The sequence below is a fragment of the Psychromonas sp. SA13A genome (genome assembly GCF_011378715.1).
In the GTDB taxonomy this organism is placed as follows: Bacteria; Pseudomonadota; Gammaproteobacteria; order Enterobacterales; family Psychromonadaceae; genus Psychromonas.
Genome location: NZ_WTKU01000022.1, coordinates 1 through 57,671 on the forward strand (window position 1 = coordinate 1; position 57,671 = coordinate 57,671).

Below are 57,671 nucleotides of genomic sequence, written 5' to 3' on the forward strand. Positions count from 1 at the left end.
TGAACTGACCCCAAATAGTTGGACAACCAATTACTGAGGGTCTTTTTTTATGTCCAAATATAGTCGTGAGTTAAAACTCATCATCGCAAAAGAATGCCTAGGTGGTAAGTCATCTAGGAAACTAGCAAATGAATTTACAATATCCTCTCGACAGATTCGATATTGGACTTCGGTTTTCGCAATTCATGGGACAAACGCATTCTTACCTACTTCTCATGGTTGTAATGCAAAAACAAAACTTCAAGCATTAAAATTAATGTGGACAAATGACTGGTCGCTCACTCACACTAGTGCTGTATTAAATTTGTCTTCACCCGGCTCTCTTTCTGTATGGCTAAAAACATATAATGAGGCTGGGCTTAGAGGACTTGAATGTTCCTCACTCGGGAGACCTCCTATGAAACCACAACCAAATACTCCTGCAAAGCCAAATAATGAAATGACACTTGAAGAACTAAAAGAAGAGCTTGCTTATCTACGAGCAGAGAATGCTGTTTTAAAAAAGTTGGAAGAGCTGGAACAGACAAAACGCCGTCAAATAAAGAAAAAGCGTTAGTTGTTTTAGCTCTCAAAGATAAGCATGCTTTGAAGCACCTCCTTCAAGCCACTCACTTGGCAAAGAGTGTGTTTTATTATCAAGTTAACGCAGGCAAAAAAATGGATGCTTATAGTCTTGAATTAGATCTTATTAAGACGATTTACCATGAGCATAAAGGCCGTTATGGCTATCGTCGTATTCACCTAGCGCTTAGAAGGCAAGGAGTTATGCTAAACCATAAGACGGTACAAAGACTGATGTCGCAATTAAACTTAAAATCGACAGTAAGACCCAAAAAATACAGCTCTTATAAGGGAGGTGTAGGGAAAACAGCACCTAATGTTCTTAAGCGAGACTTTAAAGCAACAAGACCAGATGAAAAATGGGTAACCGATGTAACTGAATTTAAGGTTAAAGATCAGAGAGTCTATTTGTCACCAGTTGTTGACCTATTTACCCAAGAAGTAATCGCTTATAAGATCGCTAAAAATGCTCGTTTACCATTAGTCACAGATATGTTGAAAGATGCTCTCGATAATTTGAGCAAGAACTCAAAACCCATCGTACATAGCGATCAAGGCTGGCAGTATCGGCACAAAGCATACCAAAAACAGCTTGCAGATTGTGGGCTTACACAAAGTATGTCCAGAAAAGGGAATTGCTTAGATAATGCAGTAGCTGAAAACTTTTTTGGATTATTAAAAACAGAAATGTATCATAGGCAAAACTTCAAAGATGCCGATGAACTGATAGAAAAGCTCGACGAATATATCGAGTATTACAATAAAAAAAGGATAAAGGTCAAATTAAAAGGCCTGACTCCGATAGAGTATCGAATCCAGGCCTTACAAGCCGCCTAACTAAAATGTCCAACTATTGGGGGTCAGTTCATTTTCTTTATCTATTTTATTTAAATAGTTATTTTAGTATTATTCAATACCTAGATTTAAGGCTGTTAAAGGCTATTTAAGTTTAGATAAATCGCGTACAGCACCTTTATCTGCTGATGTCGCCATCATCGCATACACTTTTAATGCTGCAGAAATAGGGCGGATACGATCCACTGCTTTCCAGCCAATAACATCTTGTTTCGCACGACGCTCTGCTAATACTTCTTCAGAAACTTTTAAGTCCATCGCACGTGTTGGAATGTTGATATCGATGATGTCACCGTTTTCAATTAAACCAATCACACCACCCGCAGCAGCTTCTGGTGAAACGTGACCAATTGACAGGCCAGAAGTACCACCAGAGAACCGACCATCGGTAATCAATGCACACTGCTTGCCTAGTCCCATTGATTTAAGGTAAGACGTTGGGTAAAGCATTTCTTGCATGCCCGGGCCACCTTGTGGACCTTCGTAACGAATTACAACCACATCACCTGAAACAACTTTGCCACCTAGAATTGCTTCAACCGCATCATCTTGGCTTTCGTATATTTTAGCTGGACCAGTAAAGGTTAGGTTATCGTCATCAACACCCGCAGTTTTAACTACCGCGCCATCAACTGCCATATTACCGAATAATACTGCTAAACCACCTTCGGTACTGAAGGCATTCTCAAGTGAGCGGATACAACCATTTTTACGGTCGTTATCTACGGTATCCCAACGACAAGATTGGCTAAATGCTTTTACGGTGCGGATACCAGCAGGGCCTGCACGATAGAAGTCGATAATCGCTTGGTCTTTAGTTTGCATGATATCGTAATGAGCAAGCTGCTCTTTCATGGTCGGGCTTAGAATAGTAGGAATGTCGCTGTTTAATAAACCTGCTCTATCTAACTCCCCTAAAATTGCCATTACACCACCAGCGCGATGCACATCTTCCATATGGTATTCAGGTGTAGAAGGTGCAACTTTACAAAGCTGTGGAATACGACGAGACATCTTATCCATATCAGCAACGGTAAAGTCTAATTCCGCTTCTTGTGCACAGGCTAATAAATGCAGAATAGTATTAGTTGAACCACCCATCGCAATATCTAGAGCCATTGCATTTTCAAAAGCAGGGCGGCCAGCGATAGAACGTGGTAATACAGAGTAGTCATCTTCTTGGTAGTGACGTTTCGCAATATCAACAATACGACGACCAGCTTCAAGGAATAAGTTTTCACGGTCAGCGTGTGTTGCTAGCATTGAGCCATTACCCGGTAGTGATAAACCTAACGCTTCAGTTAAACAGTTCATTGAGTTCGCGGTAAACATACCAGAACAAGAACCACAAGTAGGACAAGCACTACGCTCTACTTTTTCTAAATCTTCATCAGAGACGTTTTTATCAGGTCCCATTACCATTGCATCAACAAGGTCTAGTTTGATGATTTGATCAGAAAGCTTAGTTTTACCTGCTTCCATTGGGCCGCCAGATACAAAAATAACCGGAATGTTTAAGCGTAATGCCGCCATTAACATTCCCGGAGTTATTTTGTCACAGTTAGAGATACAAACAATCGCATCTGCACAGTGAGCGTTGACCATATATTCAATTGAATCAGCGATCAAATCACGTGAAGGCAGGCTGTATAACATACCTGAGTGACCCATTGCGATACCATCATCAATAGCAATGGTATTAAATTCTTTGGCGATACCACCGGCTTTTTCAATTTCACGAGCAACCAATTGGCCCATATCTTTTAAGTGAACGTGTCCCGGTACAAACTGTGTAAATGAGTTTGCGATAGCAATGATCGGTTTTCCGAAGTCATCATCTTTTACACCAGTTGCGCGCCATAATGCACGAGCACCTGCCATGTTACGACCGTGTGTTGATGTTTTTGAACGATAAACTGGCATGTTAATTTCCTTAAACTGCTTGCTGGCCAAACTACTTGGCGCTGATATAAATAAGTGTTAATAGCAGTAAAACAGATATCCTGTTACGGCACAATCTGCAATTTACGCTGTTGCTTTGATATTTTTTTCTTGTCGTAGGGTTGCCACTTGCTTGACCCCTATAATTTTTTCAATTTGCTTAGTCAATAAGCTAATGTTTCGCTCACTGACCACGGTAATAGTAATGTGTAAGGTTTGTTGCGAATTACCCGTCTCAGCATTGATGTTGGTGGTAGTAAATCCCCGATGACGACAAACGCGCAATAACCGCTCTAAAAACTCTGGGCTATTTTTAGCTTCAATAATTAATAAAGACTTCATTCGATACTCTCCATCATTTTGTCATTAGGTGCACCAGGTGGCACTAGCGGCCAAACATTCTCTGCTTCTGAGATTGAAACATGTAACAAATAAGGCCCTTCACTTGTCAATAAGCGTTGTAATGCTTGGCTTATTTGCGACTTAGTTTCAATGGTTTCACCTGGGATATCAAAAGCACTCGCTAAGGTCACAAAATCAGGATTATCTGTTAAAATTGTTTCGCTATAACGACCGTTAAAAAATAGCTCTTGCCATTGTCTCACCATGCCTAAACGTTGGTTATCAATCAATAGGATTTTAATCGGTAATTTTTTACGTTTAATGGTACCTAATTCTTGTACGTTCATCATAAATGAACCATCACCGGAAATCGCAATAACCATATCATTAGGGCGAGCAACTTGAGCGCCAACAGCGGCTGGGATACCAAATCCCATAGTCCCTAAACCTGAACTGGTGATGTGGTTTTCTGGGCGATCTACAAACATATGCTGTGCAACCCACATTTGATGTTGCCCTACATCGCTACAAATTACCGTATCACCGGGAATCGACTGAGCAAGCTGACGCAATAATGCAGGTGCAAAAATAGGCTCACCTGGATGATCATATCGACTCACATGCTTTGCTTTCATTGTCGCAATATGTTTTTTCCAGGGAGTAATATTAGGTTTAATAGTGATCGCGGGCAAAACCTGTTTCAAGTCGTCAGTCATTGAAAGCGTTACTTGGCGTAATTTATCTATTTCAGCGGCATCAACATCTAAATGGATCACCTTTGCATTAGGTGCAAACTCATCCAATTTTCCTGTCACTCGATCATCGAAACGGGCTCCAATAGCAATTAGTAAATCACATTCTTGAATCGCTAAATTAGATGCTTTACTACCGTGCATACCGACCATTCCCATAAAGTAGGGGGAGTGATGAGGAATGCAACCGATTGCTTTCAAGGTACAAACGCTGGGTATTCTGGTTTGTTCAATAAAGTCTCGCAATTCACCTACTGCATTGGCCATACCGACACCGCCACCAACATACAGTAGTGGTTTATTTGAGGACTCAATCATCAGTTTCGCTTGTGCAATCAGTCGGTTGTCTAAATAATTATTACTATGAACTAATTTCGCAAGAGTATGCGCAACACTGGGACCGATTTGAATATCTTTAGGTAAATCAATCAGTACTGGGCCTGGGCGGCCAGTGGTAGCGATTTCAAAGGCTTGTTCAATGATAGGCCCTAGCTGGTCTGCGCTTTGAACCATAAAACTATGTTTGGTACAGGCTAATGATAAACCAAATACATCAATTTCTTGGAAGGCATCGGTACCAATTAAATTGGTTGGTACTTGTCCGGTGATCGCGATAATAGGAATTGAATCTAATAATGCATCTGCTAAACCTGTGATCAGATTGGTTGCACCCGGGCCTGACGTAGCGATACATACGCCTACTTTACCCGTGGCTCTAGCATACCCGATTGCAGCCATCGCAGCACCTTGCTCATGGCGACAAAGTAAGTGTTCAACACCTCCGTCATATAGCGCATCGTAGAGCGGCATAATAGCACCGCCAGGGTAGCCAAATACCTGTGTTACGTTTTGTTCTTTTAAAGCGTGTACAACAAAGTTTGCACCATTCATGCGCTCTTCCTGAATTTAATGAAGGTAATCAAAGGGCATTCAAAAACTGCCAATTTGAATTTAAAAAAGGGTGCTCTTTATAGCAAAAAAGCGCTTATCAAACAACATTTGTCACATTTTTAAGCAAATTATTGATAGAACAATCACTTGTTCGCGTTTTGTAGCGCAACCTATTCGATACTGTAAATTAATAGGCGACGAGTTTTAGTGGATCATCGATTTTGATGGATGACGAGTTTTAACTAATGACTAGTTTGATGGCTCACTCAGTTTTAATGCTAACAAAGCTTTAATGATAACCAAGTTTTAATAGTAAGCAGGTTTAGGTGATAACTATTGTTTAAAAAGGAGAACAACATGGCGTTAGCAAGGTTAGTTTGCCGAGCTATTTCAGGCGTAGATGCACCGGAAGTTGAGGTGGAAGTTCATCTAGGTACTGGTTTGCCTGGTTTTTCGCTGGTTGGTTTACCTGAAACCTCGGTAAAAGAAGCAAAGGATAGAGTACGAAGCGCCATTCTCAATAGCCATTATAAGTTTCCCAGTAAAAGAATTACTGTTAATTTAGCGCCCGCTAATTTACCTAAAGAAGGAGGGCGTTTCGACTTGGCGATCGCGTTAGGTATTTTAATCGCTTCTGAGCAAATTCAATGTCCCGATATTTTGAACTATGAATGTTATGGTGAATTATCCTTGTCCGGTGAGTTACGCAGTGTTGATGGCATTATTCCTTGTGCCCTAGCCGCAAAAAAACAACAGCGACAAGTTATAGTTTGTGCCGATAATCAGCATGAATGTGCCTTAACGGGAGCACAAGGTTTTGTTGCTCCTCACCTATTAGATGTGTGTGCTTTTTTACAACAACAAACAACGTTACAGGCGGCACAACAAAGCGCAGCGCCAGTGAGTAAAGAGAGCGAGGTTGATTTTTCAGACGTACTAGGCCAAGAACAAGCCAAAAGAGTGTTGGAAGTCGCGGCGGCGGGATCTCATAATTTATTATTAATCGGCCCACCTGGAACCGGGAAAAGTATGCTTGCTGAGCGTTTTATGACACTTTTACCTAATTTAGAAGAGGAGCAAGCTTTACAAACCGCTGCGGTTTATTCTGTCTGTGGCAAACGACGTGACGATTGGTTTTTGCCTCCGTATCGCGCTCCACATCATAGCGCATCTTCTGTTGCGTTAGTTGGAGGCGGGGGGAAGCCTAAGCCGGGAGAAATTTCCTTATCACACCATGGTGTATTATTCCTCGATGAACTACCTGAGTTCCCGAGGCAAGTGTTAGATAGTTTGCGCCAGCCCATGGAAACACATGACGTAACTATTTCAAGAGCGGCTAACCAAGTAACCTTTCCAGCGCATTTTCAATTAATTGCAGCCATGAATCCAAGCCCCTGCGGGCATATATCTGGAAATTTAAGACGCAGTACGCCAGACCAAATATTACGTTACCTGAATCGTTTGTCTGGCCCTTTTTTAGATCGATTCTCTCTGTCGCTAATGGTGCCCTTATTACCTAAAGGTATGTTGGCTGAATCTCAACAAGGTGCGAAAAACTTAACTGAAAAGAGCTGTGATGTAAAAGAAAGGGTGTTAAAAGCAAGAAAAATTCAGCTACAACGTCAGGGCAAGTTAAACCACTATTTGTCTAGCCAGGAAATCAATAAGTTTTGTATATTAAGTCAGCAAGATGCCTTGTTTTTGGAACAAGCAATTGAAAAAATGGGGTTGTCGATTCGTGCTTGGCATAGCCTGTTAAAAGTGGCAAGAAGCATTGCCGATCTTCAAGGTCAAACTGATATTTCAAAAGCCCACTTATGCGAAGCGTTAACATATAGAGCGATGGATCGCCTATTAAAAAGCGTGGCACACGAATAATTAAGCGAAATTTATATTTTTCAATTTTAACAGTAAAAGCTAGTTCAAATTAAACACTTTAGAATCTAACTTTCCCTTTCTATATGACAGTATTGTTCATATACTTGTTACGTAAAATTTAGATTCTGCTACTCCAAAATAAGAGTAAAAATTATGTATAAAAATATCCTTGTTCCTATCGATTTAAATGAAAAAGGCTTTTCAGATAAAGCTGTGCAACTCGCTATTTGGTATGGTAAAAATACCGATGCCCATATACATCTTTTAACCGTTTTACCTGGCGTGCATATGTCGATGGTTGCGACTTACTTTCCTAAAGATGCAGCACAAAAAATGAAAGCCGATATAAAAACACAGTTGGCTAAATTTGCTGAATCACAAATGAAAGAAAAAATTGATTACACAACCTATGTTGCAGAAGGTAAAGCATATAAAACGATCATCAAATATGCAGAAAAATTAAAAGTAGATCTGATCATTATGCCTAGCCATAAACGTTCAAAAGTAGATAAGGTTATGTTAGGTTCTGTTGCGAGTAAAGTGGTACAAAACTCACCTGTGCATGTGTTAGTTGTAAAACCACAAGGTTAATTTCTATTGCATTAATGAGGTCGTTTATCTTTAATCAGATAGGTGAGCGGCTGAATTTTAATGCTATTTCTTCTTTATTAATTCCTCTGCCTAACATTAATTGTTCGTATGGTGAAACGTGATGCTTAATGAAGCTAACTTACCCTCAATAAAAGCTTTACGAACCTTTGTTGCCGTAGCTAATAACTTGAGTTTTTCAAAAGCTGCAAAAGAGTTGTTTGTTACTCAAGGTGCTGTAAGCAAACAAATATCGGTTTTAGAGCAACAATTACAACAACCTCTATTCAGTCGACACCTTAATGGTATTAAATTATCTTCGGCGGGTGAGAGTTATCTTCCTAAAATCATTGAAGCGCTCGAAATAATTCAATATGCAACCACGAGTTTGAGCACAAAAGATCATGCGCAAGAAGTACTGACATTAAATGTAACGCCTTCATTTGCAAGCTTATGGTTAGTTCCTCGTATTGAAGCGTTCCATCATTTAAACAACAAAATCCAAGTCAGCATTAAAACCGGTGATGGTCTAATCAATCAAACTAACGGCGATAGCGACCTTTCTATTCGTTGCCTGCCTATCTCACAACATTATGAAAATGCGACTTTGTTACGACGTGAGCGCCTTGTATTAGTCGCTTCTGCCAAGTTAATGATGAATAATCCGATAACTTGTATTGAAGATATTAAAAAGCAAACCTTGATCCCGCATATCACTCGTCCTCACCTCTGGGAGCAATTTAAAAAATACAAAGGGTTAGTTTATAACAGTCTATATAGTGCCACTGGGTTTGAGCATTTTTATATGTCTTTAGAAGCGGCAAAAGATGGTTTAGGCCTTGCTCTCTTACCCGATTTTATGGTCGAAGGATCGTTACAAAGTGGCGATTTAGTTAATCCTCTTAATTTATCGATGCAAACCAGTTATGGTTATTACGTCTTTATACCTAGCTATAGGCTCTCTTCCAGAAAAATTTATGAATTCAGTCGGTGGTTAAACCATTGTTTGGGCAAAGATTGTAATTAAAGCAGCTAGGCTAGGTGAAGAAAAACCAATGAAAAAGATTGCATTAAAAAGTTAAATAAAAAAGAAAGTGCTGAACATCAATATCAGCATCAACACTTTCTTTTTCGACTTGAAGGTTGTGATTTTGGCGTTTTTAAGAGTTAAGTTGATTTAGCTTAATTCAACTCAGTTTAACCTAACTCAACCTAAGCTAGCTTAACTCAATAAAGCTTTACGAAAGCTGTGTGCGTCATGAAGGTCTATATTCAGTAAACTTGTTAATGCTTTAATATCCGTTACTTGTTGTGCATTGCTATGTGCTTTTGCGCCATGGCTATTATGTAGGTTATTTTCAAACCCTACTCGAATATCCCCACCCATTAGCATGGCACTTGTTAAGCACTTTTGCTCACTAGGCCCAAAGGCACAAGCAGCCCAACGTTTATCACCACTTTCCATTAATTGCTTAAAATCAGGTTGCTTTAAAAATGGCAATAAGTCCCTAGGTGAAGATAATAAATCTTTATGGTATCGGCCTAAAACAAATAATAAATGATGGTTTTTATTAGGCAAGATTCCCTGTTTAATTAAACTAAAATAACGTGTTAAATCTTCTGCCGAATACAAAATATATTGTGCAATCATGCCGCTATCAGCAACCCAGTTGAAAAATTTTTCTGCCTCAGGTAAATAAGAGTCATCAGGAATAAGTTCATTGAGCCCAAACGAAGCAGCTTCAGGTGTTGTTTCTTTAATTAGCTGCATTTGCTGTTGCGGTGTGTATTGGCCAATAGCTTCAGTGGTTAGTTGCACTATAACACTGTCACCAACCGCGGTTTTGACTGCTTCTTGAGTTAATAGGTTATCGTCAATAGCCAAAGAATGTAGGCCATTTTTATCCCTTGCGTGTAAGTGCACCATGGCTGCGCCTGCATCTCGACATGCAATCACGTCAGCAACGATCTCTGCGGTTGTTATTGGCAAAGCAGGATGATCTTGTTTTGTTTTTCTTGCGCCATTAGGAGCAACAATAATCGCTGCTTTATTATCAATATATTGCATATTTATCCCCATGCCTTAGCTGCTTCAATTAAAGCTGAGGTTAGTTTAGTGACTAATTCATCCAACTGTTCATCATTAATGATAAAAGGGGGAGCAATTAAAATATGATGACCTTGTTTTCCGTCTATAGTCCCTGCCATTGGATAACACATTAAGCCATGTTGCATTGCAATATTTTTTACTTTTTTATTCGCTTCAGTACTCCTTGCTAGCGGCGTTTTTGTTAATTTATCTGCTACTAATTCAACGCCTAAAAAGAGTCCTCGTCCTCTTATATCACCGACATAAGGCAAAGGCTGAAGTGCTACTTCAAGTTTATTTTTTAGCTTTTCACCTTGTTCGGTCACTTTATCTAATAAATGTTCATTTAGAATCGTGTTGATGGTTGCTAAGGCCGATGCACATGCCATCGGGTGAGCCATAAAGGTATGGCCATGTTGAAAAAATCCACTGCCATTAGCGATAGCATCATAAATTTTACTGCTAGCAACCACTGCACCGATAGGTTGGTAACCTGCACCTAGTCCTTTGGCGATAGTTACTAAGTCAGGAATTATTTTATCTTGTTCAAATGCATAAAAGGTCCCGGTGCGGCCAATACCACACATCACTTCATCAAGAATTAAAAGTACATCATATTGGTCACAAATTTCACGTATACGTTTAAAGTAGCCTTCCGTTGCAGGCACCGCTCCCGTGGTTGCTCCGACTACTGGCTCAGCCACAAATGCCATCACATTGTCTGCACCAACTTCAAGTATCTTTGTTTCTAGCTCATTGGCGACGCGCATTGAATAATCTAACTCTGTCTCATTGTCACCTTGGTCACGATAGGCGTAACAAGGCGAGATATGATGAACAGAGGAAAGTAAGGGTCTAAAAGGTTCCTTGCGCCATTCATTACCACCAACAGCTAGTGCTCCTAATGTATTACCATGATAACTTTGTCGTCTTGCAATGAACTGTGTTTTTTGTGGCTTTCCTATTTCAACAAAATACTGTCGAGCCATTTTTAATGCCGACTCTACAGCTTCTGAACCACCGCTAACAAAATAAACATGATTAAGAGGATCGGGTGCTAAGTCAGTTAATAACGTAGCCAGATCTTCGCTAACTTGGTTAGTAAAAAATCCTGTATGCGCAAATGGTATAGCATCGAGCTGTTGTTTAATCGCATCTTTAACAGCGGTGTGGTTATGTCCTAAATTAGATACAGCAGCACCTCCGCAACCATCTAAATATTGCTTACCTTCAGTATCAAATAAATAAACCCCTTCGCCCGAAGCAATAGAAGGAAGTTTGGCATGGCAGTGGCGATGAAATACATGTGTCATTAGCGGATAACCCTTGTTGTATATACCCAATTACTTGAACAAGTAAGTACCCGCAAGTCGCTTGGTTATAGAAGAAAGTAATCCCGATTTTGTTCTATTTTTACTGAACAGACAAAGTAATTAAAGTGGAGGGGTATGAGCAATTGGAATAGTAAGCAGGAGAAGCTGCTATCTGGGAAAATAACTGTTAGCGATGCTTAAATTGACTCGACTATCACGATAGTTCAAAAACTATAGGCTTCCAACCAGAGCATCTGAGACGAGATTAAACTGTAATAATACATATTGCATTCAACCACAATAAATCAATAACTCAATGTTGATGTAAAACCTCAGCTTGGATCAGAAAACGATTCGGTGTCAGTCTCTTTTCCTCCTTTCTTTTCTGATAAGAGAAAGGCGTGCCACCGACAGGGGGAAATCACGGCTAATAATGAGAAAACGCCACTACGAGCGAAGACGAGTTAAAACTTCAAGCGAGCTCATCAGTACAAAAATATGCATTCCCAAGCAGAGTACGTGAAACGAGAGTGAACTAATTTTATGAGTACAACCTAATGTAGTCAAGTTGACTCAACTAAAACAAAAAAGCCTTGATTAGCATGCTAATCAAGGCTTAGATTCAAGTGCAAGTAGTCAGAAAACAGGTCATAAAAATGAACTATTACTTATACATTAATACTCTTTTTTTCAGGTGCTTTATCCGCTTCTAGATCTCGACGTCTACGTTGTATAACAACAATAAACCATAATAAAAGCAGTGCAGGAATATAGAACCACTCTTTACTTGGACGTTCAGCCGGAATACCTACATCAACAATAATTTGGTCAAAATCGAAGCCAGCTTTTTCAGCAGTACTATCAAATCCAACACCATCAACCATTATTGAACCATCATCTTGAGCGAGTAACTCTAATCCATAATCCTCAATACGATCTTCGCCTGTTTCGCCTTCACCTACGATCATTAACATCGTTAATGTCACTGGATCTCCGACGTCATTTTGGCCGTCAACTAAAATACGAAGCTCTGTGCCTGGGGCGACTTCTGCCATCGCAGATACTAATTCACTACCTGCACGCTCTTCGTATGGAGGCACAACATAATCCATCCAGAAGCCTGGGCGGAATAATGTGAACGCAATGATAATTAGCGCAAAAGATTCCCATAATTTAGACTTCGCCATGAAGTAACCTTGTGTACCCGCAGTAAATATCAACATCGCCATGGTGGCGGTAATAAATATAAATATGCCCTGTGTAAAGTTAATATCGATTAACAATAAATCAGTATTAAAAATAAACAGGAAAGGTAACAACGCAGTACGCAGTGAATAGAAGAAGGCAATAAAGCCGGTCTTCATTGGATCCCCCCCTGACACCGCAGCAGCGGCAAAGGATGCGAGCCCTACGGGGGGAGTTACGTCGGCCATAATACCAAAGTAAAATACAAACATATGTACCGCAATTAACGGAACAATGAGTCCATTTTGTTGCCCAAGGCTAACAATAACAGGAGCAAGTAATGACGATACAACAATGTAGTTTGCTGTGGTTGGTAAGCCCATGCCTAAGATTAAACTCAGCACGGCTGTCCAAAGCAACATTAGCATAATATGGCCCATAGAGAGGTACTCTACTAGCGCTGCTAATTTCAAACCAACACCAGTTTGCGATACTGCTCCAACGATAATACCCGCTGCTGCTGTCGCAATCGCGATACCAATCATGTTTCGCGCGCCCATGATTAAACCATCAGTTAACTCATTAAAACCAAGTTTAAATTTATTGCTTGTGTCCGCTTTACGATAGAAGGCAAACAGGAAACGTTGCGTTAGAAGAATAAATATCATTAAGGCTGTTGCATAATATGCAGAAAGCCCTGGCGATTTACGCTCGATCATTAAACACCAGATCAACACAACAACTGGCAATAAAAAGTGTAATCCTGATTTCACAGTTGGGCCTGTTTCAGGCAATGTTAATACCGGTGAGTTCGGATCATCCATTATTAGGTCAGGATAAGCGGAACTAATTTTTGCAAGTATAAGGTAGGCAACAAGTACTAAAACAGAGACAACCCAAACCATCATTTCTGAGTCAACATTCTCTTTTAATGTATTAATTAAAAAGAACAGTGCAAAAGCACCAATCACTATATTACCTAATACAATCGCCCCGGTTGAAATCGTTTTGGCAATTTTTTCTTCGCTGACTTTTGCTTTGACAGTTTTTAAAACACCATACTGTATTGCGATCACTGCAATCACTGCCGCAAGACGAGTTTGAGGAGTTGCGAGTAAGTGATAAAGCTCAGATAAGTAATAAGCTCCACCGGCTAATGCAATAATTGGCAGTAGTGTCATTGCCCAAGATACCAACACATCTTTAACTGACTTACCGCTATCTTCTCGAGTCAAACCTAGCATGTTTAATTTCATCGCTTCTAAATGAACGATATAAACTAAAGCAATATAAGAAATAATTGCTGGTAAAAAGGCATGTTTAACCACATCAAAATACGGAATATTGACATATTCCACCATCAAGAAGGCAGCCGCACCCATTACTGGTGGCATTATTTGACCGTTTACAGAGGAGGCGACTTCAATCGCTCCGGCTTTTTCTGAAGAGAAACCTACTCGCTTCATCATTGGAATTGTAAAGGTACCTGTTGTTACCACGTTCGCAATTGATGAGCCTGATATCAGTCCGGTCATACCAGATGCTACAACTGCAGCTTTTGCTGGTCCACCACGAAGGTGTCCCATTAATGAAAAAGCAACTTTAATGAAGTAGTTACCTGCACCAGCACGATCTAATAAAGCGCCGAATAATACAAATAGGAATACAAGGTCGGTGGATACACCTAAAGCAATACCAAAAACACCTTCAGAGAATAACCACTGATGATCCATTATTCCGCCAAAAGTAGACCCTTTCCAAGCAATAAGTTCAGGTGCGTAAGGACCTAAAAAGGTATAACAAAGGAAGACCATCGCAACCACCATCAGTGGTGGACCGAGGGCACGCCTTGTTGCTTCTAGTAATATCAACATTCCGACTATCGCAACGGCAATATCGAAAGGTTTCGGTGCACTAGGACGGTTACTTAAACGCATACCGAATAGACTCTCCGCTAACGAAGAGTCTGCTAAAAATGGATAAAGCGCACATAAACAACCTAAACCTGCCAACAACCAGTCAGCCATTGGAATATGGTCACGAGGGGAGTTTTTAAAGGCTGGGTAAGCTAAGAAACCAAGAAATAAAGCAAAGCCTAAATGAATAGAACGTGCCTCACTACTTGAGAAAACACCCCATCCAATAGTAAAGGGAAGTGGTGATGCTATCCAAATTTGAAATAGTGACCAGACGAGTGCAACGCCAGCCATTAGCTTTAATACGTTATTGTTAGTCGGATTTCGTCCGCCTGTATCGTTAGAAGCAACAAGATCTTGTAAATCTTCATCACTCATTTGTGTGTCACTGGGACTGTGTTGATTCATAGTGAATGTCCTATCTAAAATACAGTGTAATGTTTGATGGTATTGTTTGTTGTTATTGTCTTTATTTATACCCAAACAACATTCATTTTATTGTTTGATTAAGCTTTTTGATTAAATGAAAATGGCTTGGGTATATTCGCTTTTAAAACGAACAAAGCAGAAGTAACAAACTTCTGCTTTGAGGTTACTTTATTAACTTAACGGATTACATCCAACCACGTTCTTTGTAGTAACGAACAGCGCCATCATGTAAAGGTGCTGATAAGTTTTTGCTGATCATGTCACTCTCTTTTAAGTGAGCAAAAGCAGGGTGCATTTTCTTAAAGCGTTTAAAGTTTTCAAATACAGCTTTTACCATTTGGTAAATGGTTTCAGAGTCTGTTTTTGTTGAACTTACAAATGTTGCAGCAACACCAAATGTTGTTGTATCTGTATCAGTTCCTTTATACATGCCACCTGGAATAGATGTCATTGCATAGTATGGGTTATCAGCAGCTAGTTTTTGTGCTTCTGCATTATCAACAGGGATTAAGATTGCATCACAAGAAGTAGTTGCTTCTTTGATTGAACCGTTTGGATGACCCGCTGTAAAGATAATTGCATCAACTTTACTATCACATAAAGCTGCAGCTTGTTCTGATGATTTAAGCTCTGAAGCAACAGCAAAATCGTCCATTGTCCAACCCATTTTACCCATTAATACTTCCATTGTGCCACGTTGGCCAGAACCTGGATTACCAACATTTACTTTTTTACCTTTTAGGTCTGAAAATGTTTTGATACCTGAGTCTGCTCGAGCAACAACCGTGAACGGTTCTGGATGTACTGAGAATACTGCACGTAATTCTTTAAAAGCACCGTTAGGGAATTGCTCTGGCGCTGTACCATTGTAACCATGATATTGCCAATCTGATTGTGCAACACCCATATCTAAGTCACCAGAACGAAGACCATTGATATTTGTTACAGAACCACCTGTTTTATGTGTACAGTTGATTTCATGCTCAGCAGATCCTTTATTTACTAAGCGACAAATTGCTCCACCTACTTGATAATAAACGCCTGTTTGGCCGCCGGTGCCAATTACAACATGTTTAGTTTCAGCGATTGCTGATGTGGCCATTAGAGTTGCGCCAGCGATTGCTGTAAGCGCTATTTTTTTAATAAACATATATAAGTTCCTTTGTTTAATTTATTTTAATACTTTGTTTAAGCTTGTTATGTATACAGTAAATTTATCAGTAAAACGAAACTAATACTTTAATGTGCGATCTACTTAGAAAACATCTATTTTTAATTAGAAGCAATACCATTAAAGACTGAATTTCTACTATAAAATTAACACCGTTCACTTGATTCCCAAAATACTCTTTCTATTAACTAATAAATAAGTTGAAGCATAAACCGCTTAATATTTACGCTATTAAGTAGTTTATATCGCTGTTAGCTTCTTATTTATAATTGTTTGTAATTTACTCAATTAATCAATAGGTTGGAAAAGTCGCTATAGTAGCCCAGGTTGCTTAAAGATCATAAATAAAAATTAAGCATAATTTGCGCCATTAACATAAATATATTTTAAAACAGTTAGATAGAAAGAATTCCACTATATGATAGTTATTTTTTATAGATAATGAAGAAATTAGGTGCATTAACTTGATATGGCGCACTTTTATGGTGCACTGCAAGCGGATAAATTAGTCAATATATAGGATCTTAAATTCAGCCGTTAAGTACAATCCAATTTTATTGTTATTACTCTCTTGTAGTGTTTTTACTATTACTAATGTTGTAGGGATTATCACTATTACTTATGTAGGAGTGGTTATAACCAAGGTATGACTGTCATTGATTGTAATGATTGCTCAGATAACAAGCTATTATTGAGGTAGATAATTTTACGGCTGTATAAATGTAGCTTGTCGAGGCGATCCTTGTAGTAATGATCTAACAGTCTGGTTAACGTGCCATTTTCTTGTAAGCGTGTTAACCCTATTGTCAGCCTTTCAGCCAATTCGGGACGTTGTTCATTGACGAAGAAAAAGGTCAAATAGGGATAGTGTATTAATAAGCTATTTTCAATTGCAAAGCGTGCATCCGAATGCTGAATATATTCGTCATTGATCTCATTGACGCCACGTAAGAAACAATCAAAACGTTGTTTATTTAATTGCTCAAACAATAAAGAATATTTGTGTGTAGTACTTACTTTTAACCCATTGTTTCTTAATATTGTACTGTCTGGCCAGTCTTGGTGTTGTCCTATGGTTAAACCTTGGTCAATAAAGTCTTGTATGTCATTAATATTAGAAAACTTATATTGGTTATTTTCTTTAATCAAACATAATCGATATCCCATTAACCCGCCAAGTAGAGGAATGCGAATAGGAATTGCGTGTTTCTCTCGCTCTTTAGTCGTAGGGAAATAGGCTATATCTAGTTTGCCTTTATATTCCTTGGATAATCTTTTAACGGCTCGCCCTTGTTCCATTTGCATGGAGGGAATAATTTCATAGTCGCCATATTCATCACGGGTAATATCAAGTGCTCTTGTTAATGTGTCCATGATGATCGCAGAAGGATTATCGATGGTATGACGCCAAACAATAATTTTTTCAGGAGGGAGTTGATGTCGTTGATCTTGGGCACTAACAAATGAAGGAAAAATCCCCAATAACAACATCAATATAGACAGCATAAAATGTTTTAGGTTGTGCATAAAAATATCATTAAAATTCTAGTTGAGGTGCTCAAGGAAGAAGCAGTGTAGGGGAATTTTTATAGTTGAGCTTTATATATTTAATGGTTTGTTAAATAAATGCTAAGGTTTTGATTGGGTTTCTTTTATTTGTTATTTTGATGATGAATATTATGTTTTTTATGGTGTTGTATAAGACAATCTCAATCATAAAACGCCAAGATAATTTATAACTCTAGATAGACAAATCTGTTTGAAAAAGTGCTGCATAAATAAGGATTGCTATTAAAAATAGCGACATAAAAAAGGGAGCTTATTCCAAGCTCCCTTTTTATTATTTATGTTGAACCAATATCATAGGATGATAGCGATTAGTATTACAATGCTTTAATTATCTCAATTTGTGCATTCAACTTGTCACAGGTTGTTTGGTATTCAGACTGCTTTGCTTTTTCTTTAATAATAACCGCTTCAGGTGCATTACTAACGAAACGCTCGTTACTGAGTTTGCCTGATACTTTATCTAACTCTTTTTTCGCTTTTTCGAGCTGCTTCGCTAGACGTGCTAGCTCAGCTTCAGCATCAATCAAACCAGCCATCGGGATCAATAATTCTAATTCACCCACTAGTGCAGTAACGGAAGCCGGTGTTTCTTTGCCTTCCGCAACAAAGGTAACGGTTTCTAATTTTGCTAATGCACCCAAGAAAGCTTCGTTATCAGCAAAGCGACGCGTATCTTCTGCACTTGCATTTTTCACTAACACGTTAAGTGGCACTTTCGGGCTAATATCCATTTCACCACGAATGTTACGAACCGCATCAATCACTTTCTTAACCCACTCAAGATCAGCAACAGCTTGTTCATCAACCTGTGCGGCATCATATTCTGGGTAAGCTTCAAGCATGATGGTATCACCACCTTGTCCGGTGATTGCTTTAACTCGTTGCCAAATCTCTTCGGTCATAAACGGTAGCATTGGGTGTGCAACACGTAATAACGTTTCTAATACATTGATTAATGTATTACGTGTACCACGTTGCTCCTCTTCACTTCCTTTGAATAAAACAGGTTTGGTTAATTCTAAATACCAACCACAGAATTCATTCCAGATAAAATCGTATAAAATATTGGCTGCAATATCGAAACGATAAGTATCTAATGCTTGACGGAATTCTTTGATCATATTTTGTAATTGACCTTGGATCCAACGATCTGCAAGGCTAAATTGCATTGCTTTGTTATCACCAAAACCAAAGTCTTGCTCTTCTGCATCCATTAATACATAACGGCTTGCATTCCATAACTTGTTACAGAAATTACGGTAACCTTCAAGACGATTCATATCCCAGTTGATATCACGACCCGTTGATGCCATTGCTGCTAGTGTGAAACGTAGTGCATCGGTACCGTGTGCCTCAATACCATTAGCGAAGGTTTTACGAGTGTCTTTTTCGATTTTCTTTGCAAGTTGTGGTTGCATCATGTTACCAGTACGTTTAGTCACTAAGCTTTCAAGATCTAACCCATCAATCATATCTAAAGGATCTAATACATTACCTTTAGATTTAGACATTTTATCGCCATTTTCATCACGGATAAGCCCGGTCACATAAACGGTTTTGAATGGTACCTGTGGCGTACCATCTTCATTCTTCATAAAGTGCATGGTCATCATGATCATACGCGCAACCCAGAAGAAAATAATATCAAAACCCGTTACCAATACATCAGTAGAGTGGAAGGTTTTGAGATCCATGGTTTGGTTTGGCCAACCTAGTGTAGAGAACGTCCATAAACCAGAAGAGAACCAAGTATCTAACACATCGTCATCTTGGCTTAATACAACGCTATCATCTAAATTATGTTCTGCACGAACTGCAGCTTCATCATGGCCAACATAAACTTTACCTGCTTCATCGTACCAAGCTGGAATGCGGTGACCCCACCATAGTTGACGAGAGATACACCAGTCATTAAGGTCATTCATCCATGAGTTGTACATATTCTCATATTGTTGTGGAACAAATTTAATATCACCGTTTGCTACTGCTTCAGTAGCTGTTTTAGCCAGCGGAGCAACACGTACATACCATTGATCTGTTAACATTGGTTCAATCACTACACCGCCACGGTCGCCGTAAGGTACTGTTAAATCGTGATCTTTAACTTCTTCTAATAAACCTAATGCATCTAACTCACTAACGACTAATTTACGGGCAGCTTCACGGGTTAAACCTTGGAATTGTGCTGGTAAATCACTTGGGTAATCATCACTCTTTTCACCGTTGGTATTAAATACTTCAGCGCTTTCACGAATACATGCATCAAAGGTCAATACGTTGATCATAGGTAGTTTGTTACGTTTACCCACTTCATAGTCATTAAAGTCATGTGCAGGTGTAATTTTTACACAGCCTGTACCTTTATCCATATCGGCATGTTCATCGCCTAGAATTGGAATTTCACGGTTAACAAAAGGTAATAGAATCGTTTTACCAATGAGATTTTTGTAACGAGGATCTTCTGGATTAACGGCAACACCGGTATCACCTAATACTGTTTCAGGACGAGTAGTCGCCACAACAATGTAATCTTTACCATCTGCTGTTTTTACACCGTTTGCTAATGGATAACGGAAATGCCACATAAAACCTTTAACATCTTTGTTTTCTACTTCTAGATCAGAAATCGCAGTATGTAATTTAGGATCCCAGTTAACTAAGCGCTTACCACGGTAGATCAAATCGTCATTGTATAAATCAACAAAGGTTTTTTTAACCGCTTCAGAAAGGCCATCATCCATGGTAAAACGTTCACGGTCCCAATCCACAGAAGTTCCTAAACGGCGCATTTGACGCGAAATATTGCCACCTGACTCTGCTTTCCAATCCCAGATTTTATCGATAAATGTTTCACGACCTAACTCTTTACGTGTTTGGCCTGTTTCTGCAAAAAGTTTACGCTCAACGACCATTTGCGTCGCAATACCTGCGTGGTCCGTTCCCATTTGCCAAAGTGTATTTTTACCTTGCATACGTTGGTAACGGATCAATGTGTCCATGATCGTATCTTGGAAAGCATGTCCCATGTGTAAACTACCCGTAACATTTGGGGGCGGGATCATGATACAGAAACTCTCTTTATCAGTATCACCATGTGGTTTGAAATAACCTTTTTCTTCCCATGTTTGGTAATTTTTTTGCTCAATCGCACTCGGGTTGTATGTCTTTTCCATCATTTATCTTCTGTCTGGTTAGTGGACTCTTGAGATGTGTTTAACACATCTTGAGTAGATAGGGTGTGGCCTAATTTTTTATAAGCACTATAGCGCACTCGCGCATTAATTTTTAACTGCTCTTGTGCTGGCACAAAATCAATAATTTGTTGGAAGTTTAGATTAAACTCCGGAATGTTTTGGCTGAGATTAATCAATACAGCACGCGGGTGCTGTGGTGCCAGCCAACTAATTTCGACAGGTGAACCATAACGTGGTCCTTCACCTATCAAATTATGTGGCACAAAACTATCGCCATCAAATTGCCACAAATATTCATCAACAGTAAATGCATCCTGCTGGTTTTCAGTATAAATAAATACTTTTTTATTTTGCTGATAATAATAAGCCGCGAGCTGGCAAGCTTGCGCAAAATGTGCTGGCAAACTTGCATCAGTTATCGCCGTCGGGCCATCTTCTGCATGTATATAAAAGAGGACTTGGCTCATTATAGACCCATGCTTTTTTTTATCATGTGCATTTACGCGTCGAGTTCCGCTGATTCTTGTTCACTACGATTGATCACAAACTGCGTAAGTAATGAAACAGGGCGACCGGTAGCCCCTTTGTTAGCACCTGAACGCCACGCTGTACCCGCGATATCCAAATGTGCCCAAGTGTAAGCCTTAGTAAAGCGCGATAAGAAGCAAGCGGCAGTAATTGAACCTGCAGGACGACCACCAATATTAGCCATATCTGCAAATGGACTATCTAACTGCTTTTGGTACTCATCATCCATTGGTAGTTGCCAAGCTTTATCGGCAGATTGGTTGGAAGCACTTAATATCTCATGCACCAAGCCTTTATGAGGGCTCATTAATGCACTGATGTTATGACCTAAGGCCATGATACATGCACCAGTTAAGGTCGCAATATCCACAACACATTCAGGATTAAAGCGTTCAACATAGGTTAATGCATCACACAATACTAAACGGCCTTCGGCATCGGTATTTAATACTTCAACAGTTTGTCCCGACATGGTGGTTAAGATATCACCAGGGCGGTAAGCTTTACTTGATGGCATATTTTCAGCACCAGCAATCACACCAATGACATTAATCGGAAGATCCAACTGTGCGATAGCCTGTAGTGCACCAAATACTGATGCTGCGCCGCCCATATCGTATTTCATTTCATCCATGCCTGCGCCTGGTTTTAATGAAATACCGCCTGAGTCAAAGGTTAACCCTTTACCGACTAAGACAATAGGCTTTTGGTCTGTAGGACCGCCTTGGTAATTAATCACTGACATATAAGCAGGGTTCGCAGAACCTTGTGCTACAGCCAAATAACTATTCATGCCCAACGCTTGCATTTGCTCAGTATCAACAACGTCGGTAGTGATTTTGTCAAAACGTTGATCCAACTCTTGTGCTTGTTGGCTTAAATATAAAGGAGTACAAATATTAGGAGGCATGTTAGCTAAATCTTTACATAGCTTCATACCAGCAGCAACGGCCATTCCATGTTGTAATGCAAGTTCGGCACGCGCTAATTCTTTGCGACTTGGAATATTAAAGGTCAGTTTACGTAATGGACGACGCGCACTGTCTTTAGTCGTTTTGAATTGGTCAAAGCTGTATAAACTATCTTGTGTTGCTTCTACTGCCTGACGAACCGCCCAATAGCTATCGCGGCCTTTGATATGTAACTCTGATAAGAAACAAACCGCTTCTAATGCACCTGTATCATTTAAAGTAGTGATGGTTTTTTCTATAATTTGCTTGTATTGCGTTTCAGTTAGCTCTCGTTCTTTACCGCAGCCAACTAATAAGACGCGCTCACTTAATACATTAGGGACATGGTGTAAAAATAACACTTGTCCTACTTTACCTTCGATGTCACCACGGCGTAATAATGCACTTAAATAACCTTCGCTGATTTCATCTAATACTTCAGCAGCGTGTGATAAACGACGAGGTTCGAAGACACCAACAACAATGCATGCACTGCGTTGTTTTTCTGGGCTACCACTTTTAACTAGAAATTCCATATGTATCCTTAAAACGATTATATTGAGATTAACTGTGCTATTTTCGTAAAAATGCAGTTATCATAAGCCATTGTGGATCTTGAAACGTAATATAAACTTACTAAAATAGCAATTTTACCGAAATTGATTGCTTAATCCACTATTTTACCGTCTTTTGTAGCATCTTATTTTACACTGGAGATCAGCTTGATAATTCTTCGTTATTTAATGTTAGAAACATTTAAAAGCCAAGTTGGCGTCCTCTTTGTTTTAATCTTAATATTCGTCAGTCAAAAATTTATTACTATTCTCGCTCAAGCCATCAATGGCGTGATCCCGGCAGACTTAGTTTTAACTGTTTTATATTTGAATTTACCCACGTTAGGCACTTTGATGTTGCCGATCAGCTTTTATCTCGCGATCCTATTTGCACATGGCCGCTTACACAGCGAAAGTGAAATGGTGGCGCTAACTTCTTGCGGATATAGTCCTAACAAAGTACTCAAAGCAACATTAGCGTTATCATTGTTAACCTTTGTTTTTGCAAGTTTCAATAGTTTATATTTAGCACCCACAGCTGAAGATCAAATGATGACAGTGATCGAAGAAGCTGAGTCTAATGCTGGCACTGCAACCTTAATCGAAGGGCGTTTTCATAAATCGTCTGGCAACGGTGGTGTTGTGTATGTTGAAAAATATGCAGAAGGTAAAAATTTAATTAATGTGTTTGCTGCCCACTGGCCAAAAGAAAACGACATATCGCCATCTGTGATCACTGCCAAAACAGGGCAAGTGGAAGATAAAAAAGATGGCACTTGGTTAACCTTAAAAAATGGTCAGCGTTATGCGGGTATCGTTGGTGATAACGAATTTGAAAATACACAATTCTCAACTTACCAAGTACATATTGTGAATGCGGAAGTTGAAAGTAAAAAACGTGGTGTAGAAGCGTTACCTACTAGTCAACTAATTGGTATGAAAGATGCGCGCTCACAAGCTGAATTACAATGGCGTATTGCTATTCCTGTCTCTATTCTACTAATCACTTTCATGGCAGTACCGATGGCTAAGGTTAATCCTCGCCAAGGACGTTATGCAAAACTATTGCCTGCATTAGCATTATACTTAACCTTCTTCTTATTATTAAGTGCAGCCAAAAGTATGATCGAAGAAGGTACCATTCCTTACTTTGGCATATGGGCCGTACAAATTCTGTTCTTCGCTATTGGGGTTGTGTTGCATTTACAAACAATAGGTAAATTCAATATTAAGCCTAAAAAAACGAAAGCGATTAAGTTAACACAGCAGGCGGATAAATAAATGGGCATTTTAGATAGATACATTGGTCGGACTATTTTTGCAGCGACATTTTTAAGCTTATTTGTATTAATCGGTTTAAGTAGCATCATCAAATTTGTTGAGCAGATGAAAAGCGTCGGCAAAGGTGATTACGATGTCCTTTCTGCAGCTTATTTTGTGTTACTAAAAATGCCAGTAGAAATTGCCCTATTTTTCCCGATGGCAGCATTAATTGGCGCCTTAATTGGTTTAGGCTCTTTAGCTAGTAGTAGTGAGCTGGTGGTTATGCAAGCTGCGGGTATGTCTAAGTTTAGAATCGCATCATCGGTATTAAAAACTGCAATCCCAATGGTTATTGCGGTCATGCTCTTGGGAGAGTTTGTCGCGCCTAAAACCGATAAAGAAGCTTATTTTATGCGCGACCAGTTAAGAAATGGCTCCGAGCGAGTAGAAAATAAATATGGTATCTGGGCGAAAGATGCAGACTCATTTGTCAGTATTGGGCGAATGAATAGCAAAGCTGAGTTATATAACGTGCAACTGTATTTTTTCACTAAAGATTTAACCCTCGACTATGCCATCCTGGCTAACAGAGCGTTTTATCAACAGGGATCTTGGTTATTACAAGGCGTTAGTAAAACTAACTTTTTTGACGATAAAACAACAGTTGAAAAGTTGGTCGCTTATATTTGGGAAACGGATTTAACACCTAAAAAATTAGAGGTTATTATTAGTGAGCCCGATAAAATGTCGATGCAAGATATCTATAGTTATATCAACTATCTAGAAACCAATGAGCAAGATGCAAGCCGCTACTGGCTTACTTTTTGGCGTAAAGCTGTATTACCATTTACCGTCGTGGTGATGATGTTATTGTCAGTCTCGTTTATTTTTGGTGGGTTAAGAACCGTTGCCATGGGGACTCGTTTAATATTTGGCATTGCCAGCGGCTTTGCATTCCATGTTTCTGGCGAGTTATTTGGACCCGCTAGCTTAGTATTTGGCCTGCCACCTATTCTAGGCGCGCTGTTACCTAGTATATTAGTATTAACCATTGCGATGTATTTATTACGAAAACAAAGTTAACCATTAATGTAAGCGCTCTTTTATCGCCTATGCCTATGATCTGTATCTATGAGCTATAAGTGAAAATATTTTTAGAGTTATGATTTTTATTTGAACCTAAGGTTTAATTTATCGATCTAAAATAGGCATCGTTATAGGCTTCGGGTTCAATAGAGGTAATCAAATTAGCTCTTAAGTAGCTATTTTACAAGTGATTTTTTAAGTGTTACTTGTTAATATAATAGTCGGTTAAAAGGTTATACGATTCAGTTTGAGCTCCGTTTTTACTTTGGTGATCTTCTTCAGCATTGCTGGTTAGCTACTTGTTTTTTTGAATAGTATTGCAGATACGAACTTTAAATAAACATGTTGTTTAACTAAAGTTCGTTGTAATCGAGGTGGTTTAGAAAAGCTATTTTGACTCTTCTTTCTCATCCATAAAGGCCATGCCTTTAAAACCTTTCCAATTATTTAATTCTTTACTAAGTGTGACTACTTCACATTCTGCCCATAAGTCTTGGAAAGCATTACGATCTTTTAGCAATGCCATGATATTGCCTAAACCAAAAGCAGAAGTAGATAATCTGATCACAGATTGCGTGAAACTGATATTGCTACCGTCACTATTTTGGACTCGTAAACGCCAAGCTTTCATGCCAATGGTTTGACCAGCCTGACTCCAAAAATAACAATAAAATCCGATAATAACCGCACTCAAATAAGCCAGAAAAATCATGCTATGACCTAAATAATCAGCCGTATCTTGATATAAACTTAAATCAATCAATGCTAATTTATTAGCGACTACTACAGCTAGCAGAGCTATCACCGTCGCTAACATTAATACTGCAGCAAGTGCAAAAAGATCATAAAGGTAAGCACCAAAACGTTTAAAGAACGATGCGCGTTCACAAGCTTGATATTGCTCAGCTAAACTCAACTGCGGTGACTTTTTATGATTACCCTTGGCCATGATGTTCTCCTTAACGATGTGAAAAAAGAGTGTATCAAATGACTCATCGCTTGGCATTTTATTTATTTAACCTGCTTAGTGCTGAAATAACATAATGTAATTTAATATCAGTAAGTTAAAGTATCAGGTTCTTTTTACTACTTTGGAAAAACCTCAATTGAAGCGGTAAATGTAAATGAATGCGGATCTGATTGGAATTAGGGCTTATTTTTAGACATTGATGGAGATTAGAAGAGGCTTTTTGATTCTATCCTAAGGTATTTAGCATTGAATTGATTGGTTTTTGAGCGCTTGCACCTTTTACGAATGAAAATGCTTGTTTGTGGATAATGCACAGGTATAATCCTTTCTCAACTCAGCCCGAGTGGTGAAATTGGTAGACGCGACGGATTCAAAATCCGTTTCCGAGAGGAGTGACGGTTCAAGTCCGTCCTCGGGCACCATTTCTTTTCCTAGTCTAGTCAACTAGTTAAAGATAAGTTACAAGTCAACATAGTTTTGTTTCCTGATATTCAGTTACGTTTTTGGCGTAATTTGGCGTAAAAGGAAATACAATGGCAACTCTTCAAGCTCGTAAGGGCAAAAAAAATACAACTTATCGCGTAGAGTTTATGCGAGAAGGTAAACGTATATCTAAATCATTCAAAATAAAAAAAGATGCTCAAAAATTTGAAGCGTTATTGCTGGTGGATAATGATCTTGCTAATAGTTTAACAAATCATATTTTAACCACTTTAATTTTTTCTGAAGCTGTTACAAAACTCCTAGATCAAGATACCGGAAAAGACCCAAGTAAACAGCAACGTTTAAAGTATTGGACTTCTATATTTGGTGACAAGCCTGTTGGTAAAGTTACACGCCAACAAATTAAAGAAGAGCTAAAGGCTCTATCTAACGAAAAGGCTCCTGCAACATTGAATAGATATAAAGCTGCGATAGGCTCTTTGTATGCCTATTTGTCTGATGAATTTGATATAGATTACAATCCCGTAAAAGGCATTCATATTATATTTGTTTATGGTTCGTGATTGTATTCAGAATCTATCTGATATGGCAATGAATCTAAATCAGAAGCTACAATATTATTAGCTAGAAAAAGGTACATTGAGCGGGACCTTAATACGCAAAAAATACCGGCCTATAGACTAAAGTCAATGATACTTTTGATATCTCCCTCCTTATTTTGCTAAAAGGCTTGGCTGACTTGCTTATCTGCGCTTAATTCGTGGATGTCCATTTTTCTTTTTCTATTTTTTTGAATTCTCTTCTTTGGTAAGTGTCGAAAATTTTAACACTGTATAGGGCTTTCTTTTATCTCCATAATAACTCGCGATTCTGAATGAGAATAAAAGCCTCTTTTTATGTAATTCATTGATTGTATAGGGAAGGGAGGGGGTGAGAACTGCGAGTACTTTTATTATGTAAATTCGAAACTAATCCATCAGCTATTTAAATAAAATGTTAGGTGTCAATAAATGTGTCAGTAAATTTTGCACTTTCAAATGATGATATGAGAAAATTCAAATAAATGGCTATTAAAATAATGGATTACATGCTTGGCATGACTGTTGCTGTTACCTTTATAACTATTACAGATAGAAGGAAATATATTATGAAAAAATTTTTGGTGTTATTTGTTTTCTTGTTTGCAGGAGCAGCTCATGCAGATTTGATTACTTTAAATGGGATTCAAAACCAGACTGTTGATGGCCAAGATTTCAATTTTAATTTTACTGGCCTATCTGCTTCAGATGGAACGGGTGCTAGCTTTGTTCTTCATGCTCAAGGGGATTTTGATGGTGGAACCAATGAGACTCTTGCATGGAATGTTGATAATGTTGTTTCTATATCGGAAGTTGGTGGCTTTGTCAATGCCTCTAATGGTGTAGGTGGACCGTTTGATTTTGTTAACTTATTTCAGGCTTTAGGAAATATAGAATTCCAAAAAACTTACGCTCTTAGTTCCGCTTCATTAGATGCTATTTTAGCTGATGGTGCAGCGAATATCTTTGTTGATTTGGCGGGAAGCGTAGGTCTTTTTGGCGTTCCAAACTATGTGGAAGTGACACTATCATACAATACTGCGGCTGTTCCAGAGCCTGCGTCTATAGCATTACTTGGTCTCGCTCTTGCTGGATTTTGCTTTAGTCGTCGTCAAAAATCTTGATTAACTTTTAGATTGGTTATTAACTATATTTAGTAGCCAATATTCCCTTCCATCTCGCATCTCCCGTAACCACCTCATCTTCAAGCAGATATTAATAAATTATCTTATTCATTTGAGGTAATCCACCATGCAAACCAAACTAAAACTCACCACAGCAAACATCAAACAAATCCCACCCAATGATAAAAAATCCCCATCAACAGAAAAAGAATACTCCGATACAGAAGTTACAGGCTTAAAGCTATTATCAGGTAAGAATGGCTCTAAGCGATTCCTCCTACGCTATCGGTTCCAAGGTAAGAAAGCATCAATTGCAATAGGCGCTTTTCCTGATATCGACCTATCAACAGCTAGAAAAATAGCACGCAAGTATAAAACTCAACTTGCAGAGGGTATCAACCCAAAAGTTGAACGTAATGCCAAAGTATTATTGCCCACAGTATCTGAGTTCTTCAACAATACGTACCTACCTCTGGCTAAAAAACGCAAGCGTACATGGAATGACGATTTATCGCGGTTTAATAACCACTGCGGAAGTATTAAAAATATCCCTTACGATGAATTATCTACTCATCAGGTAATGCAATTGCACCTCAATATGAGCGAGACATTGAACCAATGTAATAAGCGAAAAGTATATTCAGCAGCGACCTGTAACCGCGTATTAGCGCTTATTTAAACCATCGGTAAGCTTGCAAATAAATTGCTCGATATTCCTAACGTATCTGAAAAAGTATCATTACTGCCGGAGAATAATGCACGTACTAGATAATGCGATATTGAAGAAACTAAACGCATTATTGATGCCGCGCTGCAATATGAGAATACTTACACGGGTTCATTCATTGCTTTGCTATTTCTACTTGGTTGCCGTGAATCAGAGCTTAGAGAGCGTAAATGGGATGACTTAGATATTATTAATAAAACACTGAAAATACCGCGTACTAAGAATGGCACCTATCACATATTATATTTATCAGAATTAATGATGGATATAATCAAAAAGCTACCTAGGCTTTCAGATAATCCTTATATCTTTATCGGCCGGTTTAAAAATCGATGTATTGGTAGACCCCATCATGCATTCGATATCATTAAGAAAGTCGCTCACATCGATACACCTGAGTTAGTGCTTTTACATACAGCACTACATTCTGTAGCAAGTAACTTGATCTCGAATGGCGTTGATATTAGTTCCGTACAGAAGTTGCTTAATCATCGAAGCATTGAAAGTACGTTGCGTTATGCCAAGTTATCGGAAGGGAAACAGCGTGAAACCTCCGCACGTATTTCAAATATGATAACCGCAGAGTCATTAAGCTCTGTATCATCATTACCGAAATAATGAAGTTAATAAGTAGATATTAATAGAAGGTAATCCATTAACCATACCCTCAATAATAAAGCCCTTATGCAGGAGTTTTTAGTTGGGGCTTTGTTATTTCTATGACTTTATTAATATTTCCCTCAACATTTCTTTCAGTTTTTATAATCCCTATTACTACTTTTCTAATCTACATTACTGACCGGTATTTTTTATGAGGCTAGCACTCAGTAATAAAATCAGTTTAATAACGCCTACTATTCTTCATTAAATATTTCTCTAGAGAATTGACTTTTGTTCGTGTTTTCAATTTAGCATTCACAATCTATCAGATAAATAATCGTTCTGTGATGTGGAGTATTGGGCTTTCAGCCATTCAAGGCATTAATAATAATTAATGAAGATGTTAATAATAACTAAAATTTTTTAAATTAGAGGCTTGGGTTTTATAAGAGGTTCAAGATATTTTTCGAAGTCAAGAGTTAGGTGTGATGTTTGAAGGCTATTGTAAAAGCCTGCTCAGCAGGGATGCGTATCATTGAAAGCTGGTATTACAATAAAAAATTCAGCGTCAAGAGAGTAAGTCAGATAATAATCGAGCAATTGCTCGATTAAATCCAAGTTGTTATTTGTAATAAAACAACGGCTGCGGCAGCTGTAAACATTAGAAATATTCCAGCAATTTCTCGAGCAGTATTAATAATTTTTTGTTTCATGTTAATTCTCCAATAAATGTGATTTACATCATCATTATATTGGTTGAGAATGAAAAAACAACAATAAATGTGATTTGAATCACATTTTTATGGTGGAGTGATTTGTTTATTAAATAGATAAAATGGTACTTCAATATTGAATCTGCTTGAACCTAAGTCCGATGGGTAAGTTTTTAATAAAAAATAATCATTTATAAAGAATAATTTATAAATGGGTTACCAAGAGCAATAGGTCCAAAATTTTATTTATAACTGCATTGAGATTGAAAGTAGCGTTAATGCTAAATGTTATTAATAGAATAAAAACTTTTTAAATTTAAGGTTAATTTAAATATGTGACTTAACTCCGTATTCAATAATCATCTATTTCGTATTATGCCATTGTTAGCAAAATGTATTGTTAATTTATCATTCATTTTGATATAAAAACAATACAAAACAATAGGCTATACCTTGAGTCACGCTATGATTCATACCCCGATTAGTCCATTGATGCTGACACAAAAGAAAATGAGTTTGGATGAGTTGAGTACAGGAGCGTTAGTTATGTCGGCTAAAAAGCACAAACGTAAAACAGTAAAACATCAGCAATACCTTGGTTCAGCGACTAGAAAACATAATGTTTCTCTTTTAGGTCGTTATCCAAGGTTATTTTTAACTGTTGGAGTGGGGTTAGTTGTTATTGGCATTTTATTATTAACGGTTGGTTATATTAGCCATGCTAGAGTTGGATTATCTATGCTGTCTTTATTCTTTGGTGCTGGTTTAATTATCTTTGCTAATTTTTCTTTACCCAAAAAATTAAAAGTATGATTTTTTAATGAAGCGACTTGGATCTTCAATCAATCTGATAACTGTCTGAGGGCTTGGCTCATACTCTGTGAAAGTATATCCATGTACAGGAGTGTTGGACATTAAGGTGTTGAATTCACTTTCGCCAGTCTAATATGCATTCTTAATCATTATGTTCGTTGCCTGAGAACCGTTATTCTATACACACTGCCAATCAATAGTAATTTTAAATTGAAACGACAGTGGGTATAGGTTATTAAACATTATTAGTAAGTTAAGCTGTGGCTGCTATTGATCTAAAGTGGTTAAAGTTGCAGCTTCCCAATTGGTTAATAATTTCATTATCTGTTCTGAGTCTTGTGGTGTTGCAGCTGGCCATTGCAGATTTTTATGGCCTTTCTCTAAAGCTTCACGAATTAATCTGACTTGATATAAAAAACCGTTCCCGTCTGCTTCGACGCTGATAACTTCACTTTCTTGTTCATATTTTGTTATTGCAAAGCTATTACCTTTAGCATCAGGCAACCATGGGTTAGAGTTTAATACTAAGCTGCCTTCACTACCAAGTACGGTAAATGCAGCATGTAACCCATAATTTTCAGCGGTGTGTAATTGGCAAGTAATGCCATTTGAATATTGAATGGTTGCAGCTGATTCACAAACGTTGCCATCACTGCCTCGCTTTCCGAAAGCGTTTATCTGATAGTTATCGCTAACTTCACTAGTAAATTGTTGTTTGATTAATAAATGCATTAAAGATGCAGGGTAACAGCCTAAATTATAAAGAGCACCTTTACTATTAGGATTAACAAATTGTTCAATAGCAGCGCAGTATTGAGCACTAATCGATTTTATTTCTCCGATTGCTCCCTCTTTAATAGTTTCTGCAATCGCACGAGTAAAAGGGTGTGTCAGGTACATCAGGCCTTCAACAAAAAACGTATTATTTTCACTCACTGCAGCCAGCGCAGCGTGTGTTTTTTCCATATCAATTGATAATGACTTTTCACACAATACCGCTTTGCCTGCATTTGCCGCTTTTATAACGTATTCATGATGTAGGTGATTAGGTAGGGCGATATAAATAATATCAACTTGTGGATCATTAATCAGCGCATCAAAATCGGTGAATGTATTTTTAATATCATATTTATTTGCAAATTCATTCAATGTTGCAACGGAGCGACCTGCAACGGAATAAAGGCGAGTATGACCTTCTTTAATGATGGCATCAGCCATTTCTGCAGAAATAAAGCTAGTGCCTAACATTCCCCAGTTGAGTGTTTTTTTCATGGTTATTTCTCCGTTGTTAATAATTTGCTTTCAAAAGCTTGCACTAACTCAGTTAATCCTGATTGAATAAATTCTTGAGTATGCTTGGCATTAAAATGTTGCTCAAAAGCTTGTTGGTGGTCATAGCGTTCCCAAAAAATATAACGACGAGGATCTTCTTTATCTTGTAATGCAACTGCCATTGAGCACCCTGGCTCGCTATTCATACCTTCACAAAAAGTATGAATCGCCGTGATGGCAGTATTGAGATCGCTTTCGTCTTTAATGCGCAACTCCGCTGTAATGAACAAACCTTGCTTAAACATAAGGTACTCCTAATCAATGAGGGAAATAATACAATTAATAATAATTGACTATTTCAGGTTGATAAACGACCATTCGGTTTGTTGTTTGCTAACTATAGGTTGTTAATGTGGATAGATTAAAGAGTATGCAAGTATTTGTTTATGTTGCCCAACACGGTAGTTTTGCAGCAGCAGCGGTTAATTTTTCTGTAACGGCGACGATGATCGGTAAACATATTAAGTATTTGGAGCAACATTTAGGTACTAAACTGCTTAATCGAACAACTCGTAGGCAATCTCTTACCGAGGCCGGACAAATTTATTATTTAGAATGTACTCGTATTTTGGATGATATTGCGGAAGCTGAAAATAGTTTGCAACGATTAGAGAATAAACCCAAAGGCACGGTGCGAATTAATTCACCAGTTACTTTTGGCAATATCATCTTAGCACCTATCCTTGCGGATTTTTTGCAGGTATATCCTGATATTAATATTGAGCTGATGTTAGACAATCGTTTAATTGATCCATTACACGAGCAAGTAGATGTAGTTATTCGTATCGGTGAACTTGTTAATTCCTCACTTATTGCACGAAAAATAGCAGATTATCAATTGCTCTACTGTGCTTCTCCTAAGTATCTTGCTAAACATCAGGTACCTCAATGTTTAGGTGATCTCATTAATCATCAATGTTTAGGTTTTAGTTATGATCATATTCAAGCAAATGTTGCCTTAAGAATAGATACACAGGCTTTTGATCGACAACATACTCGTTTGACTTCGAACAGCGGACTAGCACTAAAAGTAGCTGCCTTAAAAGGAACTGGGATTCTGTTACAGCCAATGTTGCTATTACAGGACGAGTTAGCCAGCGGTGAGTTAATTGAGATTTTAAAAGATCATATACCGCCGACAATGGCTGTTAATGTTTTATATAAGAGTAAATCCCCCTCATTAAAGATACGCACAATGATTGAATTTATTTTAGCATCGATGAAAAAAACATAAGCGTAATAATCTTACCACCCTCAATGCTGGGTATCTCCGGCTTATTTAAAGCAATATTCGTCGTCTTAATACAATGCCATTGCTAGTTATAGACTTACCTTGGCAATAAATACAGACTTTGAAAAAACAATGTATAAAGGGCATACGGCCTTGCTAAGGTATTGTAATGATCTATAATGCGACTGAAATATAATCAAAAATGAGTATAAGGTCATTTCTTATCAATACGTAAAAGTAATTAAAGGATTGGTTTTAAAAAGGAGAATAAATGAAACATATTTTTACTAAGTTAACAGCTGCTGGTGCTTTACTTTCTGCAAGCTGCCTTATTAATGTTGCTAACGCAGGCGTTATTTTTTCTGAAGATTTCAGCGGTGGTAGTTCGTCACTGATTAATTCTACTAATGTTACTTGGTCAGACACAAGTGGTAATGGTTTTGAAGTGTATCAATCACAAAGTGCTTCTCCTCGTGGGATGAGTGGCACCTATGATCATGATAATGATGCAACAACAGCAGAAATTAATATCCCTGGTGCTATTGAAGTTAATGATGACCAAGGTAATGTGACTTTAACTGCTACATTTACTTTAGATTCAGCGATAACAGCAGATCAAGAAGGTTTGTTGACGTTTTTTGGCGGCGCTCGTAAAAGTTCAGATGGTGCAAGTGTAGAAGTGTTTAACGTAACACAAAACACAACTTTATCAGGTGTACTTGAGTCTGTATTAACAACCGAAGAATGGACATTTAACAGCTTTGCGTTCAATACAACGGCTGCAGCGGCTGGTGATGAACTACAAGTTCGTTGGATTGGTGGTGGTACTAGTTCTGCAAATGGACAAGAAGTAGCTTTAGTTAACTTCTCTGTTGTAGATGTTCCTGCACCCGCAACTTCAGCAATTCTAGCGCTTGGATTATTAGGTTTTGGCGTACGTCGCTTTAAAAAATAATTTAAACCGTTAAAGTTTATATATTTAGAGAAACACTATAGCTTGCCTATGGTGTTTTTTTTGCTCTACTTTTTATCCTACATAATCCTCTACTTTTAGTCTGTCTATGCATTGCTAAAGTCATAGTGTAAAAAGTGAGCTGAGTCATTTGAATCTAATCGACTTAATATCTCCTTCTTATTAGGTTAACCTTTCCCCTTATTGTATTAACGACCCTGTTAAAACGAGACCATTCGATTAAGTCTAAGGTATATATTACTTCGTTTAGGTTAAGTAAAAGCAACTTATATTTGATCATAATTTAAGCATTATTGAGTAAGTGAATCGAGTGTCAGCAGTTTGTGTATGAAATATATGAATTTGCTATTAATCATTAATTGCTTTAGACGTCTAGATGGCTTAGTATGCACTGGTAATTACGATGTAGATCACAGTCTCTATTGATCCAACAAAACGTAACACCCGATTAATTTCAGGAAATCTGATGATAGAAATAAAAAATGTAAACAAGGTATTTTATCAAGGCAACAAGGCGATTAACGCACTGTCTGATATTAATCTCACCATAGAACAAGGTACTATTTTTGGTGTAATAGGCTCATCTGGCGCAGGTAAAAGTACTCTAATACGCTGTGTGAACTTGTTAGAGCGTCCAACTTCAGGGCAAGTTATTGTTGATGGCGTCGATTTAACGACTTTATCTGAGCAAGAGTTGACACAAACTCGTCGTAAAATAGGTATGATTTTCCAGCACTTTAACTTGCTTTCATCTCGTACTGTTTTTAATAATGTTGCGTTGCCACTTGAGCTGGCTGGTGTAGCAAAAAGTACAATTAAAAGTAAAGTTGAAGATTTATTAGAGCTTGTTGGCTTGGCAGATAAACGTGATGTTTACCCCGCGAACTTAAGTGGTGGCCAAAAACAGCGTGTTGCAATTGCCAGAGCGTTGGCTTCTGATCCGAAAGTATTGCTATGTGATGAAGCAACTAGTGCCTTAGATCCTGCTACAACGATTTCTATTTTAGAGTTATTACGCAAAATTAATGAAGAATTAAACCTAACTATTTTGCTGATCACCCACGAAATGGCCGTAGTAAAAGGTATTTGCCAAGAAGTGGCAATTATTGGTGATGGTAAATTAGTTGAAAACGGTACTGTAGGTGACATCTTTGCACACCCAAAAACAGACCTTGCACGTGACTTTATTCGTTCAACATTAGACTTATCAATACCTGCTGATTACGAAGCGCGCTTACAGGCTACACGCACTGAAAATAGCTACCCATTGATTCGTTTAGAATTTACAGGTGCTTCCGTCGATGCTCCAGTAATAAGCCATGTTGCACGAGAGTTTGATATTGATATTAGTATCTTAAGCTCAAATATGGATTACGTTGGTGGGGTTAAGTTTGGTCTTATGTTAGCGGAATTCATTGGCCCTGAAGCTTGTGCGAATAAAGCAATCGAATATTTAAAAGAACAAAAAATTGAACTAGAGGTGTTAGGTTATGTCATTTAATGCAGTGATAACATGGTGGACAGAAAACACCCGTTTAATTGAGTTATTAGTGGACTCTTTATGGGAAACCATAGTGATGGTATTTACCTCTGGTTTCATTGGTTTTGCTGTGGGTATTCCGCTAGGTGTGCTATTACACTTAAGTAAAAAGAACGGTTTGTTAGAAAATACCACCATGAATAAAATTTTAGGCATAGTGGTTAATATTGGCCGTTCTATTCCATTTATTATTCTATTGGTTGCGCTTATTCCGGTAACTCGTTTTATAGTTGGTTCATCGATTGGTACTGCTGCAGCGATTGTGCCATTGACTATCGGTGCCATTCCTTTTATTGCTCGTCTGGTTGAAGGTGCGCTATTAGAAGTGCCATCAGGTCTAGTTGAGGCTGCTCAAGCGATGGGCGCAAAACCGATGCAAATCATTAAAAAGGTATTATTGCCAGAAGCATTACCCGGCATCATAAATGCCGTCACTATCACGCTAGTAACCTTAGTGGGTTACTCGGCAATGGCTGGTACCGTTGGTGGTGGTGGTCTTGGTGATGTAGGTATTCGTTATGGCTATCAACGTTTTGATGCGACGGTAATGATGATCACCATTGTTATCTTAGTTATCTTGGTACAAATGATTCAATCACTGGGCGATCATCTTGTTAAGCGTGTTGATCATCGTTAAATTTTTATTCTTAACTATTAACTCTAAAAAGTAAGTTACATTCAAAGGAAAATATATGAATTTTAATATCAAAAAAGTATTAGCCGTTTTAGGTTTTGCATCAATCTTTGCATTAGCAGGTTGTGGAGAAAAAGAAGTCGTCGCAGTTGATAATGATAAAATTACTATCGGTGTTATTGCTGGTGCAGAAGCACAGGTAGCCGAGGTTGCCGCTAAAGTAGCTAAAGAAAAGTTTGGTCTAGAAGTTAAGTTAGTCACTTTCTCTGACTACATTACGCCAAATGCAGCACTAGAAGAAGGTTCAATTGATGTGAATGCATTCCAACACAAGCCTTACTTGGATCAACAAATCACTGACCGTGGTTACAAGTTTGCTGTTGCAGGAAATACATTAGTTTATCCAATCGCTGGTTACTCAAACAAAATCAAATCATTAGACGAATTAAAAGATGGTGACCAAATTGCAGTGCCAAGTGATCCAACTAACCTAGGTCGCTCTTTAATCTTATTAGAGAAGCAAGGTTTGTTAACACTTAAAGAAGGTGTTGGCCTGAAAGCAACAGTATTGGATATTGTTAGTAGTGAAAAAAATCTACAAATAATTGAGTTAGAAGCTGCGCAATTACCACGCTCATTGGATGATGTTAGCCTTGCTATCATCAACACAACTTACGCTAGCTCGATCGACCTTTCTCCTGAGCATGATGGTCTTTTTGTTGAAGATAAAGACTCTCCATACGTAAACTTGATTGTTGCACGTGCTGATAATGTTCAATCAGAGAATGTACAAAATTTTGTTAAAGCATATCAAACAGATGTTGTATTTGATGCGGCAACTGAAATCTTTAAAGGTGGCGCTGTTAAAGGTTGGTAATCACTTTTTATAGCCTATTCGTAAATTGATTAAAAAGGTATTAAGCCCAGCTTAATACCTTTTTTTATATCCGCTATTCACATTTTTCCTATATCCTGCTTGTATCTTCTCCATTTAAAATAAAAACCGAAAGTGTGAATATAGGATACATTTAAGTATTATATTTGATTACTTTTGTTGATCTTGAATTCAAGTAATAAGAACAAAACTCAATTGATTAAATTCGTTTTAGCACATTTAATATATGCTGTTCGATATGTCATACGAAGAAAGACCGAAGGAATTAATAAGATGAAAAAAAGCGTTGTGTTTCTCTGCTTTATCGCCGCTTCAGCAGTTTCATTCACGGTGCAGGCTGACTGGAAAGAATCTGTCGCCAATGGCTGGGACTCTGTGAAAAATACTAGTACAACGCTTTATGCAGATGTAATGGGAGGTGATGATGACAATAATGGTAGCAATAATGGTAACAATGACTTATTGAGTCTTCCTGCCGCTAAGCAAAAAGCCATCACATCATGGGATAAAGTTGAAGATAGGTTTGTTGATATTATTGAAGTTAAAGAAGAGAAGTCTTCGGCGCCGGAAAGTGCTTTCTTTAAAAAGAACAAAGCAGCTTATCAAGAAGATATTGATCAGTTATTACATGATGTTTATGGCATATTAAATGACGATATAGTGTTGGATGCGAATAACAATATTGCTGATATTGATGCCTCTATTTTAGCGCTTCAAGAAAAAGCTTCTGAGCAAAAATCAAAAGCTATTATCTTAATTGGAACAGAGAAAAAAGACGCATTACAAAAACAGCAACAATATGAAGATGAGATACAAGAGTACCAACAAAATAGAGAGAAAATGATTGAAACGGTACAATCTCGTCTTGAAAAATTTGGGACTGAGCTTTCATTGCAGCAGGTTGAGGCACTATTAGTACGTGTCAATGCAGATGATATTTTAGCAATGACCACCATTTTCCCTGTAGTGGCTGAAATGGCGAGCTCTTTTGCTAAGATAACTGCAAACTCAGGTGAAGATCTGAATCATGCTAAAAAATATTACAGCATGTATGTGGTGTTATTAGAGTTACAACTTTATATTCAGGAACGTTATATTGCCGATTTAAAATACAAGTATATTCCACGTATCGATGAGCTACAAAACAAGCAAAATAGCCTGATAAAAACCACTAAAAAACAGCTAAATAATGCCTCTTCAACGCACAAGAAAATGTATGCTTTAAATTTAAAAAGCCAGAATACAACGTTACAGGCAATCAAATTATATAAGCGCAGTATGCAAGGTGATGTCAATAATATGTCTCGAGCACATAGCTTGTTGATGGAGGATTATACGCTAGCGGTTAATACTTTAAATACTGTCACTATGTCATCTCAAGTTAGCAATTTCATTAACGACAGCAGTCAGTTATTCGATAAAATAATGGCGATGCAAGCACCTGAGTTAGTGCCATTTAATAATATTCAAATGCAAAAAGAGTTTTCTGCTTTAACAGATAAAATTAAATAACCGTAATGGTGTTGAGTCGTTGGTTTTTATTTCCTATTAGGAGGCTTTATGAAAGTTAGATTAATGGAAAAAACAGATTTAGAAAATGCCGCTGAGATCCATAGATTAACCTTTGTAAGGCAACAAAATTCATTGCAATGGATACAGTGTAATTTCAATGCGTTTCCTCGACTCTTAAATTTTGTGGCAGAAAAAGAGGGTAAAATCCTCGGGTATATTATTTGGATTCAAAAAAGTGGTTTTCGCCCGCAAGCCGTTATTGAACTTGAGCAATTAGCTGTTTCACCTAACTTTCAAAATCAAGGGGTTGGTCGTCAATTAATTACTGAGTCACTTGCTTTAGTAAATAACCATCTTTCATTAAATGGCTCAACCTTAAAGCATATTTTAGTGACAACGCGTGCCGATAATTTTGCACAGCAGCTGTATAAAAGTATCTTAGGAGCAGAAATTGAAACTACGATTACAAACTTATATTCCGATGATGAAGTATTAATGATTGCTAGAAACGTGAATACCAAGAAGTAGTGCATTATTATTTAATCGCTATCAAATTTCAGATTTGATAGCGACACGGTAGGCATCAACATCAACTTTGATCAAGTTGACTCGTTGGTGCATGCATTTGATACATTCTCAATAACAGGTGTCATTGATTTACAAGGCCCACACCATGGAACACTAAAAACAGCAATGAATACTCATGTTCTGATAATCGCTGCTCAAGATCATCGCTAGCTGTTAGTTATTTCATGGTTAATCTTCATGGTTAAAGTCTCGCTTAAGATGTTAGTAATTGCTCTTATTATGCGAATCTAGGAGAGAATATTATTCGTTTATTTTTTCTATTTGCTCTTCTGTTAAGCCTTTAATACCAGTCCAATTCACTTGAGCTGTTTCAAGGAATCCTGGTACATCTTTTAACCATTGTTTTTGAACGTCTTTGTTAAGGTTTAAATATAATTTATCGCCTTTGATATGCCATGCCGTTGGGTCAGTATCAAACTTCTGATTCATGGCAACACCCATCGCACAAAAGCCACCATATTGTGGAGCATACTTAGCAGGTGTGGCTTTAAATAGGTCTCGATTATCGGCACTTGAGAAATGATAGATAGCGCCATTGTAAGCCGCTGTATATTTATCTGAGCCTTTAGTGGGAGAGCCATCAGTAAAGTACGAGACAGTGTCATACCCCTTTATAGCAAGGTCATTATTGTTTGCATTCACTTCAATGTTTGCTGCAAAACTTAGGCTGCTTACTAATAACGCAGAGCTTACTAGTGTTGATTTGATTAGTGATGAAAGTGTCATTTTATTTCTCCATTTTATAATAACAAGCTGGTGTTAAGTCAGGATTCAATCTGGCTTGGCAAATAATATAAGGCTTTTAATCTAATCAAAGGGATGACATAGTCCATGTTTTGCCCCCAATCGTCCAAAATGGTCGCGGAGAGAATCAACATGGATCAGCTTTCAATCATATTGAAACGATTTTCGATGAATACAGAAGTCTTTTTTACTGGAAATTTGTGTGGTATTAGTCATTTCGATAAACAATTAAATCAAGGCCATTTACATCTTCTACAATCCGGGGAGTTAACCCTTATTGATGAACAAGGAAAGTCACTGCGCTTTAATAAGCCAACTGTGCTCTTTATTCCTTCTCCGCATACTCATCGCATAGTTGGTGATCCCGATAACCCTCCAAAATTGGTGTGTGCCAATGTTATTTATAATGAAGCAACATCTAATCCGATAGCCGAAGCCTTGCCTACATTGCTGCATTTTAATCTCGATGACTGCCCAAAAATAAAACAGACTTCATTAGGGTTATTTGAAGAGGCGTTTGAAAACAGATGTGGGCGATTACCGATGATCAATGCCCTGACAGATATTTTTATTATCTATATTCTTAGGCATGTATTGAGCAATAATATAATGGATCATGGCTTGTTAGCTGGATTGTCTCATCCACACTTATCTAAAGTGATCCTCGCAATTCAAGAAGCGCCAGAACGACAATGGGGGTTAGATGAGATGGCGGAAATGGCATTAATGTCCCGCTCTAAGTTTTCTGAGTTATTTAAACGTATTGTTGGCCAGAGTCCTGGAGACTATGTAATTGATTGGCGAATTATTGTTGCTAAAACATTATTAAAGCAAAATAAGTCTGTTGCCTTAGTCGCTAATGCGGTGGGTTATGAGGATGGTTCTGCACTTGCACGTGTGTTTAGGAAAAAGCAGGGGATGTCTCCCAAACAATGGCTTGAGCAAAGGAAATGATTGTTAGGATGAAAAGTAGAGTTGTGGAAACTAAATAGAGTGTGAAAAATAGTGGAGTGTAGGAAATAGTAGAATGTAAAAAAAATAGAGTAACCTCAGGCTACTCTATTTTTTAATAACAATTACTTAATAAAAACTACTTAAATAACAGTTGCTTAATAGCAATCGTTTTATAGAAACGACGTTATAAAAGCTATTTTAGTAAATTAGGCTTTACGACGACGCGCAGCAACTAAGCTAAGTAAGCCTAAACCCAATAATGCCATTGCACCTGGAGCTGGAACTGAAGCAATTTTTGCTACTTCAGTTGCTTGTGTGCCACTTCTTAACACACCGTAAGTGAGTAGAGTCGCTGCACCATAGTTTTCCCAGAACAACAAATCAAAGGATACTAAACCAGTATCTGCGAAACTAATCAATCCACTGTCTCTTTTACCTGTATTTGCATTGTAGCTATAGACTGCATTACCCGCTAGACTAACTGTCATGCCATCATCGTGGAAAAACTGCAGCGCAGAATATAAAGAAGTATCAAGAAAACCTGTTGCTGTTAATACAAAAGTTTCGTTATGACCATTATCAAATCCAGGTGCGCCATGTGCTGCAGCATCGCTGTAAAAAATATTCTCACTTTCAAATGAATAAGTTGGAGCGGTTGAGCTATTAATAACTGTTTCAGATTGTGCAATATTATTTAAACTCGAATTTGTCTCATAGATGTTAATAAGGGCTGCATTTGCGTTTAAAGCCATTAGTGAAGCAACGGCTGCTATGATGATTTTTTTCATGATACTGATTCCTTTCATTGTTAGGTTACTTTTATAATACTCATTAGTGATTAATCAATATTGAGTATATTTTATATTATTAAGCAGTAATCATGCCAATATAAAAATGTTTTTTAATTCAGTCTCTTACTGATTTTCTGTATGTTCTATATTTTAATGTGTAAATTTTTTCGTCACACATGTTTGTTTTTATACCGTGGCCTCTGTTTCATTTATCACGGATATTTCCGATGATAAGAAATTTTACGATACAAAGGTGTTGATCAAAAAACACAGGTGAAGTGTCTGGTGATGCCAACACTCGTATTATTAAGCATAAAACATAGGCTTTATATTGACTGTTTGACCTGTATCAAGTTATTGTTCGCGCTCCTCTGGATATAGTCTTAAAAACTATGCATTTATGTTTTATACCGCGTAGATGTTTGGGAACTTGGTTAAATGCCAAGGCTGCCCCCGCAACGGTAGAGCAATGTTAATTTATTGTTGCTGAGCCCGGATACCAAACCTTTGGATGCTACTTGTTGTTGAAGCAAGTACCGTGGTGTTGCGGAGGGCTTCACCGGCTGGTTTGTTTTTGTTAAGAAGATAGCTGAGGTTATTTGTTCTTATTAAAGGTGTGCCATCTCCTCCACAACTTCGCCTGTTCATTAATCAGACGGAGATTTTTCTGTGTTAACTCTTAAAAAACTAAAACAATTTTCTAGCCCATTCTTAATTGCCTTAAGCTGTATGACTTCATTGTCAGCCAATGCGCACTTCCAAATGCTTTATACGCCTGAGTTGTTACATGCAAAAGGTGGCGAAGTTAGCTTTAAAATGCCCTTCACTCATCCCGCTGCAAGTGGTCACGTTATGGCGGTCGACAAACCTGAAGCATTTTATATGATTAAAAAAGGTAAAAAAACTGACCTGATCGATACGGTAAAGGATATTGAATGGCAGAGCGCGGTTGATAAAGGTCATGCTTATCAAGCCGACGTTAAGTTACGTGGTTTAGGTGATTATGTTTTTATTGCACAACCATCGCCGTATTTTGAAGCGGAAGAAGATACTTATATCCAGCAGATCACTAAAACTATTGTTAATGTGGGTAACCTACCAACCGATTGGAATAAAGATTTGGGACTAACCGCTGAGATTGTACCGCTGACAAAACCCTATGCGATTTATGAAGGTGGTATTTTTAGTGCCGTTGTAAAGTCTAAAGGACAACCAGTACCATTTGCGGCTGTGGAAGTTGAATTTATTAATTATGTGCCGAATATGCAAAATAATCACTTTGCAAAAGAGCCTATCATGACTCCCCCTTCAGATATTTTTGTAACACAAACTATCTATGCTGATGCCAATGGAACTTTCCACTTTTCATTATTAAAAGCAGGGCAGTGGGGATTTGCCGCATTAGGCATAGGAGAAGATAAAATGTATAAAGGCAAAACTCTTTCTCAAGATGCAGTTATATGGGCACAGGCGACTAAGCTTCCTTAGTTCAAGCATTACCGTTACCCTTTCTTGATATTTGAATATTCAAATAGTTTAAGCTTGGAGCGGGTAGCGGTTATTTAAAACGGATAAATTATGCATATTGTCGATGGTGCTCTTTCAGTACCGGTATTAGTAAGTGGTGCAGTGTTAGCGGTTGTAGGTGTTTTTATTGGCCTTAAAAAAATGGACTATGACCATTTACCATTGGTAGGTGTATTGGCTTCTGTATTTTTTATTGCTTCTTATATTCATCTACCCCTCGGCTTTTCTAGTGTGCATTTAATTATGAATGGTTTGTTGGGTATTATTCTCGGTTGGGTTGCCTTCCCTGCATTATTGGTAGCCTTGTTATTACAGGTTATTTTCTTTGGCTTTGGTGGTTTATTGGTATTAGGTGTTAATACCGTCAATATTGCTTTACCTGCGGTAATTATTTATTACCTTTGTTATAAAGGCATACGTCATGAAAGTGCTAAAGTCGCGGCTATTTGGGGCGCGATTGGCGGGGCAGGGGCGATTATTATTACCTCGGTGATGGTTGCTTTCTCTTTAGCATTATCGGGGGAATCATTTGTATTAGCGGCAAAAGCGGTATTACCCGCACATATTCCTATTATGATAGTGGAGGGATTTGTTTCCTATGCCGCGGTATATTTAATTCACACGGTAAAACCAGAGTTTATTACTAAGGAAAAAAGTTAATGAAAGCCCTTTATTCATTATTTATTTTGGTGTGCTTTTTATTGTCCTTTACAAGCCCAGCTTTAGCGCACAATGTAGTCGGTGGGGTTTACGTTAATGGCTTTGATATTGAAGGTGAAGCTGGATTTTCAAATGGTGCCATGGCAAATGCTGGCACAGTAGTTAAAGTCTCTGATGTTTCCGGTATACCATTGGGTGAAGTAGTCACCGATGATCAAGGCTATTTTGTATTTACGGCTAAAAAACGTATTACCCATGTCTTTGAGATTAATATGGGCGCAGGGCATACTTTGAAAATGCAATTACCCGCAGAAGAGTTACCTGATAGTTTAGATTCATCAACCACGTTAAGTGCTAATTCTGTGTCATCTGCGAATCAGACAACTAAAAAAGTGGATCCGCAAATTGTCACTAACAATCAAATAACCGCATTGATGTTAGAGAAAGCGATTGCCAAACAGATAAAACCGCTGCGTAAAGAGATACAAGCTTTAAAAGAAAAATCAGGTATTCGCGATATTATTGGTGGAATTGGTTATATCTTTGGTTTGCTCGGGGTAGTCGCTCTTTTACGTGAACGTAGATTAAAGGCTAAAAAATAATGTCACAGGGGCTAGAGCATAGTTTGACGTCATGGTCAGGACAAGCACTAAAACATCAAGCATCCTGGATCGATGCTATTGACGCCAGAGTGCGTGTGGTTTGCTCTGGGTTATTTGCGCTAGTTGTGGTGCTTAGTAGTCAATTTGCTCCTACGTTGTTAGGGTTAATCGCTGCATTTGTATTAGTAAAATCAAGCAAACTTAATATAAAGCGCACATTAAGACGTGTGATTGCGATGGATTTATTTATGCTTACACTGATCTGTATTTTGCCTTTTACCACGCCTGGTGATGTGATGTTTAGCGTATTTGGTTTAGCTGCTAGTTGGCAAGGTTTATCGCATGCGTTATTAATCACTATTAAAGCGAATGCGGTGTTATTGGTTTTGTTCTCGTTAGTCGCGACCATGAGCGCTTCAACATTAGGGCATGCCTTAGCCCACTTGAAAGTACCTGATAAATTAGTTCATCTTATGTTATTTATGGTGCGTTATTTAGATGTGATCAGCCAAGAATACAAAAAAATGCGCCGTGCAATGCAAGCACGTGCTTTTGTATTGCGTACCAATCGACATACTTGGAAAAGTATTGGTTATCTATTTGGCATGTTACTGATCCGTTCTGTGGAGCGTGCCGAACGTATATCCGATGCAATGAAGTGCCGCGGATTTTGCGGTCGTTATTACCTTAACGATGATATGAAAATGGGCCGTATAGATATTATTTTTGGCGTGTGTGTTATGTGTTTCTTAATACTGTTAATAGGGCTCAATATTGATGACTTATTCAAATAATCCACTGATTAAAATAGAAAATCTCAGTTATGCTTACCCAAGACGTGGGGCGGTATTAAAAAGTATTAACTTTACCTTACACAGTAATGAACGTGTTGTAATCAATGGTGATAACGGCGCCGGAAAAACTACATTATTACATTTAATCGTCGGTCTAAAAAAAGCCAAACAAGGTGACATTATTGGTTTTGGTGAACCTTGTAAAACAGAAAAGCAGTTCAATCAACTACGCGCTAGAGCAGGCTTACTCTTTCAAGACCCCGATGATCAATTGTTCTGTCCAACGGTATTGGAAGATGTCATGTTTGGGCCTCTGAATTTAGGTTTTACTAAGCAACAAGCGATCGATAAATCATTACAGACGTTGAAAAAGTTAGGTATGCAAGGTTTTGAATCTCGTATTACTCATCAACTTTCTGGAGGCGAGAAGCGAATGATCACCTTAGCCAGCGTATTGGTGATGGAGCCGCAGGTGTTGATTTTAGATGAGCCAACTAATGCTTTAGATGAAAAAGCAAAAATGCGTCTTTTAAATGTGTTGCAAGGGTTACCACAAGCGATGATTATTATTTCCCATGATAGAGCCTTTTCAGATCAATTAGCGACCAGACAATTACATTTACAAGATGGATTGTTAACCGAACCATCAAAATCAACGGTCGCTGTGGCTTAGTGCATAGGAGATAGAAGAAAATGAACAGCCACACACATAATTATATTGAGCAATCACAACAAGCTATATTTCCTTTTAGTGCGGTGCAGGGGCAGCCCTTGTTTAAACTGGCGTTATTATTAGCCACGGTTAACCCATTGATTGGTGGTGTGTTAATTTCAGGCCCGCGTGGTTGTGCAAAATCAACGCTAGCTCGTGCCGTGTCAGACCTATTGCCGGTTAAAGATGGACAGACTCCAGAATTTGTCACCTTACCCTTAGGGGCGAGTGAAGAGATGTTGATAGGTACATTGGACTTGGACCATGTACTAAAAGACAAACAAGTTAAATTCTCACCTGGTTTATTAAAAAAAGCACATAACGGCATATTGTATGTGGATGAAGTTAATTTATTGCCGGATCATTTAGTAGATCAATTATTAGATGTTGCTAGTAGCGGCGTTAATGTTGTCGAGCGTGATGGTATTAGTCACCGCCATGATGCGCGTTTTACTTTAATTGGCACCATGAACCCAGATGAGGGGGAATTACGCCCACAATTAAAAGATCGTTTTGGTTTGATGGTTGAATTAGATAACGCCTATAGTATTAATGAGCGTGTTAATATCGTTAAAACACGACAACGCTTTGAGCTTGATAAAATTGCTTTCTGTGACGATTACCAAACTGAGCAGATTTTTTTACAACAACAAATAAGCGATGCGCAGAAATTACTATCCAGTGTGCAATGTAGCGATGATTGTTTAATCGAGATAGCTACGCGTTGCCAACAGGCTAATGTTGATGGTTTACGTGCGGATATCATGATGCATCATGCGAGCTTAACCCATGCTGCATGGTGTGGCCGAAAAGCGGTTAGTTTTGATGATATCGCACAGGTTGCGCCCCTTGTTTTATCACATCGTATGCAACATGGTGGCTCACCTCCGCCGTCATCTTCATCTTCAGGAATGCCAGAAAACCCACCAACATCGGATAATAAAAAAACATCTGCGAGCGATAATAGTGGTGGTTTTTCGCGCCCTCAAGCTCCACAGCAAAAAAATGAGCAAGATGCACTAAATTCTGATTCGAGCAATCATCCTGACCCTGCTAATGGTTCTAATAATGAGGGTGGCAGTCAAGGTAATTCTGGAGAATGGGGGGCAATGCCCGCTCAATCGGGAGAAGCTCAAAAAACGAATACTATAGCTCATATCGCATTACCAAAATTAGAAAAAAGTACCTTACAAGCACCGTTTAAACCCAGTTTGTTAACTGAGCAATATAGTAAAAACAAACAGGGAAATACTACAAAAGGTGAGAAAAAATCTCCCATAAATAGCCATAAACCCGATTGGTTTAAAACCTTAGCAAATAGTTTAGGGCAATGGCCACCAGCGCAATTTTCCTTTAAAAAAGTAGCCACTGGCGAACAAAACTTACATTTGATTCTATTGGATACTTCAGCATCAACGTTAAGTGAGAGCTTATCGTCGATCGCGAAATCGGTGGTGATGAATATTACTGATAATGCTTATCTACAGCGTGATAAAATTAGCTTGTTAGGATTTGGTAATAACCAAGTTGAAACGATCATTAAAGCAGGACGAGCACCTAAACAGGTCACTCGCTTATTAGACGATATCACTGCACTAGGTGGGACGCCTTTGCGACTAATTCTAGAAAAAGCATCACACAGCATTAAACAACTGACGCAACAATATCCAGGATTATCGCTTTTTTGTTACTTGATCACCGATGGTCGAAGTCGTGTGGATATCGATGATTTAAAACTAAATGTTCCCACTTTATTAATTGATATTGAAAAAGCGCAGATCAAGCGTGGCCGTGGCAAAATATTAGCACAGCAGCTTAATGCACAATATTTTGCAGTGACAGCCTAAAACAGGAAGAGACAAAGTTGATGATAAAAAAAGCAAGTTGTCCGGCGCTATTTTTAGCCGCACCAGCATCAGGCCAAGGCAAAACCACCATCACTTCAGCGATGGCACGTTATTTTACAGAGCAAGGCAAAAAGGTGCGGGTATTCAAAACTGGACCTGATTACCTGGACCCGCAAATTTTAGCGCAAGCTTCACATGCACATGTTGAACAGTTAGACATGTGGATGGCAGGTGAACACTATTGTCAGCAAAAACTCTTTGAAGCAGCCTCCGAAGCGGATCTTATTTTAGTTGAAGGTGCCATGGGCCTGTTTGACGGCGAACCATCAAGCGCAGATTTAGCGGCGCGTTTTAATATACCGGTCGCTATTGTGATGGATGTAAAAGGCATGGCACAAACGGCGGCAGCGGTAGCAATCGGCTTAGCCAACTTTCGCGATGATTATACTTGCCATGGTTTGATTGCAAACAACTGCAGCAGTGAGCGCCATGCGCAATTAATAAGGGACGCATTAGGAGAACAATTACCTCTGTTAGCTTGTCTTAAAAAAGATCCTGAAGTGGCATTACCTGAACGTCATTTAGGTCTAGTGCAAGCAAGCGAAGTATTTGATGAGTTAGAAACTAAGTTTACCTTAGGATGCGAATGGTTAGTGGACGGAGTAAAACGTGCAGATGCCAATAGCCCATTATTAGCATTGCCAAAAAGTGTCGATTTTTATTCAGCTGCACAACCAAAAGTTGAGCCATTATTAGCAGGTAAAAGGATTGCTATTGCACAGGATCTTGCATTCAGTTTTATCTATCAAGCTAATACGCGTTTGTTGCAAGAGATGGGCGCGACATTACATTACTTCTCTCCGTTAAAAGGGGATAATTTACCTGAGGCGGATGCGTTATGGTTGCCCGGTGGTTATCCTGAATTGTATGCTGCGCAGTTAGCTGAAAACACCGTATTACAGACTCAAATTGCTGAATTTAATCAAGTAGGGAAACCTATCTTAGCGGAATGTGGCGGTTTCTTATATTGCCTAAATGAGCTGGTGGATTTGGATCAAAAACATCATAAAATGCTAGGTTTATTAGATGGCTTCGGCAGTATGTCTGGAAAGCGAGGCTGTCAGGGAATGCAAAAAGCAATCTTACCTGAAGGTGAAATTCATGGGCATGCTCACCATAGATCGCGTGCGATTATGCAGATGCAACCTATCGGTTATGGGCAACGTCAACGTCATCCTGCACCCGGAGAAGCGATTTATCGTAGCGAGAATTTAACCGCAAGTTATCTGCATCTATTTTTCCCCTCTAATCCTGCGCTAGTTGCGGATCTTTTTATGGGTAAATTACAAGCGGTTGACCAACAAAAGTTAGTCGCGTGGGAAAACTACCATACCCAAGCTGTAACGAGTGCGGTTAGCAAAGAGACTCAACAGCAAGCTGCAATGCAAGCACAACAATAGAGTAACCTGAATTATGTGGCCGGAATCGAGTGAAACAGAGCAACCATTACGTAATGGTTTAACCACGGGAAGTTGTGCAACAGCTTGCTGTGTGGCTGCTGTGCGCGCGTTATTAGCCCATAAGCAACCAGCGAGCGTTGAGATAACGTTGCCGCGTGGTGAAGTGGTTAATCTGGATATCATTAATTATCAAGCTATTGAGCAAGGGATACGTACCAGTACTATTAAAGATGCTGGTGATGACCCTGATGCCACACACGGTGCGACTTTATTTGTTGAACTACGTTTAGTGCCTGAGCAAGGTATTAAGTTTAAAGCCGCTGAAGGGGTCGGTACGGTTACTCGTGACGGATTAGTGCTAGCAATTGGTGAACCTGCAATCAATCCTGTGCCGCGTAAAATGATGACAAGCCATCTTGAACATTACGCGCAAGCTTATCAATATACTGAAGGCTTTGAAGTTTCAGTGGGTGTTGAAAATGGAGAGCAGATCGCAACCAATACCATGAATAGTCGCTTAGGTATTATTGGTGGTTTATCCATTTTAGGTACAACGGGCATTGTGCGTCCCTATTCTTGCGCTGCTTACATTGCTTCTATTCATCAAGGCATTGATGTCGCTCGCGCTAATCACTTCAGGCACCTTGCCGCTTCAACAGGCATTGCCAGCGAACATGCCATTAAAGAATACTATCAAATGGACGAAGTGAGCTTGATTGAGATGGGCGATTTTGTGGGTGCTATGTTGAAATATTTACGTCGTGAAAAAATCGATCCTAAATCAGGAAATCGCATTCAAAAACTCAGTATTAGTGCGGGTTTTGGTAAGTTAACTAAGCTGGCGAATGGGCATTTAGATCTTAATAGCCGCCAATCGAGTATCGATTTTGAACAGTTAGCGAATATCGCAAAAAATCTAGGCGCTAGTACTGAATTACAACAACAAATATTAATGGCTAATACGACTATTCAAGTCCTTAATATGACTAAAGAAGCTGGAATAGATATTGCCACTGTAGTCTGTGTTGACGCTTTAAAGTTTGCTAAAAGTATTGTTCACACATCTATTGAGGTAGAAGTGTGGGCTGTTAATAGAAAAGGTTTGTTTGTTGCTAATAGCCATCAAGATAAATTTGATTCAAAAGGTCAAGTGATCGCTCAAAGTAAGGTTAATTTGTGAGAATATTAGTCGTTGGTGGTACTGCTGATGGGCGTAAGTTAGCCACTGAATTACATCGATTAGGGTTTGATGTTATTTATAGTATCGCAGGTATTGTGCGCAAGGCGACTGTGCCTTGTGAGTCTATTAGTGGTGGATTCTGTCAGTTTGGCGGCCTAGCAAAATATGTAACTGAGCATGTAATTACACATGTTATCGATGCGACTCACCCCTTTGCACAAACCATGAGTAATACGATTGCTCAAGTCAGCAATGAACTGTCTATTATCTCGTTTCGTTTCCATCGTCAGCAATGGCAGAAAACTGACCAAGACAATTGGATTGAAGTTTCTGATTGGCCAACATTGATTGAGAAAGTAGCGCAACATCGTTGTTTATTTGTTACCGCGGGTCAAGTTTCACAAGCCGTGATTGATGCTTTATCAGCTCAAGCTGAGCAAGTCTTATTACGTACTGCAATGCCCGCAAAAATTATATTGCCTGTTAATGTGACTTGGTTAAAAGCAATTGGCCCATTTCATCTTGAAGACGAAATGCAATTACTACAAACCTATAATATTGATGCCGTGATCAGTAAAAACAGTGGTGGAGATGCCACTTATGCGAAAATTATAGCTGCTAGAGCAGCAAGTATTCCGGTGTATCAATTTAAGCGTCCAGATCTTCAACCCTTACAATACCAATTTGATAATGCAGCTAATTGTATCGCGTTATTAAAAGAGTCATTGCTCTCAACTGGAGCTGACAATACACACCGCAACACATTAAATAAAAAATTAAATAAAACATTCAATAACATAGCAATTGAGCCTAAAGATGAAATTTGACTATATTCACGATCCAACATTAATTGAACAAGAGAGTTTTCGCCAAATAAGAGCGTTAACGGATCTGGAACACTTATCAATGCAGGCGCAACAAGTCGTGATGCGAGTGGTGCACAGTGTCGGGATCCCCGCCGTAGCTGCACAGGTTAGATTAAGTGAACATGCCTGTGAGTCAGGTATGAAGGCATTACAAAAAGGCGCTGCAATCCTATGTGATGTGGAGATGGTAAAGCAGGGCATTACAAAACGCATGATTAAAACCGACCCATTGTGCTTTTTAAACGCAGATGGCGTGCCACAGCGGGCAAAAGAAACTGGCGAAACCAGAACCATGGCAGCATTGACTGCATGGTTACCCTATTTAGAAGGCAGTGTTGTGGTGATTGGTAATGCACCGACAGCATTGTTTCGTTTATTAGAAATGATTGACCAAGGCGCACCAAAACCCGCCTTAATTATTGGCATGCCGGTTGGATTTGTTGGTGCCGCTGAGTCAAAACAAGCATTATGGGATGTTCACCAAGAGTTAGGCATAGAATGTATTACTTTATTAGGACGCGAAGGTGGTAGTGCGGTGTCCAGTGCAAGTTGCAATGCCTTATTACGTTGTATCAAAGGAGAGTTGTATTAATGAAGTTCTTTAAAAAATTAATGAATGTGTTTTCAGTTAAGCTTGCAGACAGTGCGAAAGCATCTAACAAGCCAACGCGCGAAATAGCTGTAATTGGACTCGGTGTCACTGAAAATGCAATGCTCAGTGAACAAGCTTTATTAGCGTTACAGTCAGCCGATTTGGTCATTGGATCTGAGCGTCAATTATTGACTTTAGAAAAACAATTAGCCTTTCAGCCTAAGGTCGAGGCTCTGACTGAAGGTGAGCAACAACAGGTTGAACCAAAAGCTGAGGTGTTACCGCCACGCACTGAAATTATTCCAAAATTAAAACAGCTAAAAGCATTAATAGAAACAGAACAAAAAGTCGTAGTGTTAGGCTCGGGCGATCCACTTTATTACGGTATTGGCACTTGGATCAGCAAGAACTTTCACGATGCCGCAGTGCGCTTTTTCCCTGCAGTTTCTAGTATTACCCAAGCTTGTCATAGCCTGTCGATAGCACAGCAAGATGTTAATGTAGTGAGTTTACATGGTCGTCCTTTAGCAAAACTGAAAGTAGAATTAAAGGCACAGCAAACATTATTACTATTGACTGATAAAGACAGTATGCCACAGCACATCGCAGCTATTTGTGAACAAACAGGATTTACGCAAGCAGAGATCATAGTGTGTGAACGTTTAGGATATAGCCAACAAAAAATATCACGTTTTAGCGTCTCTGAATTATTAACCGCTGAATCTGAGGGCAATCTACAAACCTTCGATGCTTTACATGTTTCCTTTGTTATTTGTGGTGCAAATAAAGGTTATTTACCGGAATTTCCAGGCATTAAAGATACTGATTTTGAAACCGGTGAATTAGGTAGTAAAGGCATGATCAGTAAGCGTGAAGTACGTTTAGCTATATTGTCATTATTACAACCAAGTAAAAATGACATCATTTGGGATATCGGTGCAGGATGTGGTGGCGTTGCCGTTGAATTAGCCTATTGGCAACCACAGGCAAAAATATATGCCATCGAACATAATCAAGCTCGCTTTGATTGTTTATTACAAAACCAACAAAAATTTGGGGTCGTTAATAACTTATCAACACAGTTCGGGCGTGCACCTGAAGTCCTTTCAAAGCCTCCTTTTTCTGAACAGCCTGCTGCAAAAAAAATATTTATCGGTGGCAGTGATGGTGCATTACCAATGCTACTTGAAACGCTTTGGGATAAATTACCAGAAGGTGGTCAAATAGTTGTCTCGGCAGTGATGGAAAGAACTAAATCGCAGTTATTCGATTTTTATAGCATTCGCGACAAAGTTGCCGATAGTGAACTTGAGACACTACAAGTGGCCGTAAATAAAAGTAGAACCTTAGGCGGTCAACTCGCTTATAAACCTGCTTTAAGTGTTAGTTTATTTAGTTTCACTAAAAATACTCAGCAAAACCAAGAAAAGGAACAATAAAGTGGTATTAGCGTTACAAAGTGGCACTTTTATTGGCGTTGGTGTAGGCCCTGGGGACCCTGAGTTATTAACATTAAAAGCGTATCGAGCCATTCAAGCTGCCGATGTTGTGTGTTATTTAGAAAATGAGGCTGGGCAGTCGCAATCACTTGATATCGCAGTTGAAGCTCTCAAAAAACCAATTAAACAACAGCTACATTTAGGTATTCGTTTTGCAATGTCTCGTCAGCGAGTGGCGGCAAATTTAGCCTATGATAAAGCCATCACACAGATACAAGTACATCTGAAACAAGGTAAAACCGTGGTGTTTTTATGTGAAGGTGATCCTTTGTTCTTTGGATCTTTCACTTATCTATTAGAACGCTTGGAAAGTCAGTACCCGTCACAAGTCATTCCTGGGGTACCTGCCTTTGTTGCTGCGACGGCTGAATTACAAATTCCGTTAACTGTATTAAAACAATCTTTTGCGGTGATCACTGGGCGCCATAGTGATGCAAAAATTAAAGCTGCATTATTAGATCATGATGCCGTCGTTATCATGAAAGCGGGGATTGAGCGTCCACGTTTAATTGCTTTGTTGAAAGAGACTCAGCGATTTGATGATGCTAACTATTTGGAATATATCAGTCGTGACCAACAGAGAATAATTCGAGATTTAAATCAGCTAGACAATGTCGCAGGGCCTTACTTCTCTTTATTTGTGATCACCAGAGAGGAACTCACCGCGTGATTCGAATTATCTGTTTAACAGAAGTCGGGCAGCAGTTAGCAAGGCGTTTACAGTATCTTTTAAATAGCGTTTCGACACCAATAAACTGTGAAGTTAGCTTTAAACCCATGCCTTTTAAGGATGTTGTACAAGGCTACTTTACACAGGGTGAAACACTTATCTTTATTTGTGCCACTGGCATTGTGATGCGAACCCTAGCACCGGTAATAAATGATAAATATAGCGATCCAGCGGTGTTGGTCTTGGATGAACAAGGGCAGTTTGTGATCCCGTTTTTATCAGGACACGAAGGTGGTGCTAATGAGTTAGCAAGACAAGTCACTGAGTTGCTGCAAAACCAATTAGTATTAACCACCGCTAATAGCTACTTAAAACCTAAATATGTCGTTGGTATGGGGTGTGAACGCCATTGTACAGAGCAGGTTTTACTGGGTTTATTAGAGGAATGTCTAGGTAAAGCTGGGCTGACCATTGATGATATTAGTGCTATTACAAGCATTGATATTAAAAGTGATGAAGTTGGTTTAATTGCGTTAGCGAAGACCTTACAAAAACCATATTTAACCTTTGATGCTAAGACCTTAAGTTTGATGGAAGATCGTCTTTCCACTAAGTCTGATTATATTTTAAAAACCGTTGGCGTATATGGCGTGGCAGAGTCTGCTGCCTTATATCAGGCCCAACAGTTAACCAATAATGGTAGTGAATTACTACTTAACAAACATAAAAACAAACAAGCTACCTGCGCCATTGCCAGAAGTTATAGCCTGTAGATAATTAAAAACTAGGAAATAAAATGAGTTTAAAAAAACAACTTTTTGTTGTAGGTATGGGACCGGGAAATGCAGATTTAGTGGCACCAAAAGCATTAAAAGCGGTTCAGCAAAGTACTGATTTAGTCGCTTACGGACTGTATTTAGACTTGTTAGGGGCACCTTGTAATAACAAAGTACACCATGATTTACCTTTAGGGGAAGAGATTGGTCGTGCGCGCCTTGCATTAGATCTAGCGGCAAGTGGTAAAACCACCTCACTTATTTCAAGTGGTGATATCGGCATTTACGCGATGGCAACATTAGTGTTTGAATTGTTGGATAGACAACTTCAAGGCCTTGAAGATCATCCTGAATGGTTAGAGGTTGAAATTGATGTTGTACCAGGCATTTCAGCAATGCAAGCTGGCGCAAGCCGTATAGGTGCGATGTTAGGGCATGACTTTTGTACTGTCAGCTTATCGGACTTATTGACTCCGTGGGAAACCATTAATAAACGAATTCATAGCGCAGGTGAAGGGGATTTTGTTATTTCATTCTATAACCCTGTGTCGAAAAAGCGTGATTGGCAGCTTAACCATGCCCGCGACGTATTATTGAAATACCGTCCCGCATCAACACCCGTTTTACTAGGTCGTCAGTTGACTCGTGAAGATGAAACTATCCGTATTATTCGTTTAGATGAACTCGATGCTAAAGACGTTGATATGTTCACTTTGGTAAGTGTGGGTAATAGTGAGTCACGCCATATCATTAACGGCGATAAACATTGGGTATATACACCTCGCGGCTACAAGAAAAAATTATAACCATAGCGTTGAAATTCAAACAATTTCTGCGTTGGTAGTGCTCACTTGGCAAGCCAAGCTCCGCGCTTCCGCCTTGAACTAGCATGAATTACTTAGCTATGAATAATTTTAGTTATTGTGGAAAAGGAAAGTACTCACTTGGTAAACCAAGCTCCGTGCTTTCGCCTTTAACTAGCGTGAATTGCTTAGCCATAATTTATTTTGTGATAGTGAGTTAAAAAGCTAAAAGTATTAATTAAGAAGGATTCTACATGAAAGTTTATTTTATTGGCGCAGGGCCCGGTGATCCTGAATTAATGACGATTAAAGGGGCACGCTTGTTAAAACAGTGTCCAGTCGTTTTGTATGCAGGATCGTTAATTCCCCGTCAAACATTACAAGATGTTGAAGACTCAGCTGAGCTGATTGTTGATACTGCGAAGATCAACCTTGATGAGATGGAAGCGTATTTTGTTGAAGCTTCAAAAGCAGGTAAAGATGTAGCACGTTTACAATGTGGTGATCCTGCTTTATATGGCGCGATAGCTGAACAGATCCGTCGTTTAGAAAAATATGGTATTGACTATGAAGTGATTCCGGGAGTGAGTGCGACGGCTGCATCTGCTGCTTATTTAGGTAAAGAGTTAACCCTTTCTGGTGTATCACAAACCGTGATCATGACTCGTTACGAAGGTAAAACACCTTTTCCTGAGCGTGAACGTTTACCGCAGCTTGCACAAAGTGGTGCAACTTTAGCGATTCATTTAGGTATTACTAAGATCCGTAAAATCGTGGCCGAGTTAATTCCACATTATGGTGAAGATTGTCCTGTGGCTGTTTGTTATCGTAGTTCTTGGCCGGACCAAGATAAAGTCACGGGCACATTGGCGGATATTGCGGAAAAAGTAGAAGCGAAAGGCTTCAAATTAACGGCATTGATTCTGGTTGGCCATGTATTAGATACCACCAATTTTGAAGATTCATACCTGTATAAAAAAGATAAACCGAATATTTTCCGTCGTCGTAAAAATACACTTTCTATTGAAGAATTAGAGGCTAAAGATGTCAACAATAAATAACATGTCGTTAAACAAAATTCCAACTACCGTTGTAACGGGGTTTCTTGGAAGCGGTAAAACTACTTTATTAGCTAACTTGCTTAAAAAAGCCAAAGGCAAACGTATTGCCGTGATCATGAATGAGTTTGGTGAGTTAGATATCGATTCAGAACTGTTACGTACCTGTCCGCTAGAGTGTGACGATGAAGATGAAGCTGCGGTATTAGTCGGTGGAGATGACGGTATTTACGAACTCGCTAATGGTTGTATCTGTTGTACGGTAGAAGAAGAGTTCTTACCTGTGATGGAAAAACTAGTGGCTCGTCGTGATCAAATTGACCATATTCTAATTGAAACATCAGGTCTTGCATTACCAAAGCCGTTAGTGCAAGCATTCAACTGGCCGGGTATCAAAGAATATTGCA

General features: G+C 38.7%; 52 protein-coding genes, 1 tRNA gene, 1 pseudogene and 1 riboswitch (1 of these 55 running past the window's edge). Of the genes and pseudogenes, 37 read left to right on the plus strand and 17 right to left on the minus strand.

The window, feature by feature from the left end:
- The first annotated feature begins 49 nt into the window (after positions 1-49).
- Positions 50-556 carry a helix-turn-helix domain-containing protein gene (locus tag GQR44_RS15960; RefSeq protein WP_166370789.1) on the plus strand — a complete coding sequence of 169 codons (507 nt, stop codon included), beginning with the start codon at positions 50-52 and terminating at the stop codon, positions 554-556.
- Positions 556-1,398, plus strand: a pseudogene (locus GQR44_RS15965) (IS3 family transposase); the annotation flags it as partial. The gene GQR44_RS15960 and the pseudogene GQR44_RS15965, both read left to right, overlap by 1 nt.
- A gap of 102 nt (positions 1,399-1,500) precedes the next feature.
- Here GQR44_RS15965 and ilvD read toward each other — a convergent pair.
- The 3 genes from ilvD to ilvG all read right to left on the minus strand — a co-directional run bounded on the left by ilvD (position 1,501) and on the right by ilvG (position 5,342).
- A complete protein-coding gene (ilvD, locus tag GQR44_RS15970; RefSeq protein WP_166372702.1) occupies positions 1,501-3,339 on the minus strand; it encodes a dihydroxy-acid dehydratase in 1,839 nt (612 codons plus the stop codon).
- 102 nt (positions 3,340-3,441) lie between these two features.
- Positions 3,442-3,699: an acetolactate synthase 2 small subunit gene (ilvM, locus tag GQR44_RS15975; RefSeq protein ID WP_166372703.1), complete on the minus strand. Its 258-nt coding sequence runs from the start codon at positions 3,697-3,699 to the stop codon at positions 3,442-3,444.
- Positions 3,696-5,342: an acetolactate synthase 2 catalytic subunit gene (gene ilvG, locus GQR44_RS15980; protein WP_166372704.1), complete on the minus strand. Its 1,647-nt coding sequence runs from the start codon at positions 5,340-5,342 to the stop codon at positions 3,696-3,698. Before ilvG ends, ilvM begins: the two co-directional genes overlap by 4 nt.
- Positions 5,343-5,699: 357 nt before the next feature.
- Here ilvG and GQR44_RS15985 point away from each other — a divergent pair, with 357 nt between their 5' ends.
- The 3 genes from GQR44_RS15985 (at position 5,700) to GQR44_RS15995 (ending at position 8,835) form a co-directional block, all read left to right on the plus strand.
- Positions 5,700-7,220, plus strand: coding sequence for a YifB family Mg chelatase-like AAA ATPase (locus GQR44_RS15985; RefSeq protein ID WP_166372705.1), 1,521 nt, complete (start codon positions 5,700-5,702; stop codon positions 7,218-7,220).
- Positions 7,221-7,373: 153 nt separating this feature from the next.
- Positions 7,374-7,811 carry a universal stress protein gene (locus tag GQR44_RS15990; protein ID WP_028869018.1) on the plus strand — a complete coding sequence of 146 codons (438 nt, stop codon included), beginning with the start codon at positions 7,374-7,376 and terminating at the stop codon, positions 7,809-7,811.
- A gap of 121 nt (positions 7,812-7,932) precedes the next feature.
- Positions 7,933-8,835: a LysR substrate-binding domain-containing protein gene (locus GQR44_RS15995; protein ID WP_166372706.1), complete on the plus strand. Its 903-nt coding sequence runs from the start codon at positions 7,933-7,935 to the stop codon at positions 8,833-8,835.
- A 195-nt stretch (positions 8,836-9,030) separates the two neighbouring features.
- Here the strand turns inward: GQR44_RS15995 and GQR44_RS16000 are convergent, their stop codons facing one another.
- The 8 genes from GQR44_RS16000 to pepA all read right to left on the minus strand — a co-directional run bounded on the left by GQR44_RS16000 (position 9,031) and on the right by pepA (position 22,688).
- On the minus strand, positions 9,031-9,876 hold the full coding sequence (locus tag GQR44_RS16000; protein WP_205963101.1) for a 3-keto-5-aminohexanoate cleavage protein: 846 nt from the start codon (positions 9,874-9,876) through the stop codon (positions 9,031-9,033).
- Between the two features lie 2 nt (positions 9,877-9,878).
- Positions 9,879-11,210, minus strand: coding sequence for an aspartate aminotransferase family protein (locus GQR44_RS16005; protein ID WP_166372708.1), 1,332 nt, complete (start codon positions 11,208-11,210; stop codon positions 9,879-9,881).
- 668 nt (positions 11,211-11,878) lie between these two features.
- A complete protein-coding gene (locus tag GQR44_RS16010; protein ID WP_166372709.1) occupies positions 11,879-14,719 on the minus strand; it encodes a TRAP transporter permease in 2,841 nt (946 codons plus the stop codon).
- A gap of 205 nt (positions 14,720-14,924) precedes the next feature.
- The gene (locus GQR44_RS16015) at positions 14,925-15,890 is read right to left on the minus strand and encodes a TAXI family TRAP transporter solute-binding subunit (RefSeq protein WP_166372710.1); all 966 of its coding nucleotides are present in this window, start codon (positions 15,888-15,890) and stop codon (positions 14,925-14,927) included.
- Positions 15,891-16,544: 654 nt separating this feature from the next.
- Positions 16,545-17,438: a transporter substrate-binding domain-containing protein gene (locus GQR44_RS16020; protein ID WP_166372711.1), complete on the minus strand. Its 894-nt coding sequence runs from the start codon at positions 17,436-17,438 to the stop codon at positions 16,545-16,547.
- Between the two features lie 356 nt (positions 17,439-17,794).
- Positions 17,795-20,653, minus strand: a complete 2,859-nt coding sequence (locus GQR44_RS16025; RefSeq protein ID WP_166372753.1) for a valine--tRNA ligase — start codon at positions 20,651-20,653, stop codon at positions 17,795-17,797.
- Positions 20,653-21,141, minus strand: a complete 489-nt coding sequence (locus GQR44_RS16030) for a DNA polymerase III subunit chi (RefSeq protein ID WP_166372712.1) — start codon at positions 21,139-21,141, stop codon at positions 20,653-20,655. Before GQR44_RS16030 ends, GQR44_RS16025 begins: the two co-directional genes overlap by 1 nt.
- Before the next feature lie 32 nt (positions 21,142-21,173).
- Positions 21,174-22,688 (minus strand): leucyl aminopeptidase, encoded by a 1,515-nt coding sequence (gene pepA, locus GQR44_RS16035; RefSeq protein ID WP_166372713.1) that lies wholly within the window; start codon positions 22,686-22,688, stop codon positions 21,174-21,176.
- A 186-nt stretch (positions 22,689-22,874) separates the two neighbouring features.
- Here pepA and lptF point away from each other — a divergent pair, with 186 nt between their 5' ends.
- On the plus strand, positions 22,875-23,987 hold the full coding sequence (lptF, locus tag GQR44_RS16040; RefSeq protein ID WP_166372714.1) for an LPS export ABC transporter permease LptF: 1,113 nt from the start codon (positions 22,875-22,877) through the stop codon (positions 23,985-23,987).
- Entirely contained in the window at positions 23,988-25,052 is a 1,065-nt protein-coding gene (gene lptG / locus GQR44_RS16045; protein WP_166372715.1) for an LPS export ABC transporter permease LptG, read from the plus strand.
- A 391-nt stretch (positions 25,053-25,443) separates the two neighbouring features.
- On the opposite strand, the gene GQR44_RS16050 is transcribed toward lptG, so the two are convergent.
- Complete coding sequence (locus tag GQR44_RS16050; protein ID WP_166372716.1) at positions 25,444-26,004, minus strand: RDD family protein; 561 nt, start codon at positions 26,002-26,004, stop codon at positions 25,444-25,446.
- 358 nt (positions 26,005-26,362) lie between these two features.
- Here GQR44_RS16050 and GQR44_RS16055 point away from each other — a divergent pair.
- The 4 genes from GQR44_RS16055 (at position 26,363) to GQR44_RS16070 (ending at position 28,850) form a co-directional block, all read left to right on the plus strand.
- Positions 26,363-26,447 (plus strand) — tRNA-Leu (locus GQR44_RS16055).
- Positions 26,448-26,558: 111 nt separating this feature from the next.
- Positions 26,559-27,032: a hypothetical protein gene (locus GQR44_RS16060; RefSeq protein ID WP_205963102.1), complete on the plus strand. Its 474-nt coding sequence runs from the start codon at positions 26,559-26,561 to the stop codon at positions 27,030-27,032.
- A gap of 500 nt (positions 27,033-27,532) precedes the next feature.
- Positions 27,533-28,171 (plus strand): PEP-CTERM sorting domain-containing protein, encoded by a 639-nt coding sequence (locus GQR44_RS16065; RefSeq protein WP_240923688.1) that lies wholly within the window; start codon positions 27,533-27,535, stop codon positions 28,169-28,171.
- A gap of 127 nt (positions 28,172-28,298) precedes the next feature.
- Positions 28,299-28,850 carry an Arm DNA-binding domain-containing protein gene (locus GQR44_RS16070; RefSeq protein ID WP_166372717.1) on the plus strand — a complete coding sequence of 184 codons (552 nt, stop codon included), beginning with the start codon at positions 28,299-28,301 and terminating at the stop codon, positions 28,848-28,850.
- Here the strand turns inward: GQR44_RS16070 and GQR44_RS19995 are convergent.
- Positions 28,847-28,969 carry a hypothetical protein gene (locus tag GQR44_RS19995; RefSeq protein WP_277344395.1) on the minus strand — a complete coding sequence of 41 codons (123 nt, stop codon included), beginning with the start codon at positions 28,967-28,969 and terminating at the stop codon, positions 28,847-28,849. The genes GQR44_RS16070 and GQR44_RS19995 overlap by 4 nt on opposite strands.
- A gap of 13 nt (positions 28,970-28,982) precedes the next feature.
- Here GQR44_RS19995 and GQR44_RS16075 point away from each other — a divergent pair, with 13 nt between their 5' ends.
- Positions 28,983-29,516 carry a tyrosine-type recombinase/integrase gene (locus GQR44_RS16075; protein WP_205963105.1) on the plus strand — a complete coding sequence of 178 codons (534 nt, stop codon included), beginning with the start codon at positions 28,983-28,985 and terminating at the stop codon, positions 29,514-29,516.
- A gap of 1,160 nt (positions 29,517-30,676) precedes the next feature.
- Positions 30,677-31,024, plus strand: coding sequence for a hypothetical protein (locus GQR44_RS16080; protein WP_166372718.1), 348 nt, complete (start codon positions 30,677-30,679; stop codon positions 31,022-31,024).
- 267 nt (positions 31,025-31,291) lie between these two features.
- Here the strand turns inward: GQR44_RS16080 and GQR44_RS16085 are convergent, their stop codons facing one another.
- Both GQR44_RS16085 and GQR44_RS16090 read right to left on the minus strand, forming a co-directional pair.
- Entirely contained in the window at positions 31,292-32,296 is a 1,005-nt protein-coding gene (locus GQR44_RS16085) for a Gfo/Idh/MocA family oxidoreductase (protein WP_166372719.1), read from the minus strand.
- 2 nt (positions 32,297-32,298) lie between these two features.
- Positions 32,299-32,601, minus strand: a complete 303-nt coding sequence (locus tag GQR44_RS16090; protein WP_166372720.1) for an antibiotic biosynthesis monooxygenase — start codon at positions 32,599-32,601, stop codon at positions 32,299-32,301.
- Positions 32,602-32,708: 107 nt separating this feature from the next.
- On the opposite strand from GQR44_RS16090, the gene GQR44_RS16095 reads away from it, so the two are divergent.
- The 7 genes from GQR44_RS16095 to GQR44_RS16125 all read left to right on the plus strand — a co-directional run bounded on the left by GQR44_RS16095 (position 32,709) and on the right by GQR44_RS16125 (position 39,669).
- A complete protein-coding gene (locus GQR44_RS16095; protein WP_166372721.1) occupies positions 32,709-33,590 on the plus strand; it encodes a LysR family transcriptional regulator in 882 nt (293 codons plus the stop codon).
- A 268-nt stretch (positions 33,591-33,858) separates the two neighbouring features.
- Positions 33,859-34,542, plus strand: a complete 684-nt coding sequence (locus tag GQR44_RS16100; RefSeq protein WP_166372722.1) for a PEP-CTERM sorting domain-containing protein — start codon at positions 33,859-33,861, stop codon at positions 34,540-34,542.
- A gap of 484 nt (positions 34,543-35,026) precedes the next feature.
- On the plus strand, positions 35,027-36,061 hold the full coding sequence (metN, locus tag GQR44_RS16105) for a methionine ABC transporter ATP-binding protein MetN (RefSeq protein WP_166372723.1): 1,035 nt from the start codon (positions 35,027-35,029) through the stop codon (positions 36,059-36,061).
- Positions 36,051-36,737, plus strand: coding sequence for a methionine ABC transporter permease (locus GQR44_RS16110; RefSeq protein WP_166372724.1), 687 nt, complete (start codon positions 36,051-36,053; stop codon positions 36,735-36,737). Before metN ends, GQR44_RS16110 begins: the two co-directional genes overlap by 11 nt.
- Before the next feature lie 55 nt (positions 36,738-36,792).
- Positions 36,793-37,611, plus strand: a complete 819-nt coding sequence (locus tag GQR44_RS16115) for a MetQ/NlpA family lipoprotein (RefSeq protein ID WP_166372725.1) — start codon at positions 36,793-36,795, stop codon at positions 37,609-37,611.
- A 291-nt stretch (positions 37,612-37,902) separates the two neighbouring features.
- The gene (locus GQR44_RS16120) at positions 37,903-39,141 is read left to right on the plus strand and encodes a hypothetical protein (RefSeq protein ID WP_166372726.1); all 1,239 of its coding nucleotides are present in this window, start codon (positions 37,903-37,905) and stop codon (positions 39,139-39,141) included.
- Between the two features lie 48 nt (positions 39,142-39,189).
- On the plus strand, positions 39,190-39,669 hold the full coding sequence (locus tag GQR44_RS16125) for a GNAT family N-acetyltransferase (RefSeq protein ID WP_205963103.1): 480 nt from the start codon (positions 39,190-39,192) through the stop codon (positions 39,667-39,669).
- Between the two features lie 300 nt (positions 39,670-39,969).
- Here the strand turns inward: GQR44_RS16125 and GQR44_RS16135 are convergent, their stop codons facing one another.
- Positions 39,970-40,455 (minus strand): YHS domain-containing (seleno)protein, encoded by a 486-nt coding sequence (locus GQR44_RS16135; protein ID WP_166372727.1) that lies wholly within the window; start codon positions 40,453-40,455, stop codon positions 39,970-39,972.
- A 150-nt stretch (positions 40,456-40,605) separates the two neighbouring features.
- Between GQR44_RS16135 and GQR44_RS16140 the strand changes: the two genes are divergently transcribed.
- Entirely contained in the window at positions 40,606-41,427 is an 822-nt protein-coding gene (locus tag GQR44_RS16140; RefSeq protein WP_166372728.1) for an AraC family transcriptional regulator, read from the plus strand.
- Positions 41,428-41,633: 206 nt separating this feature from the next.
- Here GQR44_RS16140 and GQR44_RS16145 read toward each other — a convergent pair whose 3' ends face one another.
- Entirely contained in the window at positions 41,634-42,215 is a 582-nt protein-coding gene (locus GQR44_RS16145) for a PEP-CTERM sorting domain-containing protein (protein WP_166372729.1), read from the minus strand.
- Between the two features lie 387 nt (positions 42,216-42,602).
- A riboswitch (cobalamin riboswitch) is annotated at positions 42,603-42,741 on the plus strand.
- Between the two features lie 146 nt (positions 42,742-42,887).
- On the opposite strand from GQR44_RS16145, the gene GQR44_RS16150 reads away from it, so the two are divergent.
- From GQR44_RS16150 to cobW, 16 genes are all read left to right on the plus strand, one after another.
- On the plus strand, positions 42,888-43,706 hold the full coding sequence (locus GQR44_RS16150) for a DUF4198 domain-containing protein (RefSeq protein ID WP_205963104.1): 819 nt from the start codon (positions 42,888-42,890) through the stop codon (positions 43,704-43,706).
- Positions 43,707-43,796: 90 nt separating this feature from the next.
- On the plus strand, positions 43,797-44,405 hold the full coding sequence (gene cbiM / locus GQR44_RS16155) for a cobalt transporter CbiM (RefSeq protein WP_028870308.1): 609 nt from the start codon (positions 43,797-43,799) through the stop codon (positions 44,403-44,405).
- Entirely contained in the window at positions 44,405-45,007 is a 603-nt protein-coding gene (locus tag GQR44_RS16160; protein ID WP_166372730.1) for a cobalt ABC transporter permease, read from the plus strand. Before cbiM ends, GQR44_RS16160 begins: the two co-directional genes overlap by 1 nt.
- Positions 45,007-45,801, plus strand: a complete 795-nt coding sequence (cbiQ, locus tag GQR44_RS16165) for a cobalt ECF transporter T component CbiQ (RefSeq protein ID WP_166372731.1) — start codon at positions 45,007-45,009, stop codon at positions 45,799-45,801. Before GQR44_RS16160 ends, cbiQ begins: the two co-directional genes overlap by 1 nt.
- Positions 45,785-46,474 carry an ABC transporter ATP-binding protein gene (locus GQR44_RS16170; protein ID WP_166372732.1) on the plus strand — a complete coding sequence of 230 codons (690 nt, stop codon included), beginning with the start codon at positions 45,785-45,787 and terminating at the stop codon, positions 46,472-46,474. The genes cbiQ and GQR44_RS16170 overlap by 17 nt, the downstream gene beginning before the upstream one ends.
- A 20-nt stretch (positions 46,475-46,494) precedes the next feature.
- Entirely contained in the window at positions 46,495-48,360 is a 1,866-nt protein-coding gene (locus GQR44_RS16175; protein ID WP_166372733.1) for an AAA family ATPase, read from the plus strand.
- A gap of 20 nt (positions 48,361-48,380) precedes the next feature.
- Complete coding sequence (locus GQR44_RS16180) at positions 48,381-49,820, plus strand: cobyrinate a,c-diamide synthase (RefSeq protein WP_166372758.1); 1,440 nt, start codon at positions 48,381-48,383, stop codon at positions 49,818-49,820.
- Positions 49,821-49,833: 13 nt separating this feature from the next.
- Positions 49,834-51,000 (plus strand): cobalt-precorrin-5B (C(1))-methyltransferase, encoded by a 1,167-nt coding sequence (locus tag GQR44_RS16185; RefSeq protein ID WP_166372734.1) that lies wholly within the window; start codon positions 49,834-49,836, stop codon positions 50,998-51,000.
- Positions 50,997-51,827, plus strand: a complete 831-nt coding sequence (locus GQR44_RS16190; protein WP_166372735.1) for a precorrin-6A/cobalt-precorrin-6A reductase — start codon at positions 50,997-50,999, stop codon at positions 51,825-51,827. The genes GQR44_RS16185 and GQR44_RS16190 overlap by 4 nt, the downstream gene beginning before the upstream one ends.
- Positions 51,817-52,458 (plus strand): precorrin-8X methylmutase, encoded by a 642-nt coding sequence (locus tag GQR44_RS16195; protein ID WP_166372736.1) that lies wholly within the window; start codon positions 51,817-51,819, stop codon positions 52,456-52,458. The genes GQR44_RS16190 and GQR44_RS16195 overlap by 11 nt, the downstream gene beginning before the upstream one ends.
- Positions 52,458-53,897 carry a precorrin-6y C5,15-methyltransferase (decarboxylating) subunit CbiE gene (gene cbiE / locus GQR44_RS16200; protein ID WP_240923690.1) on the plus strand — a complete coding sequence of 480 codons (1,440 nt, stop codon included), beginning with the start codon at positions 52,458-52,460 and terminating at the stop codon, positions 53,895-53,897. Before GQR44_RS16195 ends, cbiE begins: the two co-directional genes overlap by 1 nt.
- A gap of 1 nt (position 53,898) precedes the next feature.
- Positions 53,899-54,627: a precorrin-2 C(20)-methyltransferase gene (cobI, locus tag GQR44_RS16205; protein ID WP_166372737.1), complete on the plus strand. Its 729-nt coding sequence runs from the start codon at positions 53,899-53,901 to the stop codon at positions 54,625-54,627.
- Positions 54,624-55,400, plus strand: coding sequence for a cobalamin biosynthesis protein (locus tag GQR44_RS16210; RefSeq protein ID WP_166372738.1), 777 nt, complete (start codon positions 54,624-54,626; stop codon positions 55,398-55,400). The genes cobI and GQR44_RS16210 overlap by 4 nt, the downstream gene beginning before the upstream one ends.
- A gap of 23 nt (positions 55,401-55,423) precedes the next feature.
- Positions 55,424-56,209: a precorrin-3B C(17)-methyltransferase gene (gene cobJ, locus GQR44_RS16215; protein ID WP_166372739.1), complete on the plus strand. Its 786-nt coding sequence runs from the start codon at positions 55,424-55,426 to the stop codon at positions 56,207-56,209.
- A 251-nt stretch (positions 56,210-56,460) separates the two neighbouring features.
- Positions 56,461-57,267, plus strand: a complete 807-nt coding sequence (gene cobM, locus GQR44_RS16220; RefSeq protein WP_166372740.1) for a precorrin-4 C(11)-methyltransferase — start codon at positions 56,461-56,463, stop codon at positions 57,265-57,267.
- Positions 57,251-57,671 carry the 5' portion of a cobalamin biosynthesis protein CobW gene (cobW, locus tag GQR44_RS16225; RefSeq protein ID WP_240923691.1) on the plus strand. The gene runs 680 nt beyond the window's last position, so only the first 421 of its 1,101 coding nucleotides appear in the window; it begins with the start codon at positions 57,251-57,253; its stop codon lies beyond the right edge, outside the window. Before cobM ends, cobW begins: the two co-directional genes overlap by 17 nt.

Excerpts from the sequence above, each read along its gene's own strand:
- GQR44_RS16020 (WP_166372711.1), bottom strand. The coding sequence starts at position 17,438 with ATGCACAACCTAAAACATTTTATGCTGTCTATATTGATGTTGTTATTG.
- GQR44_RS19995 (WP_277344395.1), bottom strand. The coding sequence starts at position 28,969 with ATGCGTTTAGTTTCTTCAATATCGCATTATCTAGTACGTGCATTATTC.
- GQR44_RS16050 (WP_166372716.1), bottom strand. The coding sequence starts at position 26,004 with ATGGCCAAGGGTAATCATAAAAAGTCACCGCAGTTGAGTTTAGCTGAG.
- ilvD (WP_166372702.1), bottom strand. The coding sequence starts at position 3,339 with ATGCCAGTTTATCGTTCAAAAACATCAACACACGGTCGTAACATGGCA.
- GQR44_RS15995 (WP_166372706.1), top strand. The coding sequence starts at position 7,933 with ATGCTTAATGAAGCTAACTTACCCTCAATAAAAGCTTTACGAACCTTT.
- ilvG (WP_166372704.1), bottom strand. The coding sequence starts at position 5,342 with ATGAATGGTGCAAACTTTGTTGTACACGCTTTAAAAGAACAAAACGTA.
- cbiE (WP_240923690.1), top strand. The coding sequence starts at position 52,458 with ATGAAGTTCTTTAAAAAATTAATGAATGTGTTTTCAGTTAAGCTTGCA.
- GQR44_RS15960 (WP_166370789.1), top strand. The coding sequence starts at position 50 with ATGTCCAAATATAGTCGTGAGTTAAAACTCATCATCGCAAAAGAATGC.
- GQR44_RS16015 (WP_166372710.1), bottom strand. The coding sequence starts at position 15,890 with ATGTTTATTAAAAAAATAGCGCTTACAGCAATCGCTGGCGCAACTCTA.
- lptG (WP_166372715.1), top strand. The coding sequence starts at position 23,988 with ATGGGCATTTTAGATAGATACATTGGTCGGACTATTTTTGCAGCGACA.
- GQR44_RS15990 (WP_028869018.1), top strand. The coding sequence starts at position 7,374 with ATGTATAAAAATATCCTTGTTCCTATCGATTTAAATGAAAAAGGCTTT.
- GQR44_RS16065 (WP_240923688.1), top strand. The coding sequence starts at position 27,533 with ATGGCTATTAAAATAATGGATTACATGCTTGGCATGACTGTTGCTGTT.
- cobJ (WP_166372739.1), top strand. The coding sequence starts at position 55,424 with ATGAGTTTAAAAAAACAACTTTTTGTTGTAGGTATGGGACCGGGAAAT.
- GQR44_RS16195 (WP_166372736.1), top strand. The coding sequence starts at position 51,817 with ATGAAATTTGACTATATTCACGATCCAACATTAATTGAACAAGAGAGT.
- cbiM (WP_028870308.1), top strand. The coding sequence starts at position 43,797 with ATGCATATTGTCGATGGTGCTCTTTCAGTACCGGTATTAGTAAGTGGT.
- GQR44_RS16090 (WP_166372720.1), bottom strand. The coding sequence starts at position 32,601 with ATGTTTAAGCAAGGTTTGTTCATTACAGCGGAGTTGCGCATTAAAGAC.
- GQR44_RS16170 (WP_166372732.1), top strand. The coding sequence starts at position 45,785 with ATGACTTATTCAAATAATCCACTGATTAAAATAGAAAATCTCAGTTAT.
- GQR44_RS16175 (WP_166372733.1), top strand. The coding sequence starts at position 46,495 with ATGAACAGCCACACACATAATTATATTGAGCAATCACAACAAGCTATA.
- GQR44_RS16140 (WP_166372728.1), top strand. The coding sequence starts at position 40,606 with ATGGATCAGCTTTCAATCATATTGAAACGATTTTCGATGAATACAGAA.
- GQR44_RS16070 (WP_166372717.1), top strand. The coding sequence starts at position 28,299 with ATGCAAACCAAACTAAAACTCACCACAGCAAACATCAAACAAATCCCA.
- GQR44_RS15985 (WP_166372705.1), top strand. The coding sequence starts at position 5,700 with ATGGCGTTAGCAAGGTTAGTTTGCCGAGCTATTTCAGGCGTAGATGCA.
- GQR44_RS16025 (WP_166372753.1), bottom strand. The coding sequence starts at position 20,653 with ATGGAAAAGACATACAACCCGAGTGCGATTGAGCAAAAAAATTACCAA.
- GQR44_RS16160 (WP_166372730.1), top strand. The coding sequence starts at position 44,405 with ATGAAAGCCCTTTATTCATTATTTATTTTGGTGTGCTTTTTATTGTCC.
- ilvM (WP_166372703.1), bottom strand. The coding sequence starts at position 3,699 with ATGAAGTCTTTATTAATTATTGAAGCTAAAAATAGCCCAGAGTTTTTA.
- GQR44_RS16135 (WP_166372727.1), bottom strand. The coding sequence starts at position 40,455 with ATGACACTTTCATCACTAATCAAATCAACACTAGTAAGCTCTGCGTTA.
- GQR44_RS16145 (WP_166372729.1), bottom strand. The coding sequence starts at position 42,215 with ATGAAAAAAATCATCATAGCAGCCGTTGCTTCACTAATGGCTTTAAAC.
- GQR44_RS16005 (WP_166372708.1), bottom strand. The coding sequence starts at position 11,210 with ATGACACATGTATTTCATCGCCACTGCCATGCCAAACTTCCTTCTATT.
- metN (WP_166372723.1), top strand. The coding sequence starts at position 35,027 with ATGATAGAAATAAAAAATGTAAACAAGGTATTTTATCAAGGCAACAAG.
- GQR44_RS16120 (WP_166372726.1), top strand. The coding sequence starts at position 37,903 with ATGAAAAAAAGCGTTGTGTTTCTCTGCTTTATCGCCGCTTCAGCAGTT.
- cbiQ (WP_166372731.1), top strand. The coding sequence starts at position 45,007 with ATGTCACAGGGGCTAGAGCATAGTTTGACGTCATGGTCAGGACAAGCA.
- pepA (WP_166372713.1), bottom strand. The coding sequence starts at position 22,688 with ATGGAATTTCTAGTTAAAAGTGGTAGCCCAGAAAAACAACGCAGTGCA.
- GQR44_RS16010 (WP_166372709.1), bottom strand. The coding sequence starts at position 14,719 with ATGAATCAACACAGTCCCAGTGACACACAAATGAGTGATGAAGATTTA.
- GQR44_RS16100 (WP_166372722.1), top strand. The coding sequence starts at position 33,859 with ATGAAACATATTTTTACTAAGTTAACAGCTGCTGGTGCTTTACTTTCT.
- GQR44_RS16060 (WP_205963102.1), top strand. The coding sequence starts at position 26,559 with ATGGCAACTCTTCAAGCTCGTAAGGGCAAAAAAAATACAACTTATCGC.
- GQR44_RS16085 (WP_166372719.1), bottom strand. The coding sequence starts at position 32,296 with ATGAAAAAAACACTCAACTGGGGAATGTTAGGCACTAGCTTTATTTCT.
- GQR44_RS16110 (WP_166372724.1), top strand. The coding sequence starts at position 36,051 with ATGTCATTTAATGCAGTGATAACATGGTGGACAGAAAACACCCGTTTA.
- GQR44_RS16125 (WP_205963103.1), top strand. The coding sequence starts at position 39,190 with ATGAAAGTTAGATTAATGGAAAAAACAGATTTAGAAAATGCCGCTGAG.
- GQR44_RS16030 (WP_166372712.1), bottom strand. The coding sequence starts at position 21,141 with ATGAGCCAAGTCCTCTTTTATATACATGCAGAAGATGGCCCGACGGCG.
- GQR44_RS16185 (WP_166372734.1), top strand. The coding sequence starts at position 49,834 with ATGTGGCCGGAATCGAGTGAAACAGAGCAACCATTACGTAATGGTTTA.
- GQR44_RS16000 (WP_205963101.1), bottom strand. The coding sequence starts at position 9,876 with ATGCAATATATTGATAATAAAGCAGCGATTATTGTTGCTCCTAATGGC.
- GQR44_RS16115 (WP_166372725.1), top strand. The coding sequence starts at position 36,793 with ATGAATTTTAATATCAAAAAAGTATTAGCCGTTTTAGGTTTTGCATCA.
- GQR44_RS16080 (WP_166372718.1), top strand. The coding sequence starts at position 30,677 with ATGATTCATACCCCGATTAGTCCATTGATGCTGACACAAAAGAAAATG.
- cobM (WP_166372740.1), top strand. The coding sequence starts at position 56,461 with ATGAAAGTTTATTTTATTGGCGCAGGGCCCGGTGATCCTGAATTAATG.
- GQR44_RS16180 (WP_166372758.1), top strand. The coding sequence starts at position 48,381 with ATGATAAAAAAAGCAAGTTGTCCGGCGCTATTTTTAGCCGCACCAGCA.